At 59.9% G+C, this 55,221-nt stretch carries 55 protein-coding genes and 2 pseudogenes (1 of these 57 only partly in view); 34 read left to right on the top strand and 23 right to left on the bottom strand.

Annotated elements, in window-relative coordinates; all coding sequences use genetic code 11:
• Positions 1-127: the end of a LacI family DNA-binding transcriptional regulator gene (locus ACP7BN_RS25440; RefSeq protein WP_426206578.1), read on the top strand. Its footprint begins 875 nt before the window's first position; only the last 127 of its 1,002 coding nucleotides appear in the window; its start codon lies off the left edge, out of view; it ends in the stop codon at positions 125-127.
• Here ACP7BN_RS25440 and ACP7BN_RS25435 read toward each other — a convergent pair.
• Positions 124-1,068 (bottom strand): aldo/keto reductase, encoded by a 945-nt coding sequence (locus tag ACP7BN_RS25435; protein WP_426206577.1) that lies wholly within the window; start codon positions 1,066-1,068, stop codon positions 124-126. The two genes, ACP7BN_RS25440 and ACP7BN_RS25435, sit on opposite strands and share 4 nt — an antisense overlap.
• Positions 1,069-1,180: 112 nt before the next feature.
• Here ACP7BN_RS25435 and ACP7BN_RS25430 point away from each other — a divergent pair, with 112 nt between their 5' ends.
• Positions 1,181-1,960, top strand: coding sequence for an alpha/beta hydrolase (locus ACP7BN_RS25430; RefSeq protein ID WP_426206576.1), 780 nt, complete (start codon positions 1,181-1,183; stop codon positions 1,958-1,960).
• Here the strand turns inward: ACP7BN_RS25430 and ACP7BN_RS25425 are convergent.
• The gene (locus ACP7BN_RS25425; protein WP_426206575.1) at positions 1,949-2,395 is read right to left on the bottom strand and encodes an NUDIX hydrolase; all 447 of its coding nucleotides are present in this window, start codon (positions 2,393-2,395) and stop codon (positions 1,949-1,951) included. The two genes, ACP7BN_RS25430 and ACP7BN_RS25425, sit on opposite strands and share 12 nt — an antisense overlap.
• Here ACP7BN_RS25425 and ACP7BN_RS25420 point away from each other — a divergent pair.
• Positions 2,381-2,707, top strand: coding sequence for a hypothetical protein (locus ACP7BN_RS25420; RefSeq protein WP_426206574.1), 327 nt, complete (start codon positions 2,381-2,383; stop codon positions 2,705-2,707). The genes ACP7BN_RS25425 and ACP7BN_RS25420 overlap by 15 nt on opposite strands.
• 125 nt (positions 2,708-2,832) lie before the next feature.
• The gene (locus tag ACP7BN_RS25415; protein ID WP_426206573.1) at positions 2,833-3,261 is read left to right on the top strand and encodes a nuclear transport factor 2 family protein; all 429 of its coding nucleotides are present in this window, start codon (positions 2,833-2,835) and stop codon (positions 3,259-3,261) included.
• Positions 3,262-3,328: 67 nt separating this feature from the next.
• Here ACP7BN_RS25415 and mqo read toward each other — a convergent pair whose 3' ends face one another.
• Positions 3,329-4,978, bottom strand: a complete 1,650-nt coding sequence (gene mqo, locus ACP7BN_RS25410) for a malate dehydrogenase (quinone) (protein WP_426206572.1) — start codon at positions 4,976-4,978, stop codon at positions 3,329-3,331.
• Positions 4,979-5,405: 427 nt separating this feature from the next.
• Here mqo and ACP7BN_RS25405 point away from each other — a divergent pair, with 427 nt between their 5' ends.
• Positions 5,406-5,837 (top strand): nuclear transport factor 2 family protein, encoded by a 432-nt coding sequence (locus ACP7BN_RS25405; protein ID WP_426206571.1) that lies wholly within the window; start codon positions 5,406-5,408, stop codon positions 5,835-5,837.
• A gap of 190 nt (positions 5,838-6,027) precedes the next feature.
• Here ACP7BN_RS25405 and ACP7BN_RS25400 read toward each other — a convergent pair whose 3' ends face one another.
• Together ACP7BN_RS25400 and ACP7BN_RS25395 are read right to left on the bottom strand one after the other, a co-directional pair.
• Positions 6,028-6,753, bottom strand: a complete 726-nt coding sequence (locus ACP7BN_RS25400) for a methyl-accepting chemotaxis protein (protein ID WP_426206586.1) — start codon at positions 6,751-6,753, stop codon at positions 6,028-6,030.
• Between the two features lie 129 nt (positions 6,754-6,882).
• A pseudogene (locus ACP7BN_RS25395) lies at positions 6,883-7,743 on the bottom strand (MCP four helix bundle domain-containing protein); the annotation flags it as partial.
• A 146-nt stretch (positions 7,744-7,889) separates the two neighbouring features.
• Here ACP7BN_RS25395 and ACP7BN_RS25390 point away from each other — a divergent pair.
• Together ACP7BN_RS25390 and ACP7BN_RS25385 are read left to right on the top strand one after the other, a co-directional pair.
• Positions 7,890-8,204, top strand: coding sequence for a DUF2388 domain-containing protein (locus ACP7BN_RS25390; protein ID WP_420649476.1), 315 nt, complete (start codon positions 7,890-7,892; stop codon positions 8,202-8,204).
• Positions 8,205-8,286: 82 nt separating this feature from the next.
• The gene (locus ACP7BN_RS25385) at positions 8,287-8,700 is read left to right on the top strand and encodes a hypothetical protein (RefSeq protein ID WP_426206585.1); all 414 of its coding nucleotides are present in this window, start codon (positions 8,287-8,289) and stop codon (positions 8,698-8,700) included.
• Here ACP7BN_RS25385 and ligD read toward each other — a convergent pair whose 3' ends face one another.
• Genes ligD through ACP7BN_RS25370 form a run of 3 tightly spaced genes read right to left on the bottom strand, consistent with a single transcriptional unit; the run spans position 8,701 to position 13,639 of the window.
• On the bottom strand, positions 8,701-11,280 hold the full coding sequence (ligD, locus tag ACP7BN_RS25380) for a DNA ligase D (RefSeq protein WP_426206570.1): 2,580 nt from the start codon (positions 11,278-11,280) through the stop codon (positions 8,701-8,703).
• Between the two features lie 17 nt (positions 11,281-11,297).
• Entirely contained in the window at positions 11,298-12,251 is a 954-nt protein-coding gene (locus ACP7BN_RS25375; protein ID WP_420649478.1) for a methyltransferase, read from the bottom strand.
• 11 nt (positions 12,252-12,262) lie between these two features.
• A complete protein-coding gene (locus tag ACP7BN_RS25370; protein WP_426206569.1) occupies positions 12,263-13,639 on the bottom strand; it encodes an iron-containing redox enzyme family protein in 1,377 nt (458 codons plus the stop codon).
• 311 nt (positions 13,640-13,950) lie between these two features.
• Here ACP7BN_RS25370 and ACP7BN_RS25365 point away from each other — a divergent pair, with 311 nt between their 5' ends.
• The gene (locus ACP7BN_RS25365) at positions 13,951-14,409 is read left to right on the top strand and encodes an REP-associated tyrosine transposase (RefSeq protein ID WP_426206568.1); all 459 of its coding nucleotides are present in this window, start codon (positions 13,951-13,953) and stop codon (positions 14,407-14,409) included.
• Positions 14,410-14,593: 184 nt separating this feature from the next.
• Here the strand turns inward: ACP7BN_RS25365 and ACP7BN_RS25360 are convergent, their stop codons facing one another.
• Entirely contained in the window at positions 14,594-15,346 is a 753-nt protein-coding gene (locus ACP7BN_RS25360) for a tellurite resistance TerB family protein (protein ID WP_426206567.1), read from the bottom strand.
• Between the two features lie 258 nt (positions 15,347-15,604).
• Here ACP7BN_RS25360 and pcsA point away from each other — a divergent pair, with 258 nt between their 5' ends.
• On the top strand, positions 15,605-16,327 hold the full coding sequence (gene pcsA / locus ACP7BN_RS25355) for a phosphatidylcholine synthase (protein ID WP_420649590.1): 723 nt from the start codon (positions 15,605-15,607) through the stop codon (positions 16,325-16,327).
• Positions 16,328-16,367: 40 nt separating this feature from the next.
• Here the strand turns inward: pcsA and ACP7BN_RS25350 are convergent, their stop codons facing one another.
• Positions 16,368-17,180: a class I SAM-dependent methyltransferase gene (locus ACP7BN_RS25350; protein ID WP_426206566.1), complete on the bottom strand. Its 813-nt coding sequence runs from the start codon at positions 17,178-17,180 to the stop codon at positions 16,368-16,370.
• A 213-nt stretch (positions 17,181-17,393) separates the two neighbouring features.
• On the opposite strand from ACP7BN_RS25350, the gene ACP7BN_RS25345 reads away from it, so the two are divergent.
• On the top strand, positions 17,394-17,855 hold the full coding sequence (locus tag ACP7BN_RS25345; RefSeq protein ID WP_426206565.1) for a GNAT family N-acetyltransferase: 462 nt from the start codon (positions 17,394-17,396) through the stop codon (positions 17,853-17,855).
• An 18-nt stretch (positions 17,856-17,873) separates the two neighbouring features.
• Here the strand turns inward: ACP7BN_RS25345 and ACP7BN_RS25340 are convergent, their stop codons facing one another.
• Complete coding sequence (locus ACP7BN_RS25340; RefSeq protein WP_426206564.1) at positions 17,874-19,088, bottom strand: cytochrome c biogenesis protein DipZ; 1,215 nt, start codon at positions 19,086-19,088, stop codon at positions 17,874-17,876.
• 280 nt (positions 19,089-19,368) lie between these two features.
• On the opposite strand from ACP7BN_RS25340, the gene ACP7BN_RS25335 reads away from it, so the two are divergent.
• The 6 genes from ACP7BN_RS25335 (at position 19,369) to ACP7BN_RS25310 (ending at position 27,015) form a co-directional block, all read left to right on the top strand.
• Positions 19,369-20,109, top strand: coding sequence for a response regulator (locus ACP7BN_RS25335; protein ID WP_426206563.1), 741 nt, complete (start codon positions 19,369-19,371; stop codon positions 20,107-20,109).
• Positions 20,106-21,410, top strand: a complete 1,305-nt coding sequence (locus ACP7BN_RS25330; protein WP_426206562.1) for an ATP-binding protein — start codon at positions 20,106-20,108, stop codon at positions 21,408-21,410. The genes ACP7BN_RS25335 and ACP7BN_RS25330 overlap by 4 nt, the downstream gene beginning before the upstream one ends.
• Before the next feature lie 92 nt (positions 21,411-21,502).
• Entirely contained in the window at positions 21,503-23,683 is a 2,181-nt protein-coding gene (locus ACP7BN_RS25325; RefSeq protein ID WP_426206561.1) for a hypothetical protein, read from the top strand.
• Positions 23,670-24,704, top strand: a complete 1,035-nt coding sequence (locus tag ACP7BN_RS25320) for an NAD(P)/FAD-dependent oxidoreductase (protein WP_426206560.1) — start codon at positions 23,670-23,672, stop codon at positions 24,702-24,704. The genes ACP7BN_RS25325 and ACP7BN_RS25320 overlap by 14 nt, the downstream gene beginning before the upstream one ends.
• Before the next feature lie 387 nt (positions 24,705-25,091).
• Positions 25,092-26,138, top strand: coding sequence for a methyltransferase domain-containing protein (locus tag ACP7BN_RS25315; protein WP_426206559.1), 1,047 nt, complete (start codon positions 25,092-25,094; stop codon positions 26,136-26,138).
• Between the two features lie 49 nt (positions 26,139-26,187).
• Positions 26,188-27,015, top strand: a complete 828-nt coding sequence (locus tag ACP7BN_RS25310; protein WP_426206558.1) for an NAD-dependent protein deacetylase — start codon at positions 26,188-26,190, stop codon at positions 27,013-27,015.
• 21 nt (positions 27,016-27,036) lie between these two features.
• Here the strand turns inward: ACP7BN_RS25310 and ACP7BN_RS25305 are convergent, their stop codons facing one another.
• Complete coding sequence (locus tag ACP7BN_RS25305) at positions 27,037-27,924, bottom strand: LysR substrate-binding domain-containing protein (RefSeq protein WP_426206557.1); 888 nt, start codon at positions 27,922-27,924, stop codon at positions 27,037-27,039.
• Positions 27,925-28,070: 146 nt separating this feature from the next.
• Here ACP7BN_RS25305 and ACP7BN_RS25300 point away from each other — a divergent pair, with 146 nt between their 5' ends.
• The 3 genes from ACP7BN_RS25300 to ACP7BN_RS25290 are packed head-to-tail and all read left to right on the top strand — an operon-like array spanning position 28,071 to position 30,652.
• Positions 28,071-28,769, top strand: a complete 699-nt coding sequence (locus ACP7BN_RS25300; RefSeq protein WP_426206556.1) for a CoA transferase subunit A — start codon at positions 28,071-28,073, stop codon at positions 28,767-28,769.
• A 24-nt stretch (positions 28,770-28,793) separates the two neighbouring features.
• Positions 28,794-29,459 (top strand): CoA transferase subunit B, encoded by a 666-nt coding sequence (locus ACP7BN_RS25295; RefSeq protein ID WP_420649490.1) that lies wholly within the window; start codon positions 28,794-28,796, stop codon positions 29,457-29,459.
• Positions 29,460-29,470: 11 nt separating this feature from the next.
• Positions 29,471-30,652, top strand: coding sequence for an acetyl-CoA C-acetyltransferase (locus tag ACP7BN_RS25290; RefSeq protein WP_426206555.1), 1,182 nt, complete (start codon positions 29,471-29,473; stop codon positions 30,650-30,652).
• Between the two features lie 214 nt (positions 30,653-30,866).
• Here ACP7BN_RS25290 and ACP7BN_RS25285 read toward each other — a convergent pair whose 3' ends face one another.
• The gene (locus ACP7BN_RS25285; RefSeq protein WP_426206554.1) at positions 30,867-31,397 is read right to left on the bottom strand and encodes a chalcone isomerase family protein; all 531 of its coding nucleotides are present in this window, start codon (positions 31,395-31,397) and stop codon (positions 30,867-30,869) included.
• 143 nt (positions 31,398-31,540) lie between these two features.
• Here ACP7BN_RS25285 and ACP7BN_RS25280 point away from each other — a divergent pair, with 143 nt between their 5' ends.
• Entirely contained in the window at positions 31,541-32,308 is a 768-nt protein-coding gene (locus tag ACP7BN_RS25280; protein WP_426206553.1) for a hypothetical protein, read from the top strand.
• An 86-nt stretch (positions 32,309-32,394) separates the two neighbouring features.
• Positions 32,395-32,961 carry a hypothetical protein gene (locus tag ACP7BN_RS25275; RefSeq protein ID WP_426206552.1) on the top strand — a complete coding sequence of 189 codons (567 nt, stop codon included), beginning with the start codon at positions 32,395-32,397 and terminating at the stop codon, positions 32,959-32,961.
• Between the two features lie 3 nt (positions 32,962-32,964).
• Here the strand turns inward: ACP7BN_RS25275 and ACP7BN_RS25270 are convergent, their stop codons facing one another.
• The 3 genes from ACP7BN_RS25270 to ACP7BN_RS25260 form a co-directional block, all read right to left on the bottom strand.
• Entirely contained in the window at positions 32,965-33,681 is a 717-nt protein-coding gene (locus tag ACP7BN_RS25270; protein ID WP_426206551.1) for an alpha/beta hydrolase, read from the bottom strand.
• 248 nt (positions 33,682-33,929) lie between these two features.
• A complete protein-coding gene (locus tag ACP7BN_RS25265; RefSeq protein WP_420649496.1) occupies positions 33,930-34,709 on the bottom strand; it encodes an ABC transporter substrate-binding protein in 780 nt (259 codons plus the stop codon).
• A 224-nt stretch (positions 34,710-34,933) separates the two neighbouring features.
• Positions 34,934-35,368: a rhodanese-like domain-containing protein gene (locus ACP7BN_RS25260; RefSeq protein WP_426206550.1), complete on the bottom strand. Its 435-nt coding sequence runs from the start codon at positions 35,366-35,368 to the stop codon at positions 34,934-34,936.
• A 102-nt stretch (positions 35,369-35,470) separates the two neighbouring features.
• Between ACP7BN_RS25260 and ftrA the strand changes: the two genes are divergently transcribed.
• Entirely contained in the window at positions 35,471-36,445 is a 975-nt protein-coding gene (gene ftrA, locus ACP7BN_RS25255; protein ID WP_426206549.1) for a transcriptional regulator FtrA, read from the top strand.
• Between the two features lie 148 nt (positions 36,446-36,593).
• Here ftrA and cobF read toward each other — a convergent pair whose 3' ends face one another.
• Complete coding sequence (gene cobF, locus ACP7BN_RS25250; RefSeq protein WP_426206548.1) at positions 36,594-37,349, bottom strand: precorrin-6A synthase (deacetylating); 756 nt, start codon at positions 37,347-37,349, stop codon at positions 36,594-36,596.
• Positions 37,346-37,918 carry a histidine phosphatase family protein gene (locus tag ACP7BN_RS25245; protein WP_426206547.1) on the bottom strand — a complete coding sequence of 191 codons (573 nt, stop codon included), beginning with the start codon at positions 37,916-37,918 and terminating at the stop codon, positions 37,346-37,348. The genes cobF and ACP7BN_RS25245 overlap by 4 nt, the downstream gene beginning before the upstream one ends.
• Positions 37,919-38,228: 310 nt before the next feature.
• Here ACP7BN_RS25245 and ACP7BN_RS25240 point away from each other — a divergent pair, with 310 nt between their 5' ends.
• From ACP7BN_RS25240 to ACP7BN_RS25205, 8 genes are all read left to right on the top strand, one after another.
• Positions 38,229-39,083, top strand: a complete 855-nt coding sequence (locus tag ACP7BN_RS25240) for a MurR/RpiR family transcriptional regulator (RefSeq protein ID WP_426206546.1) — start codon at positions 38,229-38,231, stop codon at positions 39,081-39,083.
• Positions 39,084-39,085: 2 nt separating this feature from the next.
• Complete coding sequence (locus ACP7BN_RS25235) at positions 39,086-39,730, top strand: isochorismatase family cysteine hydrolase (RefSeq protein WP_426206545.1); 645 nt, start codon at positions 39,086-39,088, stop codon at positions 39,728-39,730.
• On the top strand, positions 39,727-41,058 hold the full coding sequence (locus ACP7BN_RS25230; protein ID WP_426206544.1) for a glutamine synthetase: 1,332 nt from the start codon (positions 39,727-39,729) through the stop codon (positions 41,056-41,058). The genes ACP7BN_RS25235 and ACP7BN_RS25230 overlap by 4 nt, the downstream gene beginning before the upstream one ends.
• Entirely contained in the window at positions 41,042-41,794 is a 753-nt protein-coding gene (locus tag ACP7BN_RS25225; protein WP_426206543.1) for an N-formylglutamate amidohydrolase, read from the top strand. The genes ACP7BN_RS25230 and ACP7BN_RS25225 overlap by 17 nt, the downstream gene beginning before the upstream one ends.
• Positions 41,795-41,873: 79 nt before the next feature.
• On the top strand, positions 41,874-43,223 hold the full coding sequence (locus ACP7BN_RS25220; protein ID WP_426206542.1) for an APC family permease: 1,350 nt from the start codon (positions 41,874-41,876) through the stop codon (positions 43,221-43,223).
• Positions 43,224-43,341: 118 nt separating this feature from the next.
• Positions 43,342-44,358, top strand: a complete 1,017-nt coding sequence (locus ACP7BN_RS25215) for an arginine N-succinyltransferase (protein ID WP_426206541.1) — start codon at positions 43,342-43,344, stop codon at positions 44,356-44,358.
• A 55-nt stretch (positions 44,359-44,413) separates the two neighbouring features.
• Positions 44,414-45,448 (top strand): arginine N-succinyltransferase, encoded by a 1,035-nt coding sequence (gene astA / locus ACP7BN_RS25210; RefSeq protein WP_426206540.1) that lies wholly within the window; start codon positions 44,414-44,416, stop codon positions 45,446-45,448.
• A 115-nt stretch (positions 45,449-45,563) separates the two neighbouring features.
• The gene (locus tag ACP7BN_RS25205; protein WP_420649508.1) at positions 45,564-46,433 is read left to right on the top strand and encodes an isocitrate lyase/PEP mutase family protein; all 870 of its coding nucleotides are present in this window, start codon (positions 45,564-45,566) and stop codon (positions 46,431-46,433) included.
• Positions 46,434-46,563: 130 nt separating this feature from the next.
• Here ACP7BN_RS25205 and ACP7BN_RS25200 read toward each other — a convergent pair whose 3' ends face one another.
• From ACP7BN_RS25200 to ACP7BN_RS25190, 3 genes are all read right to left on the bottom strand, one after another.
• Entirely contained in the window at positions 46,564-46,866 is a 303-nt protein-coding gene (locus ACP7BN_RS25200; protein WP_426206539.1) for a hypothetical protein, read from the bottom strand.
• Between the two features lie 674 nt (positions 46,867-47,540).
• Entirely contained in the window at positions 47,541-48,779 is a 1,239-nt protein-coding gene (locus tag ACP7BN_RS25195; RefSeq protein ID WP_426206538.1) for a M20/M25/M40 family metallo-hydrolase, read from the bottom strand.
• Between the two features lie 85 nt (positions 48,780-48,864).
• Complete coding sequence (locus ACP7BN_RS25190; protein ID WP_426206537.1) at positions 48,865-49,938, bottom strand: diguanylate cyclase; 1,074 nt, start codon at positions 49,936-49,938, stop codon at positions 48,865-48,867.
• Between the two features lie 190 nt (positions 49,939-50,128).
• Between ACP7BN_RS25190 and ACP7BN_RS25185 the strand changes: the two genes are divergently transcribed.
• From ACP7BN_RS25185 to hglS, 3 genes are all read left to right on the top strand, one after another.
• A complete protein-coding gene (locus tag ACP7BN_RS25185; RefSeq protein WP_426206536.1) occupies positions 50,129-51,583 on the top strand; it encodes a flavin-containing monooxygenase in 1,455 nt (484 codons plus the stop codon).
• 22 nt (positions 51,584-51,605) lie between these two features.
• Entirely contained in the window at positions 51,606-52,544 is a 939-nt protein-coding gene (locus ACP7BN_RS25180; RefSeq protein WP_426206535.1) for an alpha/beta fold hydrolase, read from the top strand.
• A gap of 112 nt (positions 52,545-52,656) precedes the next feature.
• A complete protein-coding gene (gene hglS / locus ACP7BN_RS25175) occupies positions 52,657-54,027 on the top strand; it encodes a 2-oxoadipate dioxygenase/decarboxylase HglS (protein ID WP_426206534.1) in 1,371 nt (456 codons plus the stop codon).
• A gap of 55 nt (positions 54,028-54,082) precedes the next feature.
• On the opposite strand, the gene ACP7BN_RS25170 is transcribed toward hglS, so the two are convergent.
• Both ACP7BN_RS25170 and ACP7BN_RS25165 read right to left on the bottom strand, forming a co-directional pair.
• Positions 54,083-54,760, bottom strand: a complete 678-nt coding sequence (locus ACP7BN_RS25170; RefSeq protein ID WP_426206533.1) for a type 1 glutamine amidotransferase domain-containing protein — start codon at positions 54,758-54,760, stop codon at positions 54,083-54,085.
• Positions 54,761-54,767: 7 nt separating this feature from the next.
• Complete coding sequence (locus tag ACP7BN_RS25165) at positions 54,768-55,028, bottom strand: hypothetical protein (protein ID WP_426206532.1); 261 nt, start codon at positions 55,026-55,028, stop codon at positions 54,768-54,770.
• A 116-nt stretch (positions 55,029-55,144) separates the two neighbouring features.
• Here ACP7BN_RS25165 and ACP7BN_RS25160 point away from each other — a divergent pair.
• Positions 55,145-55,221, top strand: a pseudogene (locus ACP7BN_RS25160) (Hcp family type VI secretion system effector); the annotation flags it as partial.

Below are 55,221 nucleotides of genomic sequence, written 5' to 3'. Positions count from 1 at the left end.
GATGTTCGGCGAGATGGCGGTACACATGCTCATCACGTTGATCGAAGGCAAACCGCTGGACGAGCGGCAACGCGTGCTGCCATTCGAGCTGACCATCCGCCAGAGCAGCGCCGCGCCTGCGACTTAGCCGAGCAGCGCAATCAACTGATGCCGCTGCGCATCGGTAAGCATTGGGCCGAACCCGGCCTTGGCGTTGTCCGCCATGTAACGCGGGTTGCCGGTGCCGGGAATGACGCAAGTCACCGCCGGGTGTGCCAGCAAAAACTTCAGGGCCAGTTGTGGCCAACTGTTGACCTGCACATCGGAAGCCCACGCCGGCAGCGGCTGGCCCTTGAACCGCGCGAGCAATTCACCGCCACCGAACGGCCGATTGCAGATCACCGCGACGCCAAGCTCGCGGCATAACGGCAGGATGCGTTTCTCGACGGCACGATCATCGAGGGCGTAGTTGATTTGCAGGAAATCCACTTGCTCGGCTTTCAACACGGCCTCGACTTCGTCATAAGCCGTGGACGTGTAATGGGTGATGCCGATGTAGCGGATGCGCCCCTGCTCTTTCCATTCGCGCAGGGTTGGCAGATGGGCCTGCCAGTCCAACAGATTGTGGATCTGCATCAGATCGATACGCTCGGTGCGTAACAGGCGAAATGACTGCTCCATCTGCGCAATGCCCTCCTTGCGCCCGCGAGTCCAGACCTTGGTCGCCAGAAACGCCGGCGAGCGCGGTTCGTGGATCGACAGCATTTCCCCGGTGGTTTCTTCGGCGCGGCCATACATCGGCGAGCTATCAATCACAGTGCCGCCCTTCCTGAACAGTTCGTCGAGCACGGCCGGCAGTTGCTTGTAGGCCGGATCGCCGGGGGCGACGTCGAAGCCGCGATAGGTGCCCAACCCCACGAGCGGAAGCGACTCGGAGCTTGAAGGGATGGCGCGGGTCTGCATGGTCTGAGCTCCTGTAGCGCTGGGCGGCGTGGCGTTGGCCAGCGCTCGGTCAAAGGTGAAAACAGCCGAAACCCCGGCAGCCAGCGTGAGCAATCGGCGACGGGAATAACCCTCATTGTGGTTCATGCTGGCGCCCTTGCTCGGCGGATCTGTTGCACCCTGTGTTTTGGCGCAAACCGGGGAAGTCGGTGGTCTACACTGCGGCAGCCAATCTGCGCGCCCGGTTAAAGTTAGTCGAATGTCAAAAACCCTGATGTCACTCGTCGCATTGATCGTCGGCATTTACCTGGTGCTGTGCTTGGCGCTGTTCGTGTTTCAGCGCTCGCTGATCTACTTCCCCCAGCCCGCAGCCGTCGATTCACCGGACTCGCGGCTGACGTTGGCGATGCAGGATGCGCAGATCCGCGTGACCGTGCGCGAGCAAGTCGGGTCGAAGGCGCTGATCTATTTCGGCGGCAATGCCGAAGACGTGTCGCGCAATCTGCCGGAGTTCGCCGAGGCGTTTCCCGGTTACGCGCTGTATTTTCTGCATTACCGGGGTTTTGGCGGCAGCGAGGGGGCGCCATCGGAAGAAGCGATTGCCGAGGATGCGCTGGCGCTGTTCGATCAGGTCTACGCCAGCCATCCGCAAGTCGCGCTGATCGGACGCAGCCTCGGTTCCGGCGTTGCGGTGCGGCTAGCCAGTCAGCGACCGGCGACGCAGTTGATTCTGGTCACGCCGTACAACAGCCTTGAGGAAATCGCCGCCGGATATTACCCATGGTTGCCGGTGAAGTGGCTGCTCAAGGATCGCTACCAGTCGGGCAAGTACGCGGCGCACATCAGCGTGCCGACGTTATTGCTGGTGGCGAGCGAGGATGAAGTGATCCCACGGCTCAGCAGCGAGCGCTTGTTGGAGAGTTTTCCCAAGGGGGTGGCCACGCTGAAAGTCGTGGCGGATTCGGGGCACAACTCGATTTCGGAGCGGACGCAGTATTTGCAGTGGATCGGGGATTTTTTGAATCAGTCAATCAAGTAGCGCAGCTTGCTTCAGCAGCGCATACAGCCCAACAGGCACCAATGGCGACTGCTCGCTGAAACTTGAGCTGTCATGCCAACTGGCGGTGAAGGGTGAACCGTCGCTTTCATGGCCGTCGATCTGCGCTAGCTTATAAACGCCTGCATCGGCGAATGCTGCGTCGTACACCTGCACAATCTCGTGCCCCGGTTTGCCGTTATAGACAAAGATGCTTTCAAGCGTGCCCAACAAGCGCAGATCGGTTATCGCTAAACCCAACTCCTCCTGCACTTCTCGGATGACCGCCTCTGAACTGGTTTCACCAAATTCAATACCACCACCGACCGGGCGATAGCAGGTTTGCTGTTTGACCGGGTCGCGAAACTGATTAACCAGAATCTTGCCCTGGTGGTGAAAGACACACAGGGCGAGCGCGCGAATATGCTGTTCGGCCATGAAGAAAAAGTCCGTTTACGGTGGCAGGGGCGCGGATTAGAGCATAAGGCACCCGCGCAGCACACCGACTGGACGTCAAACCGGAGAGATGGTCGCCAGAACGCCGATCATAATGGTCAACACCAGAAACCCACCGAGAAAAATCGCCATCTTAGCCATGAAGGCCTCCTGAATGCTGAATGTCCGGCGCACCGGGCGCTTCGGGATGAAGTTCGCTGCGGGTCGCCGAAAGGCAGGCGCATTTTGAACCTGTGGCTGAGATGGTTACAGGTGCAGATTGAAGATGAAAAAGCAGATCAGATGGATTTCTAGCGGATCGCTAGATCGTTTCACGCATGAACAGACATTCAGAATCAGTCGGGAAGATTCACATCTCGGCACTTTGATCTAAAGTCAGTGCCGTCGCGCGAATAACAACAACAGTCCCGGAGTGGAATATGTCGCAACTTGATCTGCACCCCAACGCTGCCGAATCGCTGAACCGCTGGCACTCGATGATCCGCACTGGCGATCTGAGCGCCCTGCCCGATCTGCTTGACCCGGACGCTGTATTCCGCTCACCGATGGCGCATACGCCTTATCCGGGCGCGCCGGTGGTCTCGATGATTCTCAACACGGTGTTCAACGTGTTTGAAGATTTCGCCTACCACCGCGAACTGGCGACGGCGGATGGCTTGAATGTGGTGCTGGAATTCAGCGCCAAGGTTGCGGGGAAAGAGTTGAAGGGCATCGATATGATCCGCTTCAACGATCAGGGGAAAATTGTTGAGTTCGAAGTCATGGTTCGCCCGCTGAGCGGCCTGCAAGCCTTGGGCGCGGAGATGGGGCAGCGACTCGGCGCGTATCTGGCCAGCGCCAAAGCCTGAATCCCGCCCACAAAAAAGCCCACTGACCGTTACCGGTGCAGTGGGCTTTGTGTGTCAGGCGTCTAAATTACAGAGCCATGTCACGTGCAGCGTTTTCTTTTGGTGCTTTAGCCTTGTCAGCTTCAGCAGCCGGCGCTGGGGCAGCAGCCTGACCAATCACCGGAGGGGTTGGCAGTTGCAGGACCTTGGCGGTGTAAGCCCACTCTTCAGCCACTTTGGCTGGATCGTTGTTCAGCTGAGTACCGTAGCTTGGAACGATCTGGTGCAGCTTGGTTTGCCACTCAGGCGAAGCGACTTTGTCTTTGAAGACTTTCTGCAGCACGGTCAGCATGATCGGTGCAGCGGTCGACGCGCCTGGCGATGCGCCCAGCAGGCCGGCAATCGAGCCGTCTTTCGAGGCTACGATCTCGGTGCCCAGTTTCAGCACGCCACCAGCGGCTTCATCACGCTTGATGATTTGCACGCGTTGGCCGGCTTGCCACAGGCGCCAGTCTTCAGCTTTGGCGTTCGGGAAGTATTCCTTCAGCGCGTTCAGACGGTCTTCATCCGACAACATCAACTGACCAGCAAGGTACTCGACCAGCGGGTATTCCTTGATGCCGACCTTGGTCATAGGCCAGATGTTGTGGGTGGTGGTGCTGGTCAGCAGGTCCAGGTACGAGCCTTCCTTGAGGAACTTGGTGCTGAAGGTCGCAAATGGGCCAAACAGAATTACGCGCTTGCCGTCCAGGACACGGGTGTCCAGGTGCGGAACGGACATCGGCGGTGCGCCCACCGAAGCTTTACCGTAGGCCTTGGCCAGGTGCTGCTCAGCGATGGTCGGGTTTTCGGTCACGAGGAACGAACCACCTACCGGGAAGCCAGCGTATTCCTTGGCTTCTTCAATGCCGGACTTCTGCAGCAAGTGCAGTGCACCGCCGCCCGCGCCGATGAACACGAACTTGGCGTCGGTTTCGGTTTTGCTGCCGTCTTTCAGGTTTTTGTAGCTGACGCGCCAGGTGCCATCTGCATTCTTGGTGATGTCTTGCACTTCGCTCGACAGCTTCAAGCTGAAGTTAGGCTTGGTTTGCAGGTAACCGGCGAACTGGCGGGTGATTTCGCCGAAGTTCATGTCGGTGCCCAGCGGACTCCAGGTGGCCGCGATTTTCTGGTTCGGGTCACGCCCTTCCATCATCAGCGGGACCCACTTCTTGATGACAGCCGGGTCTTCGGAGTACTGCATGCCGGCGAACAGCGGGCTCGCTTGCAGCGCCTCGTAGCGTTTTTTCAGGAACTTGATGTTGTCATCGCCCCACACGAAGCTCATGTGCGGAGTGGTGTTGATGAACGAGCGAGGGTTCTTCAGAACGCCCTGCTGAACCTGCCACGACCAGAACTGACGGGAGATCTGGAACGCTTCGTTGATCTCGACGGCTTTCGGGATCGACACTTTGCCGTTCTCGTCTTCCGGGGTGTAGTTCAGCTCGGCCAGCGCGGAGTGGCCGGTACCGGCGTTGTTCCAGCCGTTGGAACTTTCCAGGGCGACGCCGTCCAGGCGCTCGACCATTTCCATCGACCAGCTTGGCTCCAGCTCATTGATCCACACACCCAGGGTGGTGCTCATGATGCCGCCGCCGATCAGCAGTACATCAACTTTCTTTGCCTCTTCCGCATGCACGGACGACAGCCCCATCGACAGAGCCAGCCCTAGCAAGGCTGTGTTCACTTTCTTAAACATCTGTAGCACCTATGATAAAACGCCTTCCGCCCGCCTCTGTTATCAGCATGCGATCCGCTTTGATGACGCTCAGGCTGGCGTCGCAGATTCCGGCACACTTCAATTTTGACGGGTGGGCACACAAGGCCGACATGCCGCATCGACCTCAGTTATATGTCCCTTCTGAACTGACTTCTTATCATTATTGGCTTCAGCTACTGGAGCGACAGGGGTTCCGCAGGCCCGTCCAAAGACGCGCCAAACCGAATAAGGTCAAACCAAGTGGCGCGAAGAATATCACGACATGGCAAACCCGCGCGTCTGTTCGCGACCGGAGAGTTTCAGATTGGTTCCTGAGGGCTTTCTTCGGCTAAGAATTATCTGCTACGTTGTACGACGACTGACGAATTCAGCCAGTTCGATACCATTACAACAACAAGGAATCCCCATGAACAAAAGCAAACTGCTGCTCGGCCTCTTCTGCGTCTTCAGCGGCTATGTCGTCGCCGCCCCTGCCCCGGCAGAAAAGGATGTCGCCCAAGCGGTCGATCACCTGACCCAGGCGATGCTGCACAAGGACATCGCCGAACTGAATGCACTGACCGCTGAAAACCTTACCTACGGCCATTCCAGCGGCAAGATTCAGGGCAAGAAAGAATTCATTGCCGACATCGAGACCGGTAGAAGCGCGTTCAAGACGCTAGAGATGCAGAAGCAGACCATCACTCTCTCCGGGGATACCGCACTTGTACGCCATCACTTCTCGGCTCAGGCGTTGAAAGGCACTGAAGTGGTGCCGACCGAGATCGAGAACTTTCAGATCTGGCAGAAGCAGGATGGGAAATGGTTGTTGGTGGGGCGTCAGGCGTTCAAGTTCTAAACAATTTTGGGCCTCTTGCGTGAGATACGGCTGGGTTTTTCTTGTGGCCCGAGCTCGATAGTGTTTTGACTGGCCTCTTCGCGGGCAAGCCCGCTCCCACAGGGTACAAGGCGTACTCCGGATTTGTGTTCCGTGCGTTCACTGTGGGAGCGGGCTTGCCCGCGAAGGCGTCCACTCAGACACTGCAAATTTAAAGTCGAAACCGATCCACCGACTGCGCCAGTCGCCCCGCCAGGCTCGACAACTCATCCGTGGTGTTCGCCGTCTGGCCAATCACCTTGCTGTTTCCCTCCGACATCCCGGCAATCATTTCCACCTGATGCGCAATCTCATTGCTCGCCTGGCTCTGTTCGCCAATGGTGCGGGTGATGTCGTTGACTAGTTGCGTAGTGCTGAGGGTCGCGTCGAGGATTTCACGGATCGCGCGTTCGACGTCCGCAGTGACGGCCATGCCTTTATCGACCTGGGCCACGCCCGCCTCCATGCTGCTCACCGCTTCACGGGTGCTGTTCTGAATGCGCGCGACCATCGCCGCGATTTCTTGGGTTGACGCACTGGTGCGCGCGGCAAGGCTGCGCACTTCATCGGCGACCACAGCGAAACCGCGCCCCTGCTCGCCTGCACGGGCCGCTTCGATGGCGGCGTTGAGTGCCAGCAGATTGGTTTGATCGGCGATACTTTTGATCACTTGAATGATGTTGAAGATGTTTTCGGACTCCTGATCCAGCGTGCGAATCACCTGCGCCGACTGCTGCGCCGAGCGCGCGATGTCGTCCATGTCGCTGACCACTTGATGGATCACCTGGCCGCCATTCTTCGCCAGTGATTCGGCCTGATTGGCCATGCCCAGCGCGCGTTCGGCGTGGCGGGTAATTTCCTCGATGCTGACGGTCATCTGCGTTGCGGCAGCGGCCATGGTGCCGGCGGCGACGCTTTGTTGCTGGCTGCTGTCGGCGACTTGATGGCAGCCATGGCTGAGTTGCTCGCTCATGCCGCTGACGCCATGGGCGTTGCGGCGTACCACGTCGATCATCTCGCGCAAATCGTGCTGCATGGTTGCCAGCGTGCGGATCAGCGCACTGGCCTCGTCCTTGCCGGACGGCTCGATGATCGGTTCGCTGAGGTTGCCGTGGGCGATGCTTTCGGCAATCCGGCTGGCGGTTTTCAGCGGACCCATGATGCTCAGGATCACCCAGCGTCCTTGGGCCAAAAGCAGCAACAGACTGGCGATCAGTACCGCGCCGAGGGCAATGTTGGCGTTACGGATCGCCGCTTCGGTGCCTTGGCTGGTTTGCTGGGTGTTGGTTTCAATCAGCTCGCTGAGTGCGGCCATCTGTTCTTCGAGCTGGCTGAATGCGCTGTTGAATGTACCGAGTTGCTGTTGCGCGGCATCCGGGTCGTCCAGCGCGAGGCCGACGATTCGCTCGCCGGCGCTGATATAGGTATCAAGGCTGGGCTTGATTTGGTCCAGCGCAGACTTGATCGTCGGGTTCACCGGCAACTTGAGATTCTCCCCAAGCACCTCACGAAAATGCGCAGCATGTTCGCCAATCGAGGCGCGCACCTCATCTGCGCTGCTCGTGCTTTTACCAAGGCCCACCAGCAATGCCGAATACACATCGGCGCGCAGGGCGTCGTGCATCATGTCGGCTTCGAGGTGATTGCGCAGCGCGCTCATGCTTACCGCGCTATCGCTGACCGCGCCCGACATCCGCACATTCCCCACGTAGCTGACCAGGCTGACAATCAGCGCCGTCAGCAGGCTGGTTGCAATCAGCAACATCAAACGCAATTTGATCGACACGTGGCTTTTCTCCGGGTCACGCGGCACAGCGCGCTTCAGAGCTTCAGTTAAGCCTATTTCCACGTGCCTGCCGCGCCAGAGCGTCTCAACGTGTGTCGTCATACTCGGCAATAACTTCAGGACTGTGCGCCGCGTCGCACTTTCCCCCGTCTATCGCTAGCGCAAAGCAACGGAACTCCGGGCCGGTGCGCGCCTCTCACATTATGTGGTAATTCCTTTTCGCTTCACGTTGCTGGAGGAACACCGTCATGCGTCATTTAGTGCTCGTTTCATCCTTGGTATTGTGTTTGCCCTTTGGTTCGGCGCTGGCCCGCGTCGATGCGAAAGATGTCGCGACCTCGGCAGGTGTTTCCGCATCGCTGTATTCGACCTTCAAGGATCACAAAATGGTGATTCCGGCGCGTGACGATTTGTCCGCATTCGTTGCCAGCGGCGGCGCTATTCGCGGCGTGTATCTGGAATCGGTGCTGCAACAGGTGCGTCAGGAAAATCCCGGCATCGACGCCAGCGATGAAGACTTGGCCAACGCGATTCTGGTGAACTACGAAGGAATGTCGCAATAACCTGCAACGTCGAGTGCGGTGCTCACCCGACTCCGATGGATGGCAGTTGAGCGACCATGGGCAAAATCGTCGGAGGGCCTCTATGATGGAGGCCATGACGATTCCTGTTCAGTTGCGCTCACCCTGCCCGCCCGGCGCCTGCATTTGCGGGCGCGATCCATTGCTCGAAACACCCGGGGCGGATTTGCGTATCCTGTTGCTGACGCGACAGGAAGAAAAGCTTCTGCTTGATCGCCTGGAAAACCTGAAAGATCTCGCCGATCTCAAACATATGCAACGCAAGATTTTCGACCAGTTGGGACTTCGCGTCGACATTGCGCCGGGCTTCAACGAAGTGCGCACCATGCGCGGCATCGCCATTCAAATTGATGATTTGCCCGGCCTGTGTCGCAAGACTCGCCAGTCAATTCCCGCTGCGATTCGCCGTGGTCTGGACAAGAATCCGCAAATCGCCTTCGACCTCCTCAACTCCCACGACTTGCTGCGCGACGCCTGATCACTTTTTCATGCCGACCCGTTTGCGCATCTCGGCGGTGATGCTTTGACGGGTCTTCTTCAAGTCCGCCCACGGCTCATCGCCGACTTCCGTCAGCCGCTCATGGACATTGTGGATGTTCCACTGATTGCCACCCTTGATCTCCCCGACCTCCTCTCGAAAAATCGGCACAGAAACCGGCAGGCCTTCGCGGGTACGCGCGGCGTAAGTGCAGATCGTGGTGGCGCCCAGTCCGTTGCGCAAGTAATCGATAAAGATCCGTCCGACGCGATTTTTCGGCCCGGAGACAGCTGAAAAGCGCTCCGGCAACAACTTGGCCATGTGCGTCACGATCGCGTGACTGAAATCCTTGACCTCATCCCAGCCGAGCTTGCGCGTCAGCGGCACCACCAGATGAATACCCTTGCCGCCGCTGGTCTTGAGGAATGCCTTCAAACCGAGTTCATCGAGCACGGTCAGCGTCAGCGCCGTTGCTTCGACCATGCTTTTCCATGGCAGAGCCGGATCCGGGTCGAGATCAAGGACGAAGCGATCGGGCTTGTCCAGATCCACCGTGGTGGCGTTCCAGGTGTGCAGCTCGACGGTGCTCATCTGCACCGCGCCGATCAGCGCTTCGGCGCTATTGACGAGCATGATCGGTTGGCCGGTGAGGTCTTTGTCCAGCGTCTTGATGCCGGGTATTGCCAGGTTTTCGGCATTTTTCTGAAAGAACAATTCGCCGCCGATACCATCCGGCGCACGCACCAGCGCCACCGGACGATCCTTGAGCTGCGGCAGAATCCACTCGGCAACGCTGGCGTAATACTCCGCCAATTGCATCTTGGTCGTGCCGCTGCTGGCGTCGATTACCCGATCCGGATGAGTGATGCGCACTTTGCCGCTGGCCAGACCCAGCTGCGACGGCGCGGTGTCGGCAGGCTTTTTCTCAACGGGTTTCCCGGCAGTTTTCGTCACTGATTTTTTCACAGGCTTCGCACGCTCCTCAGTGATGGCCTTGGCCGGTTTGTCATCGCGCAAACCATGAAACACCGCATGACGCACCGAGCCGTCCTTGGTCATCTCGGCAAACGCCACTTCCGCCAACAGACTCGGCTTGAGCCAATGCACGCCCTTGGCCTCGAAACCGCTGGGCGGATTGACCACTGCGGATTGCTTCACCTGCAACGGTTTGAGCTGCGCGAGGATGCTTTTCAATGTCGATTCACTGAAGCCCGTGCCGACCTTGCCGGCATACCGCAACTCACCGCTGTCGCGGTCGTGCAGCCCCAACAACAACGCGCCGAACGCACTGCGCGCGCCTTTCGGGTCGGTGTAGCCGACCACCACGAATTCCTGGCGATGTTTGCACTTGAGCTTGATCCAGTCACCGCTGCGCCGCGACACATAAGGCGAGCCAAGACGTTTGCCGATCAGGCCTTCCATCTGCATCTGGCAAGCGCTATTGAGCAACGCCTCGGGGGTTTCGTCGAAGGCTTCGGAGAAGCGCAGCAATGGATTTTCGTGGGCTTTCAGAACGGTCGATAGCGCGGCTCGACGCTCCTCTACAGGCACTTCGCGCAGATCAACGCCGTTCAAATAGGGCAGATCGAACAGGTAATAAATGATGTTGGCGCTGCTGCCCACTTCGAAGGCATTTTGCAGTGCCTGAAAGTCCGGTACGCCTTGCTCGTCAGCAACGATCATTTCACCGTCGAGCCACGCCGATTCCAGCCCCAGCGCAGCGAGCGCCTCGGCCTGTTTGGGCAATTTGTGCGTCCAGTCATGGCCGTTGCGCGTGAACAGCTGAACTTGGTCATGATCGATGCGCGCCATGATCCGGTAGCCGTCGAACTTGATCTCGTAGCTCCAGTCGCCATCAGGCGCGCTATCTACCAACGTGGCCAGTTCTGGCTTCAACTGCGCAGGAATTTTCGCCTTGTGCGCGCCAGTAAGTTTGCCCGAAGCAACCTTCTTCGCCTTGACCGGCTTAGCTTTCAGTGGCTTGACCTGTTTGGCGCTGAGTTTGGGTTTGTCCACCAGCGTACGTTCGCTGAGTACGCTGTCCGGCTCGGCTACCAGCACGTCGTAATCACTTTGCGGGCGCGCGGCGCTGTCCTGATGCTTGATCAGAAACCACTGCTGTTTCTTGCCCGGCATGTGCGTGCGCACCAGATTCCACAGGCCGGCGAGTTTCTCGCCTTGTAGCTCGAACTTGAGCTTGCCTTTGGCGTAGGCCGCCTCTGGATCCTCTTGCGGGATCCACACGCCGCGATCCCAGACGATTACATCGCCGGCGCCGTAATGCCCCTCGGGAATACTGCCCTCGAACGTCGCGTAATCCAGCGGATGGTCTTCGACGTGCACCGCGAGGCGCTTCACTTTCGGATCGAGCGACGGCCCTTTGGGTACAGCCCAACTTTTCAGCGAGCCATCAAGTTCCAGGCGAAAGTCGTAATGCAGGTGCGAAGCGTCGTGCTTTTGGATGCAGAACTGCAAGGTATGTTCGCCAGCGGTTTTCTTGCCCCGGCGCTTGACTGCCGCCGGTTCGGAAGTCGCCGAGAAATCGCGCATGCGGTTGTAGTCGTCGAGATTCCTGCTCATGGCGCACCTGCCTTGTTTCAGCCAATTCGGGTCACGGTCAGCGCGACCACAGCAATCCGGTCGACCCGTTGATAACCGGGGTTGAGCAGTTCCTCGCCGAATACGTCGGGATCGAGTTCGCGATAGGTCCAGCCGAAGCGCTTTTCATCCAGTCGCGGCAGCACCGTGTCGATAAACGGATCGCGGCCATCGACCATCGCCACCCCGGTGTACAGCAGCAACGAGCCGCCGGGCGCCAAGTGATTGAGCGCCTGCTCGACGATACGCAGCGACAGCCCGGCGCCGAGTGTGCCGCCGCCATGGCGATAGGCGCGTCCGGCGGGGTCGGCCATGTACGGCGGATTGGCAACAATCAGATCGAATTCGCCGTCGACGCCGCGCAGTACATCGCTGGTTTGCACTTCGACATTGGCCACCTCGGCCAGCGCTGCGTTGATAGTGGTCAGGCGCAGCGCGGCCGGGTTGATATCCACGGCGAAGACTTCTGCCTCGCGGCGGGCGCGGGCGATCAGGATCGCGCCAACCCCGGCGCCACAGCCGATGTCGACCGCGCGCGTGACTGGCGCGTAACTCTGCTGCAAATGGGCATGAATCAGTTGCGCAAAACGATAGGTGTCGGGGCCGAAAAACACAGAGTCGGCAGCATCGGTCGGAAATCCTGAATGCACGAACAACAGATCATCCAGGCTCGACCAACGGACGCGGCTCTTGAGGCGGCCATCGTAGGTATCGATGATTTGGGCTTCGTGCAATTGGCGTTGTTCGTCGGCTGACAGCAGCCCCGGTTCGAATGGGCGCGACCAGCCAAACACGTCGCGCAGGGTTTCGGCAGGCTCACCTTCGTCGCGCTGATTGACGCGCTCGTGGGTCAGCGGGGTCGGGGTGATGAACCGATAGCCATCGGCCTGCAAGCGCCGGCCCAGTTGCAGCAGCGCGAGGTCGTTGGCGGACAATTGGTCTTCCTGGATCATTGACGATTTCCTTAACGCAGACTGGATTTGAGTTCGATAAAACGCCGCGTGGCGAGCAGGCCGGCCGGGTGCGCATGGCGGGCCGGAGCGAGCCACGGGATCAGCGCCGCGATCTGTGCGTGACCGTCCAGGCCTTGCAGTGCTTCGTTTAGCTGCTGCACATCGGGATCCTGCTCCGGCACCTCCAGCGGCGGTGCGACCTGGCTATGGCGGCGGGCGGCACTGGGCGGTTGCGCAGGCGACCAATTCCCGGCGATCCAATCGTGCAGCAGGCGTTTCTCGTAGGGGCTGAACACGCCGAACATCGCCGCGCCGTCGCCTTCAATCAACTGCCAGAAACGGCTGGCTTGCGGATCTTCATTGCGCTTGATCCAGGCTTTGTCTTGCATGGCTTGCAGAAAACCCGGCAATTGCTCCGGTGTGGCCAGCCATTGATTGACGGTCTGGCCTTCGAAGCGGCAGTAATCGGAATGCATGTGCTGGCCGAACGGACGTTTACGCTCAAGCATCGCCAGCAGTTCGTGCTCCAGATCGAAGGCCTCGATGATCGCGCGACTGCCCTGCCCCAGATCGTTGAGGCGATAACCGAGGGAAACCCGACGCAAGAAATCTTCGCGATCAGCCTCCAGCGGCAGCAGATCCAGCACTGCCTGCACGGCTTTTTGCGCGTGGCCGGTGCTGGCGTTGTCGATGGTCACGTGCAGGGTGAAGTAGTAGGGATCGATGCCCAGTTCGCTCAGCTCATAGCTACTGATGAGCAAATGCAATGGCAGTTGTTCATAGCCAAGGTTGTAGCCGATCGCCTCGGGCAAAAACTCATCGCCACAAACACCTAGCGCGAGTTGCAGCGCACCTTGCAGATAGCGCTCGTCGGCAATCGCGCTGCTGTCCTGCAAACCGTGTTCGGCGAGGAGTTTGCGGTAGATCACCACGTGGTTCTGCGCAGGATTGCCGTCGCCAAGTTCTTCCAGATAAGTGCACAGCAAGCCGTCGAAACGCGGATCGCGCCAGTGCTGCAACAGGCCGTACAGCCAGGCGCCGTCGACCAGTTTGGTCGGCGCCACCGCTTGTAGGAAATACAGCGCGTGCGCCTTGGTGCTGAAAAACTGCCGTGGCCCGCCGGCCTTGCGTTGTTGCAGGTAATCGGAATATTGCCGGGCGACATCAGCAGAGTGGGCAGCCACCCAGTCGTGCCACGACGATGGATCCCGTGGGAGTTCTTCCGGCAGATTTTCCGCACGTTGCAGGTGTTCGTGCAGAAACGATCGGGCCAGCGCCGACGGATTTTCATCGTGCAACAGCGTCTGATAAACCCGCCGCACGCTACCTTCGGCATTGACGAATTGAGGATGAGCCGGCGTCGATTGCAGGCGAGTCAGGACAGTCATGGCAAGATTCTCGGTCGGTTGGCAGGACGTTGATTCAACACGCCTCTACAACACCAGAGCGATCTGGCCCGCGAAAAATTCAATCGAGGTGAAAATTGCCCGGACGGACGGATGTTTCAGCAACAATCTGCCCGCGGACGCAATCCCCTGTAGGAGCTGCCGAAGGCTGCGATCTTTTGATCTTTTTAAGCGCAAGATCAAAAGATCGCAGCCTTCGGCAGCTCCTACAGTTACATCGTGCAATGGGTCGGATTCGCGGGGTTTCTGTTAGTCGCTAAGGTTCAGAGACAATGGATTTCTGGAGGCAATGGATGCCCGAAGCCGCAAGCAACTGTCGCCTTCGCAAAGGCCGATATTCCGAGGTTGGACGCGTTTACTTGCTGACAGCGGTTACAGATCAACGTCAGCCTGCATTTTCGGATTGGCGTATCGGGCGCTTATTGGTCGAACAATTAAGACAGGCTGAGGAAGCGGGATTAGTTACGTCGCTGGCTTGGGTCGTGATGCCGGACCATCTGCATTGGTTGGTAGAACTCCAACAAGGCTCCTTGGCAGAGTTGATGTGTCGAATCAAATCGAGAAGTTGTCGTTCGATCAATCTTAAGTGCCGTAGTCAGGTGCGGTTGTGGCAACGGGGCTACTACGATCGAGCGCTGCGCCGCGATGAAGATCTCAAAAGCGCTGCGCGTTATATCGTTATGAATCCTTTGCGAGCCGGTTTAGTCCAGCGTTTGGGCGACTATCCGTTGTGGGATGCGATTTGGCTTTGAAGATCAACGTCAAAAGATCGCAGCCTGCGGCAGCTCCTACAGAGAGCACGCATTCCAACTATAAAAATCTGCCCGAACCTGCGATCTCCTCAAACGAAATGGCGTCCCACAGCGCACAGTCGCCCAAATGCCATGGGGAAACGCGGAACTCTGTAGGAGCTGCCGCAGGCTGCGATCTTTGATCTCAGGCGGTGCCTTTTGCCTGCTGTTCCAGATGCACTTGCAACTCGGGATCGATCTGCAACGCTGCCGCCAGTTCGTCCAGATAATTACGTTCGGCGTCTTGTTGGTCGTCCACCAGCATGACGCTGGCGAGGTACATTTCAGCGGCTACCGCCGGGTCATTGTGCGCGGCTTGGGCGACTTCGGCGGGGTCGAGGGGTTTGGCGACTTCGGCGTCGAGCCATTGCTGCAGTTGCGGATCGTCGGTGTGGCGCCCGATTTCGCTGCTGATCAGGTGTTTTTCCGAGTCGTCGATCCTGCCATCAGCCTTGGCCGCTGCAATCAACGCGCGCAGCACGGCGTGGCTGTGTTCTTCAACTTGCGGGCCGGCGAGCAGATCGGCCGTTTGCGGCACTTGCTGCGGTGCGGCGCTGGCCTGGCTGCGCTGCCAGGCTTGATACGCCTGATAAGCCATCATCCCAAGCGACGCCAGTGCCGCGTAATTGGTGCCGCCGGAACGACGCTGCGTGCCGCCACCCAAAGCGCCACCCAAGCCACCAGCGCCGCCGCCCAGTAATCCGCCGAGCAAACCACCCAGACCGCCCAAGCCGCCCAAGCCGCTACCGGCAGAAGAACCACCGCCGGCAGCGCTACCGCCGCCCAACAATCCGCCGAGCAAACCGCCAAGGCCGCCACCGGCCGGAGCAGCACCACTTTGTTGACCACCGGAGGCCTGGCCTCGCAGCAGTTGTTCGAGTAAATCGCTGGTGTTCATGACGGCGTCCTCAGGCTAAGGCGTGACTGCGTCTGGCAACGATAGACGCCTGCTGCGGTTGCGCCAGCACCGTTTGGCTGACGCGGCAGGCGGGGCGCAATTTGTGCAGCGTAAACCATTCGCGGCAGGCTAAGATTCATGGAGGGTGAACCTATGCCGGCGCGACCGGTCGATAGCTGCATCCCCCGACCCGGTGCGCCGGCGCCCTTGCTGCCTGAAGGTGCAACCGGCTTGTATGAATTTCTGGAGAACGCCCCCGTGATATCGACCGTCCACATCGCCAGGCTCAAGGCCTGGGGCGCCCATGGTTTTACCGCGACCGGCGTGGTCACCGCGTTTCTGGCCACCCTCGCCCTGCTGGAGAACCAGCCGACCCATTGCCTGATGTGGCTGGGCGTGGCGCTGATCGTCGATGGCCTCGACGGCGCACTCGCGCGCAAAGTCAACGTGCAATCTGTGCTACCGAGTTTCGACGGCTCGATCCTCGACCTGGTGATCGATTACCTGACGTACGTGTTCATCCCGGCACTGTTTATCTACCGCTATATTCCGCTGCCCGACTACACCCTGCTACTGAGCGTGTCGCTGATTCTGGTGTCGTCGCTGTTCTGTTTCTGCAACGTCAACATGAAGAGCAAGGACAACTACTTTGTCGGCTTCCCGGCCGCGTGGAACGTCGTTGCGCTGTGCCTGTACATCATCGCGCCGGGGCCGTGGATCACTTTCCTGACCGTTATTGGCCTGGCACTGCTGACCGTGACGCGTATGAAATTCCTGCACCCGTTTCGCGTGCGGCGCTTCATGCCGATCAATATTGCAGTGACGGCGATCTGGCTGCTGTGCAGTTTGTCGCTTGTGCTTAACCATCCCGTGATCAATCCGCTGGTGATGGGGTTGTGGCTGCTGGCGTCGGCTTACTTTCTGGGGATCTGCATCTGGCGCACGGCGCTGGAGTGGTTTGATGGCGCCTCTCTGAAATAGTCGATTGTGCGGGAGCGAGCCTGCTCGCTCCCGCGATGATTCACCGCTTGGTAATCACCACTTCCAGATACTCACTCGGCACCACCATCGAATCCGGCCCCGCGCGGTTCATACGCTCGATCAACTCCGTCAAATCCCCTTCCAGCGCCAAGCCACTCTCCGGCGGCAATGCCGCGAACGCTTTGTGCACCGGCCCGTACCAGTGGCGAAAAATATCGATGAAGTGCGCCGCCGAGCGATAGCGGAAGTTGAAGTGTCGGCGGCTGATCTGCAGCAGGAAATGGCGTTCATCGAACTGCGAGTGCAGCCAGGCTTCCGCGCCCCAATTCGACGGCGGTTGCGCACCGGCAGGTGGCGGCAGGTGCCGGCCGAGGGTCTTGAACATCTGGCCGACGAAGCCTTCCGGCGTCCAGTTGGCCAGACCGATGCGCCCGCCTTTGCGGCAAACCCTCGCCAGCTCGGCAGCGGCCTTGACCTGATCCGGCGCGAACATCACCCCGAATGTGGATAGCACCACCTCGAAACTGCCATCGGCAAACGGCAGCGCTTCCGCGTCAGCGACCTGAAAGGTCACGTCCAGATGCTCGGCCCGCGCCCGATCCTGACCGCGCTCCAGCAGCGCCGCGACGTAGTCGGTGGATGTCACCAGGCATCCCCGCCGTGCCGCAGCGAGGGTGGCATTGCCATTGCCGGCAGCGACATCCAGCACCTCTTCATCGCAACGCAGGTCGCAGGCTTCGGCGAGGCTTTCGCCGACAATCTGCAAGGTGGTGCCGATGACGGCGTAATCGCCACTGGCCCAAGCGACTTTCTGGCGTTCCTTCAGGGCAGACAGATCAATCGGGGTACTCATGAATGGGTGCTCCAAGGCAGATTGGATCAGGCGGAATCTACTATCGCGCGGGGGTTGCATGGCGTCCCCGTCAATCGTCTGCCAATCCAGCAAAACCGGGGTTTCGCCGATGAATGGGCGGATTCTGTAAAGCCACCGAAACACTGCGGCGATTGCCAATGCACCTGCTAATCGGCTCTGATGCATTCCCGCCCCCGCCAACGGACTGCAACCATGTCTTTACGCTTCGAATGGCTAGCCGATCACATGCAGCACAGCGACACCTACGCCGCATGGATCCATCAGCAATTTCATTACGAATACGCCCAGCAACCGTTGGCCGAATGGCAGCGAGAATTCGCCGAGGGACAAACCAACGGCCACTGGCCGTGCCTGATCGCGCTGGAGGATGAAAAACTCTTGGGCGGTGCGGCGCTGGCGCGAGCGGATCTTGCTCTGCGGCCGGATCTGGGGCCGTGGCTGGCCTGCGTTCTGGTCAGCCCCGAATCCCGCGGCCAGGGCCTGGCTGAAAGACTGATCGAAGGCATTGCCGAGGAGGCAAAAAAACGCGGTCTGCCACGCATTTATCTGCACACGCAGAACAAGCAGGACTACTACGCCAAACGCGGCTGGACGGTGTTGGAGCGCTTTAGCGCCTGGGACAACGACCAATGGCTCATGGTGCGCGACCTCTGAGCCATTGTTGTTCGTGGTTTACGCAGCAGGCGCTTTCGCTTCCTGGAGCAACTGCTGAATCATCTGCTCCTGGGCTTCGTAGCGCCCTTCGCCAAAGTGGGTGTAACGCACCTGCCCCTTGGCATCGATCAGGTAGTGCGCCGGCCAGTACTGGTTGTCGAAGTTGCGCCAGATCGCGTAGTTGTTGTCGATCGCCACCGGGTAGGTGATGCCGAGCTTTTTCACCTGATCCTTGACGTTATCGATGATCCGCTCATAGCCATATTCCGGGGTGTGCACGCCGATCACCACCAGGCCGTCCTTCGCGTATTTCTGCTCCCACTCTTTGACGTACGGCAGGGTGTGCTGGCAGTTGATGCAGTCGTAAGTCCAGAAATCCACCAGCACCACTTTGCCGCGCAGGGATTCGGCGCTCAGTTCAGGAGAATTGAGCCATTGCACAGCGCCGGCGAGCGACGGCATCGCGCCTTTGCTCGCGTTATCCTCGATCGAGTCCGCACGTACTTTGCTGACCAGGTAGTCGACCACCTTCGGCACGTTTTCCAGTACTTTTTTCTCTACGGTGGCCACGCCTTCGGATGAAGTTTTCGCGAGCAGCAGATTGTCGGTTCCGGTAGCAATCACCGCTGCCGTCGCCAGCACTGCAACACCCGCCCCCCTGCGCAGCCAGCCGCTGAACGGAATCGACGGCTTAAGCCGATTGACCAGGCCGCGACCGGCGAATATCAACGCTCCCAAGGACAACGCACTGCCTGCGCCGTAGGCCAGCAGTAACAGGCTGGTCTGGGCATTGGCGCCTTGCAGCATCGCGCCAGTGAGAATCACTCCGAGAATCGGCCCGGCACACGGCGCCCACAGCAACCCGGTGGCGACGCCGATCATGACCGAGCGCAGCGGCCCGGCCTTCTTGCGGGTGTCCGGATCAAGGCGATTGCCAAGCATCACAAACGGCCGCGCCAGCCAGTCGCCGATCCGCGCCGAAATCAGCGACAGTGCGAACACTGTCATGACGATCAAAGCAATATGGCGACCGCTGTTGCTGGCCTGAATCACCCACTCGCTGCTGACCACCGCCAGGCTGGAAATCAGTGCAAAGGTCAGCGCCATGCCGCCCAGTGTCAGCAGGATTGAGGCACGACTGCGGTCGGCGCCAGCGAACAGAAACGGCACTACCGGCAGGATGCACGGGCTGAGGACGGTCAACAGGCCGCCGAGGAACGCTATGAGGAACATGGGATTCACCTTGAGGGCTATATTGGGCCGAGGCGCTGGGCATCGGCCTCGATGGCACTCATTCAAGGCTGGCGAGGTATCGGGCATGTGTCGGCAAATGCGGTGAATCAATCGCTATGTATCCGCACACGCCCGGGATACACAGCCATACAAAAGCAGGATATTTACCTGCGTGTGTATCCGGCGTCGTGCCAGATACACTGCAATACAAAGGCCGGCAGGCACGCTCGTAAAGGCTCGATAAACTGCGTGGCATTCCCCTTCGATTGAGGTTTGGCCCATGGATCATGTCGATCACATTCTCATCGTCGACGACGACCGCGAGATTCGCGAACTGGTCGGCAATTACCTGAAGAAAAACGGCCTGCGCACTACCGTGGTCGCTGATGGCCGGCAGATGCGCAGTTTTCTCGAAACCAACACGGTCGATCTGATCGTGCTTGACCTGATGATGCCCGGCGACGATGGCCTGGTTCTGTGTCGCGAACTACGCGCAGGCAAACACAAGGCCACGCCGGTATTGATGCTCACCGCGCGCAACGATGAAACCGACCGCATCGTCGGTCTGGAAATGGGTGCCGACGACTACCTGACCAAACCCTTCGCCGCTCGCGAGTTGCTGGCCCGGATCAACGCCGTGATGCGCCGCACGCGGATGCTGCCGCCGAATCTGATCGTGACTGAAAGCGGTCGGCTGCTGGCGTTCGGTCGCTGGCAGCTTGATACCTCGGCCCGGCATCTGCTCGACAGCGACGGCACCATGGTTGCCCTCAGCGGCGCGGAATATCGACTGTTGCGGGTATTTCTCGATCATCCGCAACGGGTATTGAGCCGCGATCAATTGCTCAATCTGACTCAGGGTCGTGACGCCGATCTGTTCGACCGTTCCATTGATTTGCTGGTGAGTCGCTTGCGCCAGCGCTTGCTCGACGACGCGCGTGAGCCGGCCTACATCAAAACCGTGCGCAGCGAAGGTTATGTGTTCTCGCTGCCGGTGGAAATTCTCGGTGCGCCAGCATGAGTTTCGCCCTGCGCTGGCCGCGCACCCTGGCTTCGCGAGTGTCGTTGATCTTCCTGATCGGGCTGATCCTGGCGCAGGCGCTGTCGTTCGGCGCGCAGTATTACGAGCGCTATCAGAGCGCGAAAAACACCATGCTCGGCAACCTCGAAACCGACGTGTCGACTTCAATTGCCATACTCGACCGCTTGCCAGCCGAAGAACGCCCGGCGTGGCTCAAGCGCCTGGCGCGCAACAACTACGGCTACCTGCTGAGCGAGGGTGAACCGGGTACGCCTATCGGCCCTGGTGATGTGCCCATTGCCGTCACCTCGATCACCGATGCAATTGGTGATGCCTATCCGCTGACCTTCACCGACAACCCCGGCCCGCAAAAGCACTTTCAGGGCCACCTGCGCCTGAGCGATGGCAGCCCGGTGACCATCGACGTGCGCCCGGCGATGGTGCCGCTGTCGCCATGGTTACCGGTGGTTTTGCTCGGGCAATTGGCGCTGATGCTCGCCTGCACCTGGCTGGCGGTGCGCATCGCCATCCGCCCGCTCACGCGTCTGGCCAACGCCGTGGAAACGCTTGATCCCAATGCCCACCCGATCAATCTCGACGAACAAGGCCCGAGCGAAGTGGCCTACGCCGCCCGCGCCTTCAACGCGATGCAGGCGCGGATTGCTGCGTATCTCAAGGAACGCATGCAACTGCTGGCGGCGATCTCCCATGACCTGCAAACGCCGATCACCCGCATGAAACTGCGTGCCGAGTTCATGGACGACTCGCTGGAAAAGGACAAGCTGTGCAACGACCTTGGCGAGATGGAGCATCTGGTGCGCGAGGGCGTGGCCTATGCGCGAAGCATCCACGGTTCGACCGAGGAAAGTCGGCGTACTGATCTGGACTCGTTTCTCGACAGCCTGGTATTCGACTATCAAGACATGGGCAAGGACGTGCAATTGCGCGGCAAAAGTCAGGTGGTGATCGACACCCGCCCACATGCGTTGCGCCGGGTACTGGTGAATCTGACGGATAACGCGTTGAAATTCGCCGGTGCGGCTGAGCTGCTGGTTGAACGCAACAGTGGCGGTCTCTCGATCAAGGTCATGGATCGCGGACCGGGGATTGCCGAAGAGGAACTGGTCCACGTGATGGAGCCGTTTTATCGCGTGGAAAACTCGCGTAATCGCAGCACGGGCGGCACGGGATTGGGACTGGCGATTGCCCAGCAACTGGCGATGGCGCTGGGGGGATCGTTGATATTGAGCAATAGGGAACGTGGCGGACTGTGCGTCGAGCTGAAGTTGCCATCAAGCTGAGCGCCATCGGTCGCTACTGTCAGATCTGACAGTAGCCGACCACGCGAAATTGCTGTGGGATAACACCTCGCTCAACCGTCGCGTGGTCATCCATGTCTCTGCTCGATACCGTTGCCCAAGCCTGTCGGCGACTTGCACCCTACGGCTGGCACTCCCTGATGCTCGCGCATGGCCTCGACATCCTCGCGGTTCCACTCAAGGCCGAATTGCTCAAACCGCTGAGTATCAACCGCAAGGTTCCCGGTTTCGCAGATTTTTGTATGGCCGGCAATCGGGCGATCGAACCGTTGCGGCCAGAGCAAAGCCTGCTCTACCACGCATTTGCTTCACCTCGCGTTACCGTAGATGCCAGCGGAGCACCGCTGGGAACGTATCCCTCCCCTGCAGAGATCGAAGCGGTTCTGAATTATGTGTTCGGCGTCAATCCGCCCACGCTCAGAGATCTGCAGCGACAAGTTCAAGACGCGCCGCTGGCGGTGGCAGTATTCGCCAGCGAATACCGCTGCGCCGCCGACACCGTGCACGGCGAGCACGCTGATCTGTGTTTTTCCCGTACAGGCATAGCGCGTGTCGGCAACACCGACGCGTTGTATAACCCCCAACTGCGCTGTTTTTTGCCGTTTGTGGAAGATTCTGCGTATGGCATCCGAGTGATGCCGGTGCAATACAGCGCCTGGATTGCCGTGCAACTTCAAGGAAATGCCGAACAGTTCGGGCCGATGGATTTCCAGTCGGACGTCGATCCCGCACTGAAATTCTGGGTGCCGATACACAAGTTGTTCAATGGCAAGGAATGCCTCGCCCGGCACGATCTGAAGCTGAAGTTCGAGCATTTTCATATCAACGACAAGATTCGTCATATACACCTGCGCCACACCGGGACAGGATGGCAGGAGCCGGATATTTCCCGGGCGCCCTTTCTCGTCACCGACGGTCTGGCAACGTTGAAGGTCGAACCTGGATCGGGATCGGCTCTGCTGCTGCCTGAGGCCAAACCCCGACTCGCCGAACCGGCATATTACCAGGGGCAATTGCTGTCCTTCATCATGCCCAAAAACTCCGGAGGCATGATTCATGGCCGATCGATGCTGCACGACGATGGCACAGTAGAGGATCTCAACCTTCGAGTTGGCGTGGCCGAGTTGGTGAAACAAGGTGGATATCGCGCCTTGCACTATCAGGACAGCACAGCCGATGGATACATCCGCGCCCGGTGTACGGCACTGCAACAGTTGTTATCGATAGCCGCCTATTCGATCATTGGGCCCATGGATTTTTTCCCGTTCTGCAACCAGCGGCGCCTGATGCGCTGGGCGCAACAGGTGCCGGCCTTTGCCGACCCGAACATCTGGAATGCCCGACTGGAGGCCTTGTCAAATGTGCGCTACTGCGCCAATTTGACGTTCGAGGGTCTGCCCTTTTCCCCTCAGGATCGGGGAGTGACGGCAATTGTCGGATTACCACACCAGTCTGGCACGCCATCCTCCGATAACCTGCGCTTGGCCGAGATTGACCGTCCAACTAACCTGCCGGATGGTGCCGCCGGACTTTTCGCTCCGGGTTGGGACACAGGCTGGATTCGTCAACAGGAACCGGATGGCAGTTGGATCAATTTCCTCGCCGGTTATCAGTTGGCGAGTCCTTTCACCGAGGATGTGAAAATTTGCTCGGCGCTGAGTTCTTTCTGGCCCGGTCTGGTCCCGGACGGTACCGGCAGTTTCGAGCAGCGCGCCAGCCTACATACCATCATCCCGGTATCCAGTGCAGAATCCGGAGTGAGCGGTATCGCCTGGGACAATCAGCCCACCCCGCAACTGATAGAGGATGAAGGTCAGACGTACGTTCGCTACGGTGCTTACGACCATAGCGACTACACCAGAGTCGCCGTTGCTAACAAGTTCTCCTTGCAACTGACCGGCGCGGTCACACAACAGCAATACCAAAACCGGGTGCTCTCGATGTACCGCGTGTACAACGTGCTCGGGGCCGGCACCGACAAGGTCCTGCGCAGCTTGTGGCCGCTGCGTTCCTTCATTGATGTTCAGTGCCCGGACGCAGAGCTGTCGGTTGCACAACAGCAGGTAGGCCTGGTGTTGCGAGGCTGGATCTATCGCTTCCATGTGTACGAACGGGGCGCCGAAAGCACACCTCCTGAAGATTTCAAATTGAGGGATGTGCAGGTCAAACAACAGGTTCTGCTGTTCGTCAGTGCCGATACGATACTGATCAAAACGCAAAATGCCGAATGGCAACTCGCCCTTGAAGCCCTTTGACGCAGTGGTGATCGGCGCCGGCCCGGCGGGGTGTGCGGTGGCAATCACTTGCGCTCTGCGCGGTCTGCGCGTGGCGCTGGTCGAACGCCATACGTTCCCACGGTTTCGACCTGGCGAAAGTCTGCATCCGGGCGTCGAACCACTGCTGCAGCAATTGGGTATCGCCGGGCAATTGTGCTTGCAAGATGCCCTGCGCTTCGACGGGCACTGGGTGCAATGGAGCGAGCCGCTGCGTTTCCACGCGTTTGGTGGCGACGATAGTGGTCCGTGGCGGGGCTTCCAGATTGCCCGGGCAAGCCTGGACGCGACGTTATTGCAGCGCACCGTAGCGCTCGGGGTTACGGTGCATCAACCGTGTCGTGCACTCAAGGTGCTCACCCACGACAATCGCGTGACCGGCGTACACACTGATTCCGGCCCCGTCTACGCCGAATTCCTGATCGATGCCAGCGGCGCATCAGCATGGTTGCATCGCCAGTTGGGCTTGGCCTTGCGCCGCTGTTCACCACGCCTGGTGGCACGTTACGGTTACGTTCAGGGTTGTCCGGCGCCCTATCAACAGGCTCCGCATTTTTTCGCCGAAGACGGTGGATGGACATGGGTCGCCAGGGTGCAGGAGCAGTTGACGCACTGGACCCATCTGGCGTTTGACGTACACAACCCGCACGCGCCAAGCGTTCCCAAAGCGTTGCGACACTTGCCCTCGAAGGGTGCCATCCTGGGCGCCGATGTCTCGTGGCGTATCAGCACTGCGGCGGCCGCCAGCGGTTACTTCATGGTTGGCGACGCGGCCAGCCTGCTCGATCCGGCGTCTTCTCACGGTGTACTCAAGGCCCTGATCACCGGCATGCAGGCGGGTCAAGCGGTATACGATTGCCTTGAGCACCCCGTTGTGCAGCCTTCAGCGCAGAAGCAATACCGTCACTGGCTTGGCACCTGGTTTGAGCACGACATGACGCAACTGCGCCGTTTCTACGAACTTCACCCCAATCCTCCAGGCTGGTTGATCCCCCGGATTTGATTCAGACGACGCCCACTACAGCCTCCTCATGCATCTGCCGCAGCAATGCCAAACCGCTGTTCATGAATGCAGGGCTGTGTCCGGCTGATTATCCGGGCCGAGCATTTGCACCGGCCACGTATAAGCCAACGGCCAAGCCAGTGCCGAGACCTGCACCGGCCGCTCTCCGCGAAGAGGCCGGAACAGTCAACATCTTCAACACTTACTTGACGCCATCGCGGGCAAGCCCGCTCCCACAGGATTAAAGAACGGCTAGACTCTGTAATTACCCAGTCGAGGGGGCCGCAGGCGTCGTGAGCCCTGCCCGTTTCCACGACCACCGCCCGGTGGTGCATGCCTCGACTCCCAACGCCACCGGACTGTGATCCTGTATCAGGAGCACATGACATGGACGAGGCCAGACTCAACGAATTCATGGGCAAGCTGGTCAACGACATGGGCGGCGCAGCGATGCTCGCCAATGTCATCCTCGGCGAAGAACTTGGGCTGTATCGAGCGATGGCCGACAGCCTACCGATCAGCGCCGAATCCCTTGCCGAAAAAACCGCCTGCAATGCGCGGCTGCTGCGCGAATGGCTCAGCGCCCACGCTGCTTCCGGCTACATGGAACACCTTGACGGCAAATTCCGCCTGCCGGAAGAACAAGCGCTGGCCCTGGCCAAAGAAGACTCCTCGGTGTACGTCGCCGCGGGTCTCGGCGTGGTGGCAGCGCTGTTCCATGACAAAGACAAAATGGTCAAAGCCATGCGCGGCAGCGGCGCGCTGGCGTGGGGCGACCACCATCCGTGCATGTTCAGCGGCACAGAACGGTTTTTCCGCCCCGGCTATAAAGGGCATTTGATTGCCGAATGGTTGCCGGCGCTGGACGGTGTCGTGGCGAAACTCGAAGCAGGCGCGAAAGTCGCCGATGTCGGCTGCGGACATGGTGCATCCACGGTGATCATGGCGCAGGCTTATCCCAACTCGCGGTTCGACGGTTTCGACTATCACGCGCCGTCAATCACTGTCGCCACTCAGCGTGCAGAAGAAGGTGGTGTGAGCAGCCGGGCCAAATTCTTTCAGGGCTCGGCGAAAAATTTTCCCGGCGAGGATTACGACCTCGTGTGCTTTTTTGATTGCCTGCACGACATGGGCGACCCGGTCGGCGCGGCGAAGCATGCTTATGCATCGTTGAAAGATGACGGCACGGTGCTGCTGGTCGAGCCGTTCGCCAACGATACGCTGGATGAAAACATCACCCCGGTCGGACGGTTGTTCTACGCGGCCTCGACGTTCATCTGCACGCCGAACTCACTGTCGCAAGAAGTTGGCCTCGGGCTGGGTGCGCAGGCCGGTGAGGCGCGGTTGCGCAAGGTGTTCAGCGAGGCCGGATTCAGACAGTTCCGCCGCGCGACGCAGACACCGTTCAACCTGATTCTGGAGGCGCGTAAATAATCTCGAGTGCTACTCTGCTGGCACCTCAACGCCTGCGGAGCGCTGCCTCATGCCCGACTCTCTCGACTACGTGCTCGAAGCCATGGCCGGCGGCGACTTTGTGGTGCTGACCGGCGCGGGCATCAGCACCGCGTCGGGGATCCCCGATTATCGCGACAGTGATGGCGTGCGCCGTGGCCGGCAGCCGATGATGTATCAGGAATTCCTCTCCGCGCCCGAATCGCGGCGCCGCTATTGGGCGCGGGCGATGCTCGGCTGGCCGCGGGTGCGCGTGGCGCGGCCGAATGCAGCACACGAGGCTCTGGCGAATCTGCAAAACCATGGGCGGATCAGCGGTCTGATCACGCAGAACGTCGACACCTTGCACGATCAGGCCGGCAGTCATGACGTGGTCGAGTTGCATGGCAGTCTGCATCGGGTGCTGTGTCTGGATTGCGGAGAGCGCAGCGAGCGTGATGCGATTCAGCAACTGATGGAAGCGCAGAATCCTTATCTGGCCGGAGTCGACGCGGTGCAGGCGCCGGACGGCGATACCCTGCTCGATTCTGCGTTTGAAGCGCGGTTTCAGGTGCCGCACTGTCCGTATTGCGCAGGCGAGCGGATGAAACCGGATGTGGTGTTTTTTGGTGAAAACGTGGCCCAGGCCACAGCGGCCAAGGCGATGGCTGCGGCGGAGAATGCAGCGGGGATGTTGGTGGTTGGATCGTCGTTGATGGCGTATTCGGCGTTTCGCCTGTGCCGGGTGATTGCGGATCGCGGCAAGCCGTTGATTGCGATCAATCTGGGCAAGACGCGGGCGGATGATTTGCTGAGTCTGAAGCTCGAAGCGTGTTGTGAACAGCTTCTGCCCCTGCTGGCCCAACACTTCACCCCCTGAACACACGCCCTGCGGCCCCTCCTACACGGATTGGTGTTCAGCCTTGAGGATGTCAAATAGCGCCTGCGCCGCCGCCGACAATTCATTCCCCGGCTCCGTCAGCACGCCAATCGCCCGCTCCACCACAGGCTCATGCAACGTCAGACACCGCGCGCCTAATTCGCGCATCTGCCCCGCGCACAACGCCGGTACCGCGCTCACGCCCAGGCCACTGGCAACCATCCGCCCGACCGTAGCCAGTTGATGGCTTTCAAATTCCACCGGTAACTTCATCCCTCGCGCCTGCAAGTGTTCTTCCAGCATCACCCGCACAGTCGATGGCCGTTGCAAGGTAATGAACGGTTGCTGCAGCAGGGTTTCCCAGTCGATATCAGTACGTTCGGCCCACGGTGAATCCTGTGGCACCACCGCAACGAAGCGGTCCATGTACAGCGGCGTAAAGGTCAGTGAAGTGCTCTGCATCGGCTCGAACGCCACGCCCAGCTCGACCTGCCGATCACGCACCATTTCATGCACCTGTTCGTTGATCACGTCGTTGACTGTCACGCTGACGTTCGGATACAGCGCGCGGAAGGTCTTGAGAATCGGCGGCAGCAGGTTGCCGGCAAACGACGGCATCGCCGCCAGCGTCACGCGCCCGCGTTGCAGGCTGAAGCGCTGACGCATTTCGTCTTCGGCGTTGTCCCAATCGGCGATCAACCGGCGGGCCAGCGGCAGTAACGCTTCGCCTTCCGGAGTCAGCGCAACGTTACGCGTGTTGCGGCTGAACAGCCGCCCGCCCAGCCCCTCCTCCAGCGCCTTGATCGTCAGACTGAGCGCCGATTGCGACAGGTGCAGACGCTCGCAGGCGACCGCGAAACTCAGGCTCTGAGCCACAGCAAGAAAGGCGCGAATCTGTTTGATGGTCATGGGCGCTATGCTTCCCGAACTGTCGCGAATGAATTGATGAGCTTTATCAATCAATCAACCGTAAAAATCAACTTAACAAATATATCCACCGGCGCGACACTCCAGTCACTCGGCTAGCCAGCCTACAAACAATAAAAGAGGTGCATATGGCAGGTTTCGACAAGCGCGTGTATTCCTACGAGGAAGCTCTCGCCGGACTTGAAGACGGCATGACCGTAATCGCCGGTGGCTTCGGTCTGTGCGGCATTCCGGAAAACCTGATCGCCGAGATCAAGCGCAAAGGCACCCGCGACCTCACCGTCGTTTCCAACAACTGCGGCGTCGATGGCTTTGGCCTTGGAGTGCTGCTCACCGACCGCCAGATCAGCAAGGTTGTCGCCTCCTACGTCGGCGAAAACAAACTGTTCGAAGAACAACTGCTCAGCGGTGAAATCGAAGTCGTCCTGACTCCGCAAGGCACTCTCGCCGAAAAAATGCGCGCGGGCGGCGCCGGCATCCCGGCATTCTTCACCGCCACCGGCGTCGGCACTCCGGTTGCCGATGGCAAGGAAGTGCGTGAATTCAACGGTCGCAAGTACCTGATGGAAGAATCCATCACCGGCGACTTCGCCATCGTCAAAGGCTGGAAAGCCGACCACTTCGGCAACGTCATCTACCGCCACACCGCGCAAAACTTCAATCCGCTGGCCGCCACTGCCGGCAAGATCACCGTGGTCGAAGTCGAAGAAATCGTCGAGCCCGGCGAGCTCGATCCGGCGCACATCCACACGCCCGGCATCTACGTCGACCGGGTCATTTGCGGCACGTTCGAAAAACGCATCGAACAGCGCACCATCCGCAAATAATTCAGGCCTACGGAGAACAACAACATGGCACTTTCCCGCGAACAAATGGCTCAGCGCGTCGCACGCGAAATGCAGGACGGCTACTACGTGAACCTCGGCATCGGCATTCCGACCCTGGTCGCCAACTACATTCCCGAAGGCATGGAAGTCATGCTGCAATCGGAAAATGGCCTGCTCGGCATGGGTCCTTTCCCGACTGAAGAAACCATCGACGCCGACATGATCAACGCCGGCAAACAAACCGTGACCGCACGCATCGGCGCTTCGATTTTCTCCTCGGCCGAGTCCTTTGCGATGATCCGTGGCGGTCATGTCGACCTGACCGTGCTCGGCGCATTCGAAGTGGACGTCGAAGGCAACATCGCCTCGTGGATGATCCCCGGCAAACTGGTCAAAGGCATGGGCGGCGCCATGGATCTGGTGGCCGGCGCCGACAACATCATCGTCATCATGACCCACGCGTCCAAGGACGGTGAGTCGAAACTGCTGCCACGTTGCAGCCTGCCGCTGACCGGTGCCGGGTGCATCAAACGCGTGCTGACAGATCTCGCCTATCTGGAAATCGAAAATGGCGCTTTTGTCCTCAAAGAACGCGCACCTGGCGTCAGCATCGAGGAAATCGTCGCCAAAACCGCAGGTAAACTGATCGTCCCGGATCACGTACCGGAAATGCAGTTCGCTGCCCAGTGAGGAATTCGCACATGCAAGACGTCGTAATTGTTGCCGCCACGCGCACCGCGATCGGCAGTTTTCAGGGTTCGCTGGCCAGCGTATCCGCCGTAGACCTGGGCGCTGCAGTAATCCGCCAGTTGCTCGAACAAACCGGTCTGGACGGTACGCAGGTCGATGAAGTGATCATGGGCCAGGTGCTGACTGCCGGCGCCGGCCAGAACCCGGCGCGTCAATCGGCGATCAAGGCCGGCCTGCCCCACGCGGTGCCGGCCATGACGCTGAACAAGGTCTGCGGTTCGGGTTTGAAAGCTTTGCACTTGGGCGCTCAGGCGATTCGTTGCGGCGACGCTGACGTGATCATCGCCGGCGGCCAGGAAAACATGAGCCTGTCCAACTACGTGATGCCTGGCGCACGCACCGGTCTGCGCATGGGTCACGCACAAATCGTCGACACCATGATCAGCGATGGTCTGTGGGATGCCTTCAACGACTATCACATGGGCATCACCGCCGAGAATCTGGTCGATAAGTACGAGATCAGCCGCGAACAGCAAGACGCATTCGCCGCTGCATCCCAGCAGAAAGCCGCTGCTGCCATCGAAGCCGGGCGTTTTGTCGATGAAATTACTCCGATCCTGATCCCGCAGCGCAAGGGCGATCCGGTTGCGTTCAAGGTTGATGAGCAACCGCGTGGCGAGACCACGGCCGAATCGCTGGCCAAGCTGCGCCCGGCATTCAAGAAGGACGGCAGCGTCACCGCTGGCAATGCTTCGTCGCTGAACGACGGTGCTGCCGCGGTAATTCTCATGAGCGCCGAGAAAGCCAAGGCTCTCGGCCTGCCGGTGCTGGCGAAAATCGCTGCCTACGCCAACGCCGGGGTTGATCCAGCAATCATGGGCATCGGCCCGGTTTCGGCGACTCGCCGCTGCCTGGACAAGGCCGGTTGGTCAATCGAGCAACTTGATCTGATCGAAGCCAACGAAGCCTTCGCTGCGCAATCGCTGGCAGTGGCCAAGGACCTGCAGTGGGACATGAACAAGGTCAACGTCAACGGCGGCGCCATCGCCCTCGGCCATCCGATTGGCGCTTCGGGCTGCCGCGTGCTGGTGACGCTGTTGCATGAAATGATCAAGCGCGATGCGAAGAAAGGTCTGGCGACCCTGTGCATTGGCGGCGGTCAGGGCGTGGCACTGGCGCTGGAACGCGCGTAAGCCAAAACGAGCACTACAGAGTTTTACATAGCCTCTGTGGCGAGGGAGCTTGCTCCCGCTCCAGTGCGCAGCGCTGGCAAAAATCTCTGTTCACACGAAGATTTTCAGGGGCCGCTTCGCAGCCCAGCGGGAGCAAGCTCCCTCGCCACAATTGGTATTCCAGTCTGTTTCAGCATGCAGGCTGATTCCAGCCCATGCCCGACAGCATCGGAACTCACTTACCCAACAACTGCCGGCGCAATTCGGGATTGCGCGTGCGCGGATCCAGCCAGATATCGAAAAACGCCCGGGCGAACTGCGGATCGTCAATTTCATGCTGCAGGCGCTGACCGACGAAGAACTGCGCGCCCTCCCCTGGCAGATAAACACCGGTGATTCGCGTCCCGGCCTGCACGTCGACAAACGCCTGCTGCATCTGCGTCTGCCAGCCGGCCAGTTGCGCGGGGCTGACAGCGGAACCGGCCAACCGCTTGATCTCATCGACACTCGCCTGCACCAGATCATCGCGGGAAATGTTGCGCTGATAGATCAGCTCCAGCGCAAACGGTTGCCCCTCCGCCAGCGGTCGCGTCGTGCTCCACAGTCGCGCGTTGTACACGTCGAAACCGAACACGCTGAACTCCCCGGTGCCGATGATCTGCGCGCCGGGCACCGCTTCCTGCCAATTGGCCGACGCTGGCGAGATCAGCAGCGCTAACAATCCAATGCCGCAGAATTTGCGTAACACCTTCGGCACTTTGTTCATTGCGGCATCAACTCCAGGACGTTCGTTAATCAGAGTTTAGTCGGGTCCGGCCCAAAATTTTGTATACAAAAACTGCATATCCATGCAGCAATCTGCTATTCCCAATGCTAACGTGACGACCTGCCCCCGACGGAGACACCCGCGTGCTGATCCTCAAACTACTGCTGATTCCCGGATTTCTGCTGCTGATTTCCCTGGCGGGCAAACGTTGGGGGCCAAGCGTAGCCGGATGGTTGTCGGGGTTGCCGGTGGTGGTCGGGCCGATTCTGTTTTTCCTCGCCATTGAACAGGGCACCGCGTTTGCTGCGCAATCGGCGGTGGCGGCGCTGTCGGCGATGTTCGCGATGATTGCGTTCTGCATCACCTATGCGCAGGTCGCGCAGCGGGCGAACTGGCCGTTGGCGCTGATCACTTCGCTGGCTGTGTGGGCCACGCTGGCAGTGGTGTTATCGCTTATCCCTGCGTCGCTGCCGTTTTCGATTGCCGCTGCTGCGATTGCGCTACTCGCTGCGCCATATCTGTTTCCAAAGGTGCAACCGGTGGCCAACAGCAAGGCGCCGAAGTCGGACAAATTGATCTGGCGGATGATCGCCGGCGCCGCGTTGACGCTGCTGGTCACCCTGCTCGCCAGCACGGTCGGCGAACGCTGGAGCGGATTGCTTGCGGTGTTCCCGGTGCTTGGCAGCGTGATGGCGGTGTTCTCGCAGCAGACGCGCGGCCCGGCATTTACCGCTGCGTTGCTGCGGGCGACGGCGACCGGGATGTATTCGTTTTCGGCGTTTTGTCTGGTGTTGGCGCTGACGGTGCCTAGCCTGGGTTTCGGCGGATTCGGCATCGCTGTCGCGGTCTCTATAGCGATGCTGGGTGTCACCCGGCAGTTGCTGGCCAAACCGGTTGCCGCCCGCGCCTGAACACGCTCAGACAAACCGCTCTGGAGTGCCGGGGGCGCTCCGTGGGATGATCGCCGCCCAAGCGCGACCATCCCTCGGAGATTCGAATGTCATTGCTTAGCAAGAAAACCGTTGTCCTGTTGCTGGCAGCGGTCGTCGGTTTCGCCGCCATTAATGCTCAGGCGGCCAAGGCCAAAGAACAGGCACCGACGCAGAAAGTCTCGCTGCTTGGCGGCAAGTTCACTTTTGTCCTGCCCAAGGGGTTCAGCGCCGATCCGCTGCCAGCCAGCGCGACCGGCGCCACGGGCACGATGTACACCAACCCAACCACCAAGACTGTGGTGATCGCTGCGGAAAACCAGATTCCCGGCGGCAATAACGTCAAGGACAACGACAGCGAGTTCCTCGACGGCACCGTGGCCGATTTCGTCGACGCTCAGCGCAAAGCCCTGCCGGACTTCAACAAGCTCAGCGAAAAAAGCCTGACCCAGAAAGGCAGCGGCCTCGGCCTGCGTGAAGTCGACAGCACCGCCACTCAGGGCGGTGGCCAGACCCTCAACACGACACTGATGGCCGGTTCCGGCACGCGCATGGCGCTGGTGCAGGTGATTTCCCGCGCCAGCGACAAGAGCGGCCACGACGCACTGATCAGAACCATCCTCAAGGACAAGTGATCGTCACGGGTTGAGCTGTTGCAGCCAGGCGCTCAAGTCGCGCAATTCGGCCGCAGTGATGCTGTGGCCGATGCCCGGATAGGCATGAAATTGCGGCTTGTATGAAAGTTTCTGCAACAGCGCATCGGCTTCGGTGCCCGCGCTGTATGGCACGCGGTCATCCGCCGTGCCGTGGCCGATGAAGATGCTCAGCGGCGGACGCTGTTGATCGGCCTCGAGCTCCGCCTTGAGCACCGGCAGCAGACGCCCGCTCAAGGCCGCGATCCCGCCGACCACAGCAGGCTGGCGCAGCCCCACTTCGTAGCTCATCATCGCGCCCTGACTGAAACCGATCAGGTACACCTTGTCCGGTTGCGCGTGATATTTCTGCGCCGCTGCCGCGATAAAGTCGCGCAATTTCTGCGCGCTGACCTTCAGATCATCGGTCTCGCCGTTGTAGGCACCTTCGCCCTTCTTGCGAAACCACTGGAAACGTCCTTCGCCCAGCGCCATCGGCGCCTGCACCGACAGGTAGTTGTACTGCTTGGGCAGCTGAAACTTCATGCCGATCAGATCCGCTTCGTTACTGCCGTAACCGTGCAGAAAAACCACCAGCGGGCGCGGCTCGGCATCAGGGTGGACCTGCTCCAGGTATTTCAGCGGCAGATCGCCTTGCAGCGTGGTTTGAGCGTGGACGACGGTCGACGCCAGCAGGGTCAACAGGGCAAACATCTTCAACATGAGCGTTCCTTCACGGGGTGCAGGGTTCGGGGCAGAGCCTAACACTGTCCTAAAGTTGCAGCGCCTGGAATGCCGCCATCGCCAGCAGGCTGGCTCCCACAATTAGATCGCATTCCTCTGTCGGAACGCGATCACTGCGGGAGCTAGCCTGCTAGCGATTGGCACAGTGCAATGGCGTTGCCCGGGATAAATCACGGGCACAAAAAAAGTGGCCTCCGCGTAACGGGGCCACTTTTTTCTATTGCGTATTACTGACCGTAGACGTCGAAGTCAAAATACTTGTCCTGCACTTGCTTGTACTTGCCGTTGGCGCGGATTTCAGTGATGGCGGTGTTGAATTTGTCCGCCAGCTCTTTATCGCCCTTGCGCACTGCAATGCCAGCGCCGCCGCCGAAGTATTTGGCGTCTTCGTAGGTCGGGCCAACGAATTCGAAGCCTTTGCCGGCGTCGGTTTTCAGGAAACCGTCGCTCAGGTTGACCGAGTCGGCCAGCATCGCGTCGAGACGACCGGAAGTAATGTCCAGGTTGGCTTCCTGCTGCGAGCCGTAACGCACCAGTTCGATGCCGGCCGGCACCAGCACTTCGGTGGCGTAGCGGTCGTGGGTACTGGCGCGCAACACGCCGACTTTTTTGCCTTTGAGCTCGGTCAGCGGGTCTTTCACGCCGGAGCCTGCCTTCATCACGAAGCGCGCCGGGGTGTGGTAGTACTTGATGGTGAAGTCGACGTTTTTCTTGCGGTCGTCGGTGATGGTCATCGAGGACAGGATCGCGTCGATCTTCTTCACTTTCAGCGCCGGGATCAGGCCGTCGAATTCCTGCTCGACCCACGTGCACTTGACCTTCATCTGCTCGCACAGCGCGTCGCCGATGTCGACGTCGAAGCCGGTCAGCTTGCCGTCAGGGGTTTTCATCGAGAATGGCGGGTAACCGGCTTCGATACCGATGCGGATCGGTTTTGCGTCATCAGCCACAGCCGTCAGAGACAACATCGACAGTGCCAAGGCACCGAACATCACTAGCTTTTTCATTTATTACTCCCGTGTGCGGAGACTTTTATTGGCAGCTTTGGATTCAGCGTTCGGTGATGGCTTTTTAGGAGCAAAAACCGAAGTGGTCGGCAGTCTATGGCGGCGCGCACGGGGCAAATTGTTTTTAAGCGACAATTACTTACATAAAATCGGCGACTGACGGGTGGTAGGAAAGGTGTGCGCCAGAGCGGTGCACACGTTGTAGGACAAAGCCCGATTTTGTCTCAGCAATCACATGGGATGGGCGTAAGCGCCGTTTTTGCCTGGGCCACACTCAACTGGAATCCTTCATCCAGCCACCCGGTCACCCCGCCGATCATTTCCTTGACCGGATAGCCCAGCGCCGCCAGTTTCACCGCCGCCTTGTTCGCGCCGTTGCAGTGCGGGCCTGCGCAATAAACCACAAACAATGTGCTTTTCGAGTAGGCCGCGAGCCCGTCGGCAGTCAACCCGCGCCCCGGAATATTGATCGCCCCCGGCACATGCCCGCGCTCGAAGGCCAGCGGCCCGCGCACGTCCACCAGCACAAAATCGACTTCGCCCGCCTGCTGGCTGCTGAAGACGTCGGAACAATCGGTTTCGAAGGTCAGACGGTTGCTGAAATGCATCAGGGCAATCGCCGACGGGGCGGCAGGGATTTGGCGAACCAGGCTGGTCATGCGGTGTTGCTCCTACATCTGCTTGGGTGTGAACAGACTTTATCGAGCTGATGCTTGCGGCTACAGTGGCGCACAAGACACTCACCGGGAAGTTTCCGCCAAATGCCTGAATCACCTGGATTGGTCGCCATCCTCGCCTACGACGGCCTCTGTACATTCGAGTTCGGCATCGCCGTGGAGATCTTCGGTCTGGCGCGCCCGGAGTTCGATTTCCCTTGGTACGAGCACTGCATCGCTGCGGTCGATCAAGGGCCGATGCGCGCCATGGGCGGCATTCAAATACTCGCGGATGGCGGGCTGGAGCTGTTGGCGCAGGCGCGCACCATCATCATTCCTGGCTGGCGCGATCGCAGTGCTCAAGTGCCGGAAGAATTGCTCGATGCACTGCGACAGGCCCACGCTCGCGGTGCGCGGCTGCTGTCGATCTGCTCAGGCGTGTTTGTACTGGCGGCCAGCGGCCTGCTCGATGGGCATGGCGCGACGACGCACTGGCGCTACACCACGGAACTGGCCGAGCGTTTTCCGGCGATCGCGGTCGATCCGGATGTGCTGTATGTCGACTCCGGCCAGTTGATTACTTCGGCGGGCAGCGCGGCGGGGATCGACGCTTGCCTGCATTTGGTCGCGCGGGACTTCGGCACTCAGGTGGCCAATTCCGTGGCACGGCGGCTGGTGATGTCGCCGCAACGCAGCGGCGGTCAGGCGCAATTCATTCCCACCCCGGTCAGCCCGACGCCGCGTAGCGATCTGTCGCGGGTGATGCAATGGGCACGCGAGCGTTTGCATGAACCACTGGAAGTACGCGATCTGGCCAGCGAAGCGGCGATGAGCGAGCGCACGTTTTTGCGCAGGTTCTCCGAGGCTAGCGGCCAATCGCCGAAAGCCTGGCTGCAACATGAACGACTGGCCCGGGCACGTGAGTTGTTGGAGAGCACCCATCAGAACACCGAGCAGATTGCCGAGCGCTGCGGCTACCGCTCGGTGGAAAGTTTCCGCGTGGCGTTTCGCAGCGTGGTCGGTGTGCCGCCGTCGGTGTATCGCGAGCGCTTTGGGCACAAGGTCAAAGCGATTTCCTGAGCTGAATTTCAGTACGCCATCGCTGGCAAGCCAGCTCCCACAGGGTTTTGTTCTGTACTCAGAATAGTGTTCCAACGCAAAATCTGTGGGAGCTGCGGTGCGACGATTCGACTTGCCAGCGATGGGGCCGGGACAGTCGAGCTAAACCTCAAGGCTTGCGCAGCAAATAGGTGTCCATGATCCAGCCATGCTCGGCCCGCGCAGCCTTGCGCACTCGCTCGATCTGATCCGCGACATCCTTGAGCTTGCCGCTGATGAGGATTTCATCCGGCGTGCCCAGGTAGGCGCCCCAATAGATCTGCGTCTCGCGATCCGCCACCTGCTGGTAGGAATCTTCGGCATCGAGCATCACCACCAGACTGTCGGTGTCACTCACCTGCCCCGCCGCCAGACGCCGCCCGGTGCTGATTTCGATCGAGCGGCCAATGGTGTTCAACGGCACTTTATGTTGCGCTGCCAACGCCTGAACGCTGGTGATGCCGGGAATCACTTCGAACTCGAAAGCACAGCGGCCCGAGGCCAGAATCGCCTGAAGAATGCGCACCGTGCTGTCGTACAACGCCGGATCGCCCCACACCAGAAAACCGCCGCACTGGTCGTCAGACAATTCGTCATTGATCAGCCGTTCGAAGGTCTGTTGCTTGGCGCGGTTCAGATCATCGACGCTGGCGCTGTAGTCCACATCGCCGCGCTCGCGCTCCGGGCTGTGGGCTTCGGCGAAGCGGTACGTGGGATCAGTGATGTATTGCTCGCAGATTTCACGACGCAGGTCGATCAGTTTGTCCTTGCTCTGGCCCTTGTCCATGAGAAAGAACACGTCCACGCGATTCAGCGCCTTGACCGCCTGCATGGTGATGTAGTCCGGGTTGCCCGCGCCAATGCCGATGACCAGCAATCGCTTCATGAATCCGCTCCTTGAAGGTCGATACCCGGCAAGCGTAGCCGCCAGCGCCCGGTAAAACTCAGTTCGACCGCGGCCAATGGCTCGACGTCGATGCAATTCGCCGCGCTGCCCTGCATGACTTGCGTCAGCGCAGCGCGAATCACGAACGGGTGAGTGATCGCCACAATATGTCCCGGCGTGTATTGCAGGGATGCCAGCCACACGGCCACGCGCGCGCCGAGTTGCGCGACAGACTCACCGCCATGCGGAGCGGCGTGCGGATCGTCGATCCAGGCCTGCAGCTCTTCAGGCTCCTGACGCTGTAAATCCTTGATCGACTGACCATGCCAGCGTCCCCAGGCGCAATCGCGCAGTGCGTCATCTATCTGCGCATCGGCGCCGAAGTATTCGGCGGTCTGGCGAGTGCGCAATTCCGGGCCGCAGATCAGACGTGAACGCTTGTCGAACCGGGGCGCCAACGAGTAGGACGCCAACCCGACATTTTCAACAGGCTCATCTGTAGGAAAACACGCCAGTTTCTGTGCGACGGTTCGAGCGTGGCAAATCAGAGTCAAACGGGTGGCCAGCACGGTAAGGCACTCGGTTGGAGAAGTCGGTAAGACGCATTTGGGCAGCCATTGTGCCGTAATCCGCGGCACCCAGGGCATCACGGTGAAGCGTTCAACCGCAAAGAAGCGGAGATATCTGACACCGCAATGGGCGATGGACTACAACCACGATCGACATCCATGTAACCCCTGCTACACAGGCGTCTTACACGATTTAAAAGCTCAAACGTATCCGCTAAAAATTCACTAGACATGTAGCGTCAGTTACATAAATACTGTTTTAACGGATTATGAAGCAGATTCAACATCCCCCCATCCAGCAGGAGCCCGGATGCCCCCTCTTAGAGACCTGATCACCGACCCCGGCCTGGAATTGACGCCGTCGGAGCGCAAAGTCGTTCGCGCCTTGCTCGATCAGTACCCGCGCAATGGCCTCGGCCCAATGGCACGTCTGGCCGAACATGCTGGCGTCAGCGATCCGACCATCGTGCGTCTGGTGAAGAAACTCGGTTTCGGTGGCTATGCCGAATTCCAGGACGCGCTGCTCAGCGACATGGATCATCGCCTGCGCTCGCCGCGCACCCTGTTGCAACCGCGTTCGCACCAGAACAAGGACGATGTATGGAGCCATTATCTGGCCGACAGTCAGCGCCAGTTAGGTGAAACCCAATCGCTGACGCAACCCGAAGATGTGCGCATCCTCACCGACTGGCTGCTCGACACGCGGCATCAGGTGTACTGCTTTGGCGGGCGTTTCAGCAGCCTGATGGCAACTTACCTGCTCAATCACCTGCGCCTGCTGCGCCCCGGTTGCTTTGCGCTGGAAGACAACCCGCAACTGCCGGATCGCCTGTTCGACCTGCAACGTCAGGACGTGGTGCTGGTGTTCGACTATCGCCGCTACCAGACCCAGGCCCTGCGCGTGGCCAGCGCCGCAAAGAACAGCAACGCCCGCGTCGTGCTGTTCACTGACATCTATGCCTCGCCGCTGCGTGAAATGGCCGACCTGATCATCAGCGCCACGGTGGAATCGGCGTCGCCGTTCGACACCATGGTCCCGGCGCTGGCTCAGGTCGAAGCGTTGATCGCCTGTCTGACGTTGCGCAGCCCGGATCTGGCCGATCGCCTGGAAGGCATCGACGCCTTGCGCAACGACTTCAACACTCACTTGCTGGAGGATAAATAAGGATGTTCAGCCTTCCCCACCGTTCGCCTCGGGACCTGCCGTTTGTCACCGGGCACACCGCGCTGTTGCTGGTGGACATGCAGCGTGCTTGGCTTGAGCCGCAGTTCGACCCGCACCTCGACGAGCCGGACGCCGCGTACTTCCTCAATCGAACCCACACGCAAGTGGTGCCTAATCAAGTTCGCCTGCTCAACGCTTTCCGCAATGCGCGGCAGAACGTATTGCACACGCTGATCGAAAGCCTGACCGCTGACGGCCGCGACCGCTCGCTCGATCACAAACTGTCGGACATGCATTTGCCCAAGGGCAGTCCGCAGGCGCAGGTTATTGCCGAGCTGACCCCGGCAGAAAATGAAATCGTCCTGCCGAAGACTTCCTCCGGTGTTTTCAACTCGACCAACATTGATTACGTGCTGCGCAACCTCGAAACCCGGCATCTGATCATCGCCGGCATCGTCACTGACCAATGCGTGGACATGGCCGTGCGCGACGCCGCCGACCGTGGCTATCTGGTGACGCTGGTGGCCGACGCCTGCGCGACCTACACCGAGGCGCGACATGACGCGTGCCTGAACGCGATCAAGGGTTACTGCTGGATCACTGACACCGACAGCGTGCTCGGCCGTTTGCAGGAGATGCAGCCATGAGCGAGCGCCTGACGCCGTTGCCGATGACCACCATCGTCACCACCGACCTGATCGGTATCACCCGTGGTCGCTCGTTTCCCACCGATGAGTTGGAGCATTATCAGGCTGCCGGTTGCGGCTGGGTGCCGGCCAACAGTGCGTTGACGCCGCAGGATGTCATCGCCTCGACCAACCCGTGGGGCGCTTATGGTGATCTGCGGTTGATTCCCGATCTGGCCAGCCGTGTGACCGTCGGCAATGGCCCGGACGCCTCGGCGCCAGCGCTGGATTTCATCCATGGCGACATCCGCGAGACCGATGGCCGGCCGTGGGGCGCCTGTCCGCGCACGTTGTTGCGCGATGAAATCGAGCGTTATCGCGATCAACTCGGCTTGCAGGTCAACGCCGCGTTCGAACACGAATTCAATCTGCATGCAGGCTTTGCCGAGCACTTGGCGTTCTCGCTTGAAGCGCAGCGTCAAGGTGCGGAATTCGGTGGCTGGCTGCTTAGCGCCCTGCGAGCTGGCGGGGTCGAGCCGGAAATGTTCCTGCCGGAATACGGCAAGCATCAATACGAGATCACCTGCCGCCCGACCTTTGGCGTGGCGGCGGCGGATCGTGCCGTCAACGTGCGCGAAATTACCCGCGAGATCGCCCGGCAGATGGGACTGGATCTGAGCTTCGCGCCGAAAACTGCCGCCGACGCGGTGTGCAACGGCGTGCACCTGCACGTCAGCCTGCTCGATCTGGGCGGTCAACCGATTTTGTACGACGCGGGCACCAGCAATGGCCTGTCGACCCTCGGCCAACACTGGGCGGCTGGCGTGTTGCATTACTTGCCGGCGCTGTGTGCATTTACTGCGCCGACGCCGGTGTCGTATGAGCGCTTGCAGCCACATCACTGGAGCGCATCCTACGCGTGCCTCGGGCAGCAGAACCGTGAAGCGGCGCTGCGCATCTGTCCGACCGTGAGCCTGGGCAGCAAATCCGTGGCGGCGCAGTACAACCTGGAATTTCGCGCGATGGACGCCACCGCCTCGCCGCATCTGGCGATGGCTGCGCTGTTGATCGCCGGGCGGCTGGGCATCGAACAGCGTCTGGCCCTGAACGCAATCACCGATGACATTCCCGATTCTCTCAACAGCGAACAACGCAAGGCGCGGGGCATCGTCGCCCTGCCCGCCTCACTGGTGCAGGCGCTGGATTGCCTGCGTCGCAGCGAGGCGCTGATTGCGGCGTTGCCCGCCGCGTTGCTCGACACCTTTTTCGCCCTTAAAACCGAGGAACTGGCGCTGACGGAACAGCTCTCGCCCGCTGACTTGTGTGAGCACTATGCACGCCTGTACTGAATCCGCCGAGCTTGGGTTGTACACCCGACCGGTCTACAACCTGAGCCGCGCAGACTCGACGCATCCGCTGATTCTGGTGTGCGAGCACGCTAGCCGTTACATCCCCGAGGCCCTGAATAATCTGGGCCTGGACGAGGCTGCTGCGCGTGAACACATTGCCTGGGATATCGGCGCGCGGGAACTGGCCGAGCAACTGTCGGAACAACTCGGCGCCACCCTGTTGAGCGCCAACTATTCACGACTGTTGATCGACCTCAACCGCCCACGGCATGCCCCGGACAGCATCCCGGCGCAAAGCGAGATTTATCAGGTGCCGGGCAACCGCGAGCTGGACGAAGCCACGCGCGAATACCGCCGCCAAACGCTGTTCAAGCCGTTTCACACGCGCCTGCAACAGCTGATCGATGCGCGCCTGGCCGAGGGCCGGCCGGTGCGTGTGGTAGGAATTCACAGCTTCACCCCGATTTATTACGGCCAGCCGCGCGAGCTGGAAGCCGGCGTGTTGTTCGGTCAGGCCAAAGAATATGCCCGGCACATTCTCGACGGCCTCGGCCAGCAGCCGCTGAAAGTCGCCGGAAATCAGCCGTACAAGATCGACCCGCTGGTCGACATGACCGTGCCGGTGCACGGCGATGCCCGAGGTCTGCCATCGGTGCTGATCGAGGTGCGCAACGATCTGCTGCGCAGCCCCGAGGCGGTGTCGCGCTGGGCCGGTTATCTCGCTCCACTGCTGTAACGAAACAATGCTGACGCGGTAAACGATGGATCGATAGAACAACTAAAACGACCGATTGCCTGACAAGGAGTGGCGCTGCATGGAAATAGAACAATTCGGCTACAAACAGGAGTTGAAACGCAGCCTGACGCTGACCGACCTGGTGGTCTACGGGATGATCTTCATGATCCCCATCGCCCCGTTCGGCGTGTATGGCTACGTGAACGCCGAGGCACCGGGGATGGTGCCGCTGGCCTATATCATCGGCATGGTCGCGATGCTGTCTACCGCGCTCAGTTACGGCAGCATGGCGCGCGCATTTCCGATTGCCGGCTCGGTGTATTCCTACGCCCAGCGTGGTTTGAATCAACACGTCGGCTTCATCGCCGGCTGGCTGATGCTGCTCGATTACCTGCTGATTCCGCCGCTGCTCTACGTCTATGCGGCGATGGCGCTCAACCATTTGTACCCGGACATTCCAAAAGTCGGCTTCATTCTGGCGTTCCTCGTCAGTGCGACGTTCGTCAACCTGCGCGGGATCACCTTCACCGCGCGTATCAACATCGTGTTTCTGCTGGCGCAATTGGTGGTACTGGGGATTTTCCTGTTTTACGCCTGGAACGCGCTGCACAACGGTGGCGGCAACGGGGAACTGACGCTGGCGCCACTGTATCACCCGGAAACTTTCAACTTCGCCCTGCTGATGCAAGCGGTGTCGATTGCAGTGCTGTCGTTCCTCGGCTTCGATGCGATCTCCACGCTCGCTGAAGAGATCAAGGGCGATCCGGGCCGCAGCGTCGGCAAAGCGGCGCTGATCACACTGCTGGTGATGGGCGTGATCTTTGTCGCGCAAACCTGGATCGCTACCGATCTGGCAGCGGGCATGGGTTTCAAATCGGCTGACACTGCGTTTTATGAAATCGCCGAAATCGCCGCCGGCAGTTGGCTGGCGTCCCTGACCGGCATCGCCACGGCGTTGGCTTGGGGTGTGGCGGTGGCGATTACCTCGCAAGCGGCGGTTTCGCGCTTGCTGTTCGGCATGGCCCGCGACGGCAAGCTGCCGAAAGTGCTGGCCAAGGTCCATCCGAAACACAACACGCCTTACCTGAGCATTTATCTGGTGGCGGTGCTGTCGCTGGTGATCTGCTACCTGTTCATCAACTCGGTGGACACCCTGACCTCGCTGGTCAACTTCGGCGCCCTCAGCGGTTTCATGCTGCTGCACCTGACCGTGATCAATTACTACTGGCGCCGGCAGAAATCCGGCCAGGTCATTCGGCATCTGATCTGCCCGGTGGTCGGCTTCATCATCGTCGCGGCCATCATGTACAACATGGGCGTCGATGCGCAGAAGCTCGGCCTGATCTGGGTGGCGCTGGGTCTGGTGTATCTGTTCTTCCTGAACAAGCTCGGCGCGAATACCGCGCTGCCTGACCCGAGCAATGGCTGACAAGAAAAAGAGCGGCGTCTGACATCAAATCAGGCGACCGCCGATTTAATGCGTGGCAACCGACAGTGATAGTCAGGTTCGGCGAATTCGCCGGACCCTTTGATACAGGAGTGCATCCATGCTGGTCTTACGCCCAGTCGAGCCAACCGACCTGCCGCAACTGCAACAACTGGCCCGCGACAGCCTGGTCGGCGTCACGTCGCTGCCGGACGACAGCGAGCGCCTGCGCGAGAAAATCGCCAGTTCCTGCGCGTCGTTCGATAGCGAGGCGAAGGCGCAAGGCCCGGAGAACTACTTCTTCGTACTCGAAGATCTGGATAGCCAGAAACTCGTCGGTTGCTCGGAAATTCTCGCCACCGCCGGTTTTAACGAACCGTTTTACAGCTTGCGCAATCGCCACTTCACCAGCGCCTCGCGCGAGCTGAACATTGAACACGGCGTGCCGGCACTGTCGTTGTGTCACGACCTCAGCGGCCACACGCTGCTGCGCGGTTTTCACATCGACGCGGGGCTGGTGCGTACGCCGTTTTCCGAACTGCTGTCGCGCGCACGCCTGCTGTTCATCGCAGCACACAGCGAACGCTTTGCCGACGCGGTGATCACCGAAATCGTCGGTTACAGCGACGAGAACGGCCATTCGCCGTTCTGGGATGCGCTGGGCAAACACTTCTTCGATCTACCCTACGTCGAGGCCGAGCGTCTGTGCGGATTGCAGAGCCGGACCTTTCTCGCCGAACTGATGCCGCAGTATCCGATTTACGTGCCGATGCTGCCTCAGGCTGCACAGGATTGCATTGGCGCCGTCCATCCCGATGGCCAAGAGGCCTTCGACATCCTCGAGCGCGAGGGTTTCGAGACCAACAGCTACATCGACCTGTTTGACGCCGGCCCGACCTTGTATGCGCGCACTGCGAACATTCGCTCGATCGCCAAGGGTCAGACGGCAACCGTCGATCAGCAAGCAACAATCGATGCTCGCGGTCGCTACTTGTTGAGCAATGACGGACTGCATGGTTTTCGCGCGATCGTCGCCGAACTCGATTATCAGCCCGGCCAACCGTTGGCCCTGACCCCGGCACTGTGCACGGCGCTGCACGTGACCGATGGCAGCACGATCCGGCTGACCTCGCTGTGACACGCGCCCCGATCCAACGACAGTGCCCGAGCAGGCGCGCAAAAGGAGTTGCAACATGATTGTCCGTCCGGTTCTGGTCAGCGACCTGCCAGCGTTAATGACCCTGGTGCAACAGGCTGGCCCGGGGTTCACCACCCTGCCGGCCAACGAAGATCGTCTGGCCCACCGGGTACGCTGGGCCCAGCGCGCCTTCGCCGAGCAGGTCGAACGTGCCGATGCCGACTACCTGTTCGTGCTTGAGGACGACGAACAGCGTGTGGTCGGCGTCAGCGCCATGGCCGGCGCAGTCGGTCTGCGCGAACCCTGGTACAACTATCGCGTCGGGCTGACCGTCAGCTCGGCGCCGGATCTGGGCATTCAGCGGCAGATCCCGACGCTGTTTCTCAATAACGAACTGACCGGCCAATCGGAACTGTGCTCGCTGTTCCTGCGCCACGACCAGCGCCACGGCAGCAATGGGCGCTTGCTATCGCTGGGCCGGCTGCTGTTTGTCGCCGAATTTCCGCAGCTGTTTGGCGAAAAAATGATTGCCGAATTGCGTGGCAGCGCTGACGAGCTGGGTTGTTCGCCGTTCTGGGACAGCCTCGGTCGGCACTTCTTCCAGATGGATTTCAGCCACGCCGATCATTTGTCCGGGCTGGGCAACAAATCCTTCATCGCCGAACTGATGCCGCGTCAGCCGCTGTACACCTGCCTGCTCACCGAACAGGCGCAAGCGGTGATCGGCCAGCCGCACCCCAACACCGAACAGGCGCTGAAAATCCTCCAGGCTGAAGGTTTCGCGCACAAAGGCTACATCGACATTTTCGACGGCGGTCCGGTGATCGAAGCGCCGATCCGCAACATCCGCACCGTGCGCGACAGTCTTGAACTGACTCTCAGCGTCGGCACCCCGGACGATCAGGCGCCGCTGTGGCTGATCCATAATCGGCGCCTGGAAAACTGCCGCATCACCGTCGCCCCCGCGCGTCGGGTCGGCAGCAGTCTGGTGATCGACCGCCTGACCGCCAAACGCCTGCAACTGCAACCGGGCAACTCGGTGCGCGCGGTATTGTTACCCAATCAACAGCAGCACGCCGTGGCGGCCTGAGCACCGCCACGCAAATTCGTCATGATCCTTGCCCCTTTCGCGTGATAGCCTTTTCATCCTTCGGCGTTGACACCTTTGTTCAAGCCTTTCCATTCCTTCGTATGGTGGAACTCGTATGTCCAGGCTTTCTCATCAAGATTTGCGCCGTAACTTCCGTCAACTGCTGGCGTCCGACACCTGCTATCACACGGCTTCGGTGTTCGACCCGATGTCGGCGCGCATCGCCGCTGACCTCGGTTTTGAAGTAGGAATTCTGGGCGGCTCGGTGGCCTCGTTGCAGGTGCTGGGCGCGCCGGACTTCGCTTTGATCACCCTCAGCGAATTCGCCGAACAGGCCACGCGCATTGGCCGCGTCGCGCAATTGCCGGTGATCGCCGACGCCGACCACGGCTACGGCAACGCCCTCAACGTGATGCGCACCATCGTCGAACTCGAGCGCGCCGGCGTCGCCGCCCTGACCATCGAAGACACTCTGCTGCCGGCACAATTCGGCCGCAAATCCACTGACCTGATCTCGGTCGCCGAAGGCGTCGGCAAGATCCGCGCGGCACTTGAAGCACGGGTCGATTCGGAAATGGCCATCATCGCGCGCACCAATGCGGGCATTTTGCCGAACCAGGAAATCATCAGCCGCACCCGCCAATATCAGGCCGCCGGTGCTGACGGGATTTGCATGGTCGGGATTCAGGACTTCGATCAACTCGAACAGATCGCCGAACACCTGAGCGTGCCGCTGATGCTGGTGACCTACGGCAACCCTGCCCTGCGCGACGACAAGCGCCTGGCCGAACTGGGTGTGCGTGTGACGATTGATGGTCACGGCGCTTACTTTGCCGCGATCAAAGCCACGTACGACAGCTTGCGTGAACAGCGGCAGATGTTTGCTCAGGCCTCGGATTTGAGCGCTACCGAGCTGACGCATACGTATACCCAGCCTGAGGAATACATTCGCTGGGCCAAGGAATTCATGAGCGTTAAAGAGTGATGTATCGGCCCGGCTGACGCCATCGCTGGCAAGCCAGGCTCCCACAAATTCTGTGGCTGACCACGGATTGGTGGCTACCACCAACCCTGTGGGAGCTGGCTTGCCAGCGATGGGGCCCGCTGCTTCACCGCTAAGCTGGCGTGCTATACGCCTTTTCCCGCTGCATCGCGCGCATCTGAATCACGTTCAAAATCGCACAACCTTCGCGCATCAACAGATGCACCGCGTTGGTCACCCGCGTCAGATCACAACCGGAAATGCCCTGCAGGCTGAGACTGGAGAACGTGTCCGCCAGATCGCGCACGACCACGAACCGGTGCATCGCGCAGGCAGCGAGGTCGCTGAGTTCTTTATGGGTATTGATGAAGAGCACCGGGGTTTCGGCGTCGTAGGTGTCGATGGGGAGGTAGCGGGGGATTACTTGATCTTCCATTGGTGTAACTCCTGTATTAAGGACTGTCACCATTCGCGGCCAAACGAAGAGGGTGGCAGCCGTACGCGGGTTGGCCGACCGGATACAGGAACCGGCACACCCGGAGGTGTCCCACGCACAGCCGCCAAAACACAACAACTCAGACGAAATCGTCAGATATGTTGGACAGACTGTACGTTCCTGTATCGACCGGCCAAGGTCGTTCGCGGAGTTTTGCGCGAGCCCGAACTATAGAGGTCGACACCGAAACGCGGCAACAGGGTACGTTGTAGGAAACGTCTTGGAAAGTTGTGGGGTGGTTTTGCTGGCGGTGTTCGGCTTTAGATCTGGCCCTCACCCTAGCCCTCCCGAAACGTCGGACCGCCCAGAGGTAGAGGGGACCGATCCGGGGATGCTCGAAACATTCATCGACCTGAACCTGCTTACCGAATCCATAATCGACTCGATATTTCAGGTCGATGTACAACGCCAGACACCTCGGTCGGCCCCCTCTCCCTCCGGGAGAGGGCTGGGGCCTTCTGTGGCACGAATTCACCTGTGCCGGGAAAGCCCATAATCGACTCAAGATCTCAGGTCGATGTACAACGCAAGACACCTCGGTCGGCCCCCTCTCCCTCTGGGCGGTCCGACGTTTCGGGAGGGCTGGGGTGGAGGGGCTTTCAGGCTGTATCTCGTCACTGGCCCTTCGCCAATTCCATAATCATCCGCGACAAAAGATAAATCCGCGGCGCCACACTCTCGACCTCGGCATATTCCTCTGGCGTATGAATATTCCCGCCGACAATCCCGAACCCGTCCAGCGTAGGTGTGCCAACCCCGGCCGACAAACTCGCATCTGCCGCCCCGCCGCTGCCTTCTTCAGTCAGCTTGCGCCCCAGCTCGCCATAAATCCCCTGCGCCATCGCCATCAAACGATCCGACTCCCGCGTCTGCGGCATCGGTGGCAGGCCGCGTTGCAAGGTGGTGGTCACGGTCGTGTCTGCAATCAATTTGTCCTGCGACACTCGCGCCAGATCCTTCTCGATCCGGTCGAACTCCTCGGGCACCGCCGCGCGCACGTCAGCCTTGGCGATTGCCTGATCCGGAATCACGTTGGTCCGGTCACCAGCCTTGAGCACGGTGAAGTTGATGGTGGTTTTCTTCGCCTCATCGCCAAGTTTGCCCAGTTGCAAGATCTGGTGCGCCGCCTCCATCGCAGCGTTGCGCCCCAGTTCCGGCGCGACCCCGGCGTGCGCAGCTTTGCCTTTGACTTCGACCAGCGCCGTAGCACTGCCCTTGCGCCACACCACCAGTCCGTCAGCCGGACGCCCCGGCTCAAGATTAAGGGTCACGTCGTGCAGCTTGGCGGTTTTCTTGATCAGGTCGGTGGCGACGTCCGAGCCGGTTTCTTCACTGGCGTCGAGCAGGAAAGTGATCTGCGCGTAATCCTTGAAGTCGAGATTCTTGAGGACTTTCAGCGCGTAGATCCCGGCGACGATGCCGCCCTTGTCGTCCATCACCCCCGGCCCATAGGCGCGGCCATCCTTGATGTGGAACGGGCGCTCGGCGGCAGAGCCTTCCTTGAACACCGTGTCCATGTGCGCCATCAGCAGGATTTTCGCCTTGCCGGTGCCTTTGAACGTGGCGAGGACGTGGTTGGTTTTTTCTGGAGTGTTGGGTACCAGTTCGATGGTCGCGCCGAGTTTTTTCAACTCGTCGATGGCGATGTCGCTTACTTTCTTCAGGCCCGCTTCATCGCCGGAACCAGAGTCGATATTGACCAGTTTCTCCAGCAGTTTCAGGGCTTCGGGTTTGTACTGTTCGGCGTCGGCCAACACTTGCTTGTGCGGCTCGGCGAAGGCGCCAGAGGCGGCGAAGGTGAGCGTCAGGCCGAGGCCGGCAGCCAGCAGGGAGCGCGGAAAATTGCACGTCATGAATCGATCCTTGTTTCGCGTCGGGGCACTCAACCGTACCCGACATCGCGCCAAGGCTCTATACCGGATGCGACCTCGCCAAGACCTAGACCGAACCGAGCACTTCAAGGCGTGGCGGGCTGTCACTGCAACAGATCACCCGATTGCGCCCGCCGGCCTTGGCTTCGTAGAGGGCCTGATCCGCGTCATTCAGCCAGCGCGTCGCATCGGTGTGGCCCGGATCGAGCGCAGCCAGCCCGATGCTCAAGCTGACTTTTAGCGCCGGGTTCTGATCGTAGCCGAGGATAGCGAAACGCTCGCGCAACGCCTCCATGGCTTGGGCTGCGTTGAACAGCGGCAGGTCCGGCAGGATCACGCAGAACTCGTCGCCACCGTAACGCCCGGCGACATCGGCGGCGCGCAAGTTGTGCTTGAGCATTTTGCTGAGCTGGCGCAGGACGATGTCGCCGGCCACATGGCCGTAGGTGTCGTTGATGGATTTGAAATGGTCGATGTCGATCAGCGCAATCGCCGCGCCCTTCTGCTGGAGCCGGCAGCGCTGGAACTCGATTTCCAGTTGATCCTTCCACGCGCCGTGGTTGAGCAGACCGGTGAGGCTGTCGGTGCGGCTCAGCGCCAGCAGTTCACGTTTATGCACGCCGAGCGTGTAGGCCTGGCGGAAACAGATCCAGCCCAGCGCCAGCGGATACAGCATCAACAGCGGCAGGCAGGCATACAACTGCGCCGGCGTGGTCAGGGGCACAAACGCCGGCGCAAACACCACCAACCCGACCGCAACACCAAGCACTTGCGCGGCTGTACCGGCCAGCAGAAAACGCGGACCGCCAATGGCGACGTTGTTCATCGCCATCATCGAAACGGTCATGGCACTGGGCAATGGATTGAAGTGCATGGCCGCCACCCAGCAGCCGCCCATAAAGGCGTCGATCAACAGATTACGGTGTTCGGCGTGAAAAGGAACTGCGGCGCGGCGCGCCCATTGAAATGCCAGATGCGGCCAGATCAGGCCATTGAAAAACATCAGTACCCAGACCCACTTCGGCGGGTCGAGCGGGTACATCGCAACGCTCACGCACAACAGCCCCAGAACCAACCCGAGGATTCGCGACGTGTACAGCCTCCTGGCCAATGAAAGTCCCTTTCCTCCCGTTCTTGCCATAAGGGCCTCGAGCGCTCAACGCAGCTGCGGATACCGGAAAACGGATGTGCTGGGAGTCTAACAGGGCAACGTTAAATAGCCATCACCGGCCAGCGGGCGAAATACCTCGCCATCAGCACCGCCCACAGCACAAATCATTGGCTATACATGAAGTGAGCAAATCGGAAAAAACACTCTAAGAAGGAGGCGCATGCAAACCTATAAAGTGTTGATCATCGGCAGCGGATTTGGCGGCCAATGCGCGGCGGTCAATTTGCTCAAGGCCGGGATCGACGATTTTCGTTTGCTGGAGCGTCGCGACTTCTTTGGCGGCACCTGGTGCCAGAACACCTACCCCGGTGCAGCGGTGGATGTGCCCTCCCCGCTTTACTCGCTGTCGTTCGCGCCCTATCGCTGGACGCAAATGTTCGCCGGGCAGGCCGAACTGCAGCGTTACACCGAACATGTGGCCGAGCATTTCGGGCTGCGTGAGCGTGTGGAGCTGGAGGCCAACGTCGAGCGTGTCGAGTGGGACGAGAGCAAGAAACACTGGACCGTGCACACCAGCGCCAAGGGAATTTTTTATGCGCAGTTCCTGATCAACGCCAGCGGGCCACTGAGCCAACCGGTGATCCCACGCTTCGCCGGGCAGGATCGCTTTCAAGGCAAGACCTTTCATACAAACAATTGGGATCACAGCTACGACTACCAAGGTAAACGCGTGGCGATCGTCGGCAGTGGCGCCAGCGCTGCGCAGGTGATTCCGGCAATCGCCGCTGATGTCGAACATCTGCACGTCTTCCAGCGCACGCCGCACTGGGTGCTGCCGCGTGCCGACCGCACCTTCGGCCGATTTCAGCGCTGGCTGCTGGGACTCAAACCGGCCTACAAGCTGCTGCGCTGGATGATCTATTGGCAGTTCGAAACCCGCGTCATTGCCTTCAAATATTCAAAACCGGCGATTCACATGGTGCAGCGCCAGGCGCTGAAATTCCTCAAACGCCAGATTTCTGATGCCGAACTCCAGCAAAAACTCACGCCGGACTTCACCATCGGGTGCAAACGGGTGCTGGTTTCCAGCACTTACTATCCGGCGCTGACCCGCCCCAACGTGAGTCTGCACAGCCGCGAACAAGCCATCGCCGCGATCGACGAAACCGGCCTGATCACCACCGACGGCAAGCACATCGATGTCGATCTGATCGTGTGGTCGACCGGTTACGACGCCACCGACGGGGTGATTTCCTACCCGGTCAGCGGAAAAAACGCCGTGCAACTGCGCGACGTCTGGGCGCAATACCCACGCGCCTACCTCGGCACCAGCCTGCCGGATTTTCCCAACCTGTTTATCGTCACCGGACCGAACACCGGCATTGGCCACACTTCGGCGCTGTTCATCATCGAATCGCAGATGAATTACATCCTCGACTGTATCCGCACCGTGCAGGCAAAAGGCTTGCGCAGCATTGAAGTTCGCCGCGAGGCAGAACGTACCTACACTGCAATGATCCACCGTGAGATGGAGCGCACAGTCTGGAAAACCGGTGGCTGTCACAGTTGGTATCAAAGCAAGAGCGGTCATGTGATCGCGATGTTTCCGGGCTTCAGTTTCAGCTACCACCGTTTGACCCGGGCGCTGAAACCGGCCGACCACATTCTGTCCTGAACACGTAGAAGGAAGACGTCAGATGCTTTTGCTGTTTGTGGCTATCGCGGTTTTCGCGGCCTGGAGCTGGTTGACTTACCCGACCATCGGCCACTGGTTCTATGACTGGAGCATGGCTGCCGAGGCCAAGCTGTACCGGCTGCACAAGATTGAGGTACCGATCGCCGAGATGACGGTATCGACCTGGCAAGGTGGGCCGTACGAGGCGTCGAGCACGATCTTGATGCTGCACGGCTTCAGCGCCGACAAGAATCTGTGGCTGCGCTGCGCCCGGCATTTTGTCGGCCAGTACCGAGTGATCATTCCGGACCTGGCCGGCCACGGTGAAACCGGCTTCAAGGCTGGCGGCGGTTACGACATCGCAGTCCAAGCGAAACGCATGATCCAGTTGCTCGACGTGTGCGGCGTGGAAAAAGTCCACGTTATCGGCAATTCGATGGGCGGCTACATTGCCGCGTGGCTGGCCGCAACCTATCCCGAGCGGATTGCTTCGCTGGCCTTGATCGACCCGGCCGGCGTCACCGCCCCGGAGCCGAGCGATATGGAGCGTCACCTGGCGCGCGGGCATAATCCGTTCCTGATCAACTCACGTGAAGAATTCCGCAATTTCTACGCGATGACCATGGCCACGCCACCTTGGGTGCCCGGTCTGGTACTCGACGCCATGGCCCAGCGTTATGAGCAGCAGCGCGACGAACTGGAAGAAATATTCCGCGATTTTCGCGCCAGCCCGCCGATGGAACCAAAACTGCCCGACATCAAATGCCCGGCGCTGTTGCTGTGGGGGCGCAAGGACCGGCTGATCGACGTCAGCAGCGTGCCGGTATGGAGCAAGGGCATCGCCAATTTGCGCGTCGATGTTTGGGACGGCGTCGGGCACATGCCGATGGTCGAGCAACCGGCGAGTACCGCGCGCTTGTACCGCGAGTTTCTTGGGGAAAATTCCCGCGAGGTCGTGTGATGGATCAGTCGTTGGCAGAATGAAGTTCGTAGGATTCTTCGTTTGCCCGCGTGGGCGAAGGCTGCGATCTTTTCCCACATCCTTTACGTGACCGTGCCAGGAATTTTTTTTCATGACCGCGCAGCCTTTCGTCAGCCCCGACCTGATCCGCCAACGCTTCTCAAAAGCGATGTCCGACATGTACCGCGAAGAAGTGCCGCTGTACGGCGCACTGATGGAATTGGTGGAAAAAACCAACCGTGAAGTGCTCGAACGCCAGCCGCAGATCGCCCGACAACTGCACAGCACCGGCGAAATCGAGCGCCTGGACATGGAGCGCCACGGCGCAATCCGCGTTGGCACCGCCGCAGAGTTGGCCACCCTCGCCCGCCTGTTTGCGGTGATGGGTATGCAGCCGGTGGGCTATTACGATCTGACTCCGGCGGGTGTGCCGGTGCATTCCACGGCATTTCGTGCGGTGCATGAGGATGCGTTGCAGGTCAGTCCGTTTCGAGTGTTTACCTCGCTGTTGCGTCTGGAATTGATCGAAGACCTTTCGGTTCGGGAGTTCGCTGAATCCGTGCTGGAAAAACGGTCGATTTTTACCGAGCGAGCACTGCAATTAATCGAGCGTGCCGAGAATGCTGGCGGGCTGGTCGATATAGAGGCTGAGGACTTCGTCTTACAGGCGCTGGAGACTTTTCGCTGGCATCACAGCGCAACCGTCAGCGCCGCGCAGTACCAAACGCTGAGCGCTCAGCATCGCCTGATCGCCGATGTGGTGGCGTTCAAAGGCCCGCACATCAATCATCTGACGCCGCGCACGCTGGACATCGACATCGTGCAAGCGCAGATGCCGCTGCATGGCATCACGCCCAAAGCGGTGATCGAAGGCCCGCCGCGTCGGCAGTGTCCGATTCTGCTGCGCCAGACCAGTTTCAAGGCACTCGATGAGCCGATTGCTTTCACCGATCAGACACAAACTCGCGGCAGCCACAGCGCGCGCTTCGGCGAAATCGAACAACGTGGGGCGGCGCTGACGCCCAAGGGCCGCGCGCTGTATGACCGGTTGCTGAATGCTGCGCGGGATGAACTGGGGGAGTTTCCCAATGAAGCCAACGCCGCACGTTACAACGCGTTGATGAGTCAGCATTTCAGCGAATTTCCTGACAGCCTCGATGGAATGCGCGAACAGAAACTGGCGTACTTTCGCTATTTCGTCACCGAAAAGGGCTTGGCGGCGGGTCGGACTGGCACTGCATCGCTGGAGGAATTGCTCCGCGATGGCCGTGTGAAAGCTGAGCCGCTGGTGTACGAAGATTTCCTGCCAGTCAGCGCAGCGGGGATTTTCCAGTCCAACCTCGGGGACGCGGCGCAGACGCACTATGGCGAGCACGCCAATCGCCAGGCATTCGAAACGGCGCTGGGACGTTCGACGATTGATGAGTTGGCGCTGTATGCCGAGACGCAACGGCGCTCAATAGAGAAATGTTTGTCCCACTGAAAGAATCGCAGCCTTTGTAGCTGCCGCAGGCTGCGATCTTTTGATCTCTAACGACTCAACCCAACTTCGCCAAAAGCGCCCTGGCCGTCGCCTCAGAAGAAGCCGGATTCTGCCCCGTCAGCAGCAACCCATCCTCAACCGTATAACTGGCCCAATCCTCAGCCTTGGAATAAACCCCACCCTTGGCCTTCAGCTCATCCTCCACCAAAAACGGTACGACGTCGGTCAACTGCACCGCCTCTTCCTCGGTGTTGGTGAAGCCAGTCACGCGCTTGCCCTTAACAAGCGGCTGACCATCGGCAGCCTTTACATGACGCAGCACGCCCGGCGCGTGACACACCGCCGCCACCGGTTTAGCGCCATTATGAAACGCCTCGATCAGCGCAATCGAATGGCGGTCTTCGGCCAGGTCCCACAGAGGCCCGTGGCCACCCGGATAGAACACTGCATCGAAATCCTCAGCCTTCACCGTATCGAGCTTGACCGTGGCACCCAACGCCTGCTGCGCAGCCGAGTCCTTGCGAAAACGCTCGGTGGCTTCGGTCTGTGCATCCGGCTCGTCGCTCTTCGGATCCAGCGGTGGCTGGCCACCCTTGGGCGAGGCGAGAGTCAACTGCGCACCGGCGTCCTTGAATACGTAATACGGTGCAGCAAATTCCTCCAGCCAGAAGCCGGTTTTCTTGCCGGTATCGCCCAATTGATCGTGGGACGTCAGCACCATCAGGATTTTCATGTCGTTCTCACTCGGTTGAAGAATGTGTCAGTGATTGACCGCCGACCATGGCAAATCGTTCGATAGTGGCGCCGAGCCATACTGCGCAAGAAGTTGCGCAGTAGCCCGTAATAAAACACTCCCTAAAACCGCTACAGGCCTTACGCTGCAAGGCCTGTAGCCAAGTGCGCAAGAAGTTGCGCAGTGCTTCGCGCAACTGCGCAACTTCTTGCGCACTTTTCGCCTGACCGCTGATCAAAAAACGATCAAAATCCTGCACCACAGACACGAAGTCCCCGTCTGACAGGCACTTCGCCAAAGCTGGCACGTTCCTTGATAACAGTCAGCCACCCACCGGGCGATTTTCGCCTCCGGGCACTCTCAATTTCAGCAAGGAGCACACCCATGGCTACACCAGCGTACATGTCGGTTACCGGCGAAAAACAAGGCCTGATCACTGCCGGCGCGTTCACCGCTGACTC

The organism is Pseudomonas sp. TWP3-1, assembly GCF_049896625.1.
Taxonomy (GTDB): Bacteria; Pseudomonadota; Gammaproteobacteria; order Pseudomonadales; family Pseudomonadaceae; genus Aquipseudomonas.
The sequence above is the reverse complement of the archived record's forward strand: the minus strand, read 5'-3'. Positions and strand labels throughout refer to the sequence as shown.

Excerpts from the sequence above, each read along its gene's own strand:
- ACP7BN_RS25375 (WP_420649478.1), bottom strand. The coding sequence starts at position 12,251 with ATGATCCAGGAAGACCAATTGTCCGCCAACGACCTCGCGCTGCTGCAA.
- ACP7BN_RS25420 (WP_426206574.1), top strand. The coding sequence starts at position 2,381 with ATGCTGTTCGGCCATGAAGAAAAAGTCCGTTTACGGTGGCAGGGGCGC.
- ACP7BN_RS25365 (WP_426206568.1), top strand. The coding sequence starts at position 13,951 with ATGCCCGAAGCCGCAAGCAACTGTCGCCTTCGCAAAGGCCGATATTCC.
- ACP7BN_RS25290 (WP_426206555.1), top strand. The coding sequence starts at position 29,471 with ATGCAAGACGTCGTAATTGTTGCCGCCACGCGCACCGCGATCGGCAGT.
- ACP7BN_RS25360 (WP_426206567.1), bottom strand. The coding sequence starts at position 15,346 with ATGAACACCAGCGATTTACTCGAACAACTGCTGCGAGGCCAGGCCTCC.
- ACP7BN_RS25235 (WP_426206545.1), top strand. The coding sequence starts at position 39,086 with ATGTTCAGCCTTCCCCACCGTTCGCCTCGGGACCTGCCGTTTGTCACC.
- ACP7BN_RS25350 (WP_426206566.1), bottom strand. The coding sequence starts at position 17,180 with ATGAGTACCCCGATTGATCTGTCTGCCCTGAAGGAACGCCAGAAAGTC.
- ACP7BN_RS25185 (WP_426206536.1), top strand. The coding sequence starts at position 50,129 with ATGCAAACCTATAAAGTGTTGATCATCGGCAGCGGATTTGGCGGCCAA.
- ACP7BN_RS25330 (WP_426206562.1), top strand. The coding sequence starts at position 20,106 with ATGAGTTTCGCCCTGCGCTGGCCGCGCACCCTGGCTTCGCGAGTGTCG.
- mqo (WP_426206572.1), bottom strand. The coding sequence starts at position 4,978 with ATGTTTAAGAAAGTGAACACAGCCTTGCTAGGGCTGGCTCTGTCGATG.
- ACP7BN_RS25265 (WP_420649496.1), bottom strand. The coding sequence starts at position 34,709 with ATGAAAAAGCTAGTGATGTTCGGTGCCTTGGCACTGTCGATGTTGTCT.
- ligD (WP_426206570.1), bottom strand. The coding sequence starts at position 11,280 with ATGAGCAGGAATCTCGACGACTACAACCGCATGCGCGATTTCTCGGCG.
- ACP7BN_RS25435 (WP_426206577.1), bottom strand. The coding sequence starts at position 1,068 with ATGAACCACAATGAGGGTTATTCCCGTCGCCGATTGCTCACGCTGGCT.
- ACP7BN_RS25425 (WP_426206575.1), bottom strand. The coding sequence starts at position 2,395 with ATGGCCGAACAGCATATTCGCGCGCTCGCCCTGTGTGTCTTTCACCAC.
- ACP7BN_RS25415 (WP_426206573.1), top strand. The coding sequence starts at position 2,833 with ATGTCGCAACTTGATCTGCACCCCAACGCTGCCGAATCGCTGAACCGC.
- ACP7BN_RS25340 (WP_426206564.1), bottom strand. The coding sequence starts at position 19,088 with ATGTTCCTCATAGCGTTCCTCGGCGGCCTGTTGACCGTCCTCAGCCCG.
- ACP7BN_RS25270 (WP_426206551.1), bottom strand. The coding sequence starts at position 33,681 with ATGTTGAAGATGTTTGCCCTGTTGACCCTGCTGGCGTCGACCGTCGTC.
- ftrA (WP_426206549.1), top strand. The coding sequence starts at position 35,471 with ATGCCTGAATCACCTGGATTGGTCGCCATCCTCGCCTACGACGGCCTC.
- ACP7BN_RS25335 (WP_426206563.1), top strand. The coding sequence starts at position 19,369 with ATGGATCATGTCGATCACATTCTCATCGTCGACGACGACCGCGAGATT.
- ACP7BN_RS25325 (WP_426206561.1), top strand. The coding sequence starts at position 21,503 with ATGTCTCTGCTCGATACCGTTGCCCAAGCCTGTCGGCGACTTGCACCC.
- ACP7BN_RS25190 (WP_426206537.1), bottom strand. The coding sequence starts at position 49,938 with ATGGCAAGAACGGGAGGAAAGGGACTTTCATTGGCCAGGAGGCTGTAC.
- ACP7BN_RS25345 (WP_426206565.1), top strand. The coding sequence starts at position 17,394 with ATGTCTTTACGCTTCGAATGGCTAGCCGATCACATGCAGCACAGCGAC.
- ACP7BN_RS25315 (WP_426206559.1), top strand. The coding sequence starts at position 25,092 with ATGGACGAGGCCAGACTCAACGAATTCATGGGCAAGCTGGTCAACGAC.
- ACP7BN_RS25220 (WP_426206542.1), top strand. The coding sequence starts at position 41,874 with ATGGAAATAGAACAATTCGGCTACAAACAGGAGTTGAAACGCAGCCTG.
- ACP7BN_RS25170 (WP_426206533.1), bottom strand. The coding sequence starts at position 54,760 with ATGAAAATCCTGATGGTGCTGACGTCCCACGATCAATTGGGCGATACC.
- ACP7BN_RS25295 (WP_420649490.1), top strand. The coding sequence starts at position 28,794 with ATGGCACTTTCCCGCGAACAAATGGCTCAGCGCGTCGCACGCGAAATG.
- ACP7BN_RS25430 (WP_426206576.1), top strand. The coding sequence starts at position 1,181 with ATGTCAAAAACCCTGATGTCACTCGTCGCATTGATCGTCGGCATTTAC.
- ACP7BN_RS25225 (WP_426206543.1), top strand. The coding sequence starts at position 41,042 with ATGCACGCCTGTACTGAATCCGCCGAGCTTGGGTTGTACACCCGACCG.
- ACP7BN_RS25405 (WP_426206571.1), top strand. The coding sequence starts at position 5,406 with ATGAACAAAAGCAAACTGCTGCTCGGCCTCTTCTGCGTCTTCAGCGGC.
- ACP7BN_RS25215 (WP_426206541.1), top strand. The coding sequence starts at position 43,342 with ATGCTGGTCTTACGCCCAGTCGAGCCAACCGACCTGCCGCAACTGCAA.
- ACP7BN_RS25400 (WP_426206586.1), bottom strand. The coding sequence starts at position 6,753 with ATGGCCGCTGCCGCAACGCAGATGACCGTCAGCATCGAGGAAATTACC.
- ACP7BN_RS25310 (WP_426206558.1), top strand. The coding sequence starts at position 26,188 with ATGCCCGACTCTCTCGACTACGTGCTCGAAGCCATGGCCGGCGGCGAC.
- ACP7BN_RS25205 (WP_420649508.1), top strand. The coding sequence starts at position 45,564 with ATGTCCAGGCTTTCTCATCAAGATTTGCGCCGTAACTTCCGTCAACTG.
- hglS (WP_426206534.1), top strand. The coding sequence starts at position 52,657 with ATGACCGCGCAGCCTTTCGTCAGCCCCGACCTGATCCGCCAACGCTTC.
- ACP7BN_RS25275 (WP_426206552.1), top strand. The coding sequence starts at position 32,395 with ATGTCATTGCTTAGCAAGAAAACCGTTGTCCTGTTGCTGGCAGCGGTC.
- ACP7BN_RS25285 (WP_426206554.1), bottom strand. The coding sequence starts at position 31,397 with ATGAACAAAGTGCCGAAGGTGTTACGCAAATTCTGCGGCATTGGATTG.
- ACP7BN_RS25180 (WP_426206535.1), top strand. The coding sequence starts at position 51,606 with ATGCTTTTGCTGTTTGTGGCTATCGCGGTTTTCGCGGCCTGGAGCTGG.
- cobF (WP_426206548.1), bottom strand. The coding sequence starts at position 37,349 with ATGAAGCGATTGCTGGTCATCGGCATTGGCGCGGGCAACCCGGACTAC.
- ACP7BN_RS25260 (WP_426206550.1), bottom strand. The coding sequence starts at position 35,368 with ATGACCAGCCTGGTTCGCCAAATCCCTGCCGCCCCGTCGGCGATTGCC.
- ACP7BN_RS25195 (WP_426206538.1), bottom strand. The coding sequence starts at position 48,779 with ATGACGTGCAATTTTCCGCGCTCCCTGCTGGCTGCCGGCCTCGGCCTG.
- ACP7BN_RS25305 (WP_426206557.1), bottom strand. The coding sequence starts at position 27,924 with ATGACCATCAAACAGATTCGCGCCTTTCTTGCTGTGGCTCAGAGCCTG.
- ACP7BN_RS25230 (WP_426206544.1), top strand. The coding sequence starts at position 39,727 with ATGAGCGAGCGCCTGACGCCGTTGCCGATGACCACCATCGTCACCACC.
- ACP7BN_RS25240 (WP_426206546.1), top strand. The coding sequence starts at position 38,229 with ATGCCCCCTCTTAGAGACCTGATCACCGACCCCGGCCTGGAATTGACG.
- ACP7BN_RS25390 (WP_420649476.1), top strand. The coding sequence starts at position 7,890 with ATGCGTCATTTAGTGCTCGTTTCATCCTTGGTATTGTGTTTGCCCTTT.
- ACP7BN_RS25300 (WP_426206556.1), top strand. The coding sequence starts at position 28,071 with ATGGCAGGTTTCGACAAGCGCGTGTATTCCTACGAGGAAGCTCTCGCC.
- ACP7BN_RS25370 (WP_426206569.1), bottom strand. The coding sequence starts at position 13,639 with ATGACTGTCCTGACTCGCCTGCAATCGACGCCGGCTCATCCTCAATTC.
- ACP7BN_RS25385 (WP_426206585.1), top strand. The coding sequence starts at position 8,287 with ATGATGGAGGCCATGACGATTCCTGTTCAGTTGCGCTCACCCTGCCCG.
- astA (WP_426206540.1), top strand. The coding sequence starts at position 44,414 with ATGATTGTCCGTCCGGTTCTGGTCAGCGACCTGCCAGCGTTAATGACC.
- ACP7BN_RS25200 (WP_426206539.1), bottom strand. The coding sequence starts at position 46,866 with ATGGAAGATCAAGTAATCCCCCGCTACCTCCCCATCGACACCTACGAC.